Source organism: Chitinophaga solisilvae (assembly GCF_009928525.1).
Classification (GTDB): domain Bacteria; phylum Bacteroidota; class Bacteroidia; order Chitinophagales; family Chitinophagaceae; genus Chitinophaga; species Chitinophaga solisilvae.
Map to the genome: position 1 here is coordinate 115,343 of NZ_JAABOK010000013.1, position 57,671 is coordinate 173,013.

Below are 57,671 nucleotides of genomic sequence, written 5' to 3' on the forward strand. Positions count from 1 at the left end.
CTCCCTGAAACTCATGGCCGGTGTGAATGCAGAGGATGCAGATACCATCAACTACGGCGCTTACCACCGTAACTATCTCGACCCGACCAAACCTGAAATAACCCTCGCATCCGGCGATCAGCTGGTAGACGGCAGCCACCTGGCAAATGCCTATGCCGGCTTCTTCGGGCGTGTTAACTATGTATTTAAAGATAAATGGTTGCTGGAGCTGAACGGCCGCTACGACGGCGCTTCCGCATTCCCATATAACAACCGCTGGGCCTTCTTCCCCTCCGCTTCCGTGGGTTACCGGCTCACTGAAGAACCTTTCATGCAGACATTCAGACGCACGCTCAGCGATATGAAAATCCGCGCTTCCTACGGCGCACTCGGCAACCAGGATATGGGCGGCAAATGGTACATCCCGGCCATGACTGCCAGCACCGTTAACTGGGTAAACGGCGGAAACCTCGCCCTCGGCGTGGATCAGCCAAGAGCCGTAGCACCCAACCTTACCTGGGAAAGGGTGAAAACACTGGACATCGGTACCGACATCAGCCTGTTCAATAATCATATAGGCGTTACCGTTGACTGGTACCAGCGCAACACCGAAAACATGCTCGCCAACAAGGAAATACCTGCTACCTTCGGCGTATCCGCTCCCCGCGAAAACAGCGGCAGCTTCCGTACCCGCGGCTATGAAATAGCCATAGATGCCAATTACAGTATCAATAAAGACTGGCAGGTATATGGCACCGTAGCATTCTGGGACAGCAAAACCGTTTTTACCGAATGGAACAACCCTTCCATGCTGCTCTCACAGAACTACAAAGGCAAAGTGCTGGGAGAAATATGGGGCTTTGAAACAGACCGCTTCTTTACCAAAGACGATAAAATCAGCGAACTGCCGGATCAGAAAAAACTCGCCTCCGGTAACTTTGTGTTTGGTCCGGGCGACGTAAAATACAAGGACCTTAACAACGATTCCGTCATCAATGCCGGTAAGGTTACCCTCAATGATCACGGCGATCTGAAAGTAATAGGGAACAGCCTGCCCCGCTACCAGTACAGCTTCCGTATAGGTACTACCTATAAGGGGCTGGACCTGGACATCCTCTTCCAGGGTGTAGGCAAACAGAACTACTGGGGCCTCGGCGATATCACCCTCCCGCTGTACCGCGGCAATGATATCCTCTATGATCATCAGCTGGACTTCTGGACAGAAAGTAATCCGGACGCCAAATACCCGCGTCCGTTCCCGGGTAACACCAACGGCACCATCAACGGCCTGCTCAGCGGGAGCAACAACTTCTACCCGCAGTCAAAATACCTGCTGAACCTGGCTTACCTCCGGCTGAAAAATATTACCCTGGGATATACGCTGCCTTCACATCTCGTGAAAAGAATGCACATACAACGGTTACGCATATACGCCAGCGGTCAGAACCTGGGCGAAATCAGCAATGTAGGCGTTCCGCTGGATCCGGAAATCACCACCGGCGAAGCTAACATCTTCGGCAGAACATTCCCCTTCCAGCGTACTTATTCCTTCGGATTACAGGTTACACTCTAAACAGACAACTCATGAAAAAGCGTTTATACTTACCCGTTATATTAACCACCATCCTGGCAGCAACCGGATGTAAGAAATATGTAGATAAAGGCCTGCCGGACCAGTTCGATGATAACACTTTCTGGCGTTCGGAAGATAATGTCCGCAGTTACAACTGGGGCTTCTATGAGCTGTTTCCCGGATACGGCAACAACGCCACCTTCGGTGATTTCTATTTTACCAGCTTCTCTGACGATCAGGCCAGTCCGGCATTTGCCAGGTTCACACAGAACATTCCTGCCGGCACCGGCGGCACCAAATGGGATTTCAGCTATGTGCGCAAAGCCAACGTACTGCTGGAACGTGTTGACCAGGTACCTATGGCAGACGAAGCTAAAAACCACTGGAAAGGCGTTGCCCGCTTCTTCCGCGCACTCACCTATTTCAATATTGTAAAAGACTACGGCGATGCTCCCTGGATCGGTAAATCCATGGACATCACCAATACGGACCTGATCTATAAACCACGCGATCCGCGCACCCTGGTGATGGACAGCGTACTGTCCGATCTCAACTTCGCCGTGGCCAATCTCCGTGAAAAGGATATTCCCAACACCATCAACCGGAGCGTGGCACTGGCGCTGAAGTCACGGGTATGCCTGTACGAAGGCACCTGGCGTAAATACCATGTGAAGGTAGCCCTGCCCGAAGCAGATAAATTTCTGAAAGCAGCCAAAGAAGCCAGTGAAGCACTCATGACCGGTACCTTTAAGCTGTCGCCGGATTATGTTACCCAGTACAATTCCCTGGACCTCGCCAACAACCAGGAAATCATCCTGTACAAGAAATACCTTCCGGGTTACCTGACGCATTCCGTAATAGGTTATCTCACCAGCAGCACACAGGAATCAGGACTCAGCAAATCCGCCATAGATGCCTACCTGTGTACAGACGGACTGCCGGTAAAGTTATCTCCGCTTTACAAGGGAGATGACACCATCATCAACACCAGGGCCAACCGGGACAAACGGCTGCTTCTCTCCATTGATACCGTATTATGCTACAATACCAAACTGGTAGAAGGACGCAGCAGCAGCACCGGATATCGCCCGACCAAATTCCTTCAGCCGCTGGTGTCCAATGTGCTGGCGCCATACAACGATACTGATGCCCCCCTGTTCTGGTTAGCAGAAGTGCTGCTCAACTATGCGGAAGCAGCTGCAGAACTCAGCGCTATGGGCCAGTACGCCTTCGTGCAGGCAGACCTTGACAAGTCCGTCAACCTCCTGCGCGCACGTGTGGGTATGCCCGCCCTCCAGGTGCTGGGCGACCAGGCGGCTGTTAACGGTACCGCCTATACGGACCCCGCCAGAGATCCCCAGGTACCGTCCCTCATCTGGGAAATAAGACGCGAAAGAAGAGTAGAGCTGATGCTCGACGGTTTCCGCTTCCATGACCTGATGCGCTGGGCCAAAGGCGATTACCTGAATACCAGTAACAAAGACATCTGGAGAGGCGCGAAAGTCCGCCCCAATCCTGATATTATCACCGATGCGGAAGGGTACCTTTTACCTTACAAACCAGCTGCCGCCTCCCGCACATTCGCAGATCCGAAAAATTACCTGCAACCCATCCCCAGCGGACAGATTGCCCTCTACCCCAGCGGTAAGATGAGTCAGAATCCAGGCTGGGAATAATTAGCTGAGATCGGGTTATTTTATTATCTGAGATTTATAGCTGACAGCGATGCCTTCCGGACTTCCGGAAGGCATCGCTTATTTGATTACTTTTTTATTTGAGATTACAGCGGTAAAAATTACCACCGGAACCGGTAAAAATGGCTACCAAACAGCATAGAAGTCATCTTTATGAGCTACAAATCCCAAATAATAAAATCTCAAATAATAAAATATCTTAGCTATTTTGCGAACATGAGAAATATGTTTCTGGCCTTCTCTATGCTGGGGGCCACTTTTGCTTATGCACAGCAACCTGTAAAGAAGCCGCTGGATCATAGTGTGTATGACAGCTGGCAGAGTATCGGTACACAACTGATCAGTAACAACGGACAATGGGTGGTGTATACTGTCACGCCACAGGAAGGAGATGCTTCCCTTGTCATCTATGACCGCAAAACAGCTACGTCTGTCACCGTTCCACGGGGTAGCAGTCCTGCTATTTCACAGGATTCCCGTCATGTGGTTTTCAGCATCAAACCTTTTTATAAAGATACCCGCGAAGCGAAAATCAAAAAAAAGAAAGGTCCTGAAATGCCGAAGGATTCCATCGGTATCATAGAACTGGGTAAGCCCGGCATCGTGAAATTTCCTGGTGTAAAATCCTTTAAAATACCTGCCAAAGGCAGTGGCCTGCTGGCTTTCTTAACAGAGAAACCGGCGGCAGACAGTGCTAAAAGTAAAAAAACAAAAACCGGAAAAGATACGGACAGCGACCGTGCCGACGATGACAAAAGCGGTGCAGGCAGCGCTGAGAGTGGTATGCTGGTGATCCGTCAGCTGCACACCGGCATACAGGATACCATTAAAAATGTGGCAGATTATGCCATCAGCAAACCTGGCAACAACCTGCTCATCAGCATTACATCCGATAAAAAAGATTCCCTTTCCCGCACCGGCGTATTGCTGTGGCATGCCGCCACCCGCAAAGCAGATACGCTGAGTCGTGGTTACGGCGACTATAAACAGTTTGCCTTCGACGAAAAAGGTGAACAGGCCGCTTACTTCGGTACGCGCGACAGTGCCAGAGCGTTACAGCAGTTCTATCAACTGTATTATTACAAACCGGGGCAGGACAGCGCCATCGTTGCGGTGAACAAAAACACCAGCGGCGTGCCTTCCAACTGGACAATCAGCGCCAACAGCCTCATTTATTTCAGCGAAGAAGGAAAACGGCTTTTCTTCGGAACCGCGCCGGTATTGCCTGCAAAGGATACCACCATCGTTGATTTCGAAGTAGCTAAAGTAGATATCTGGAATTATAAAGATGATTACCTGCAGCCCATGCAGCTGAAAAATGCGGATAAGGAACTTAAAAGAAGCTATGCTGCCGTATATTATCCGGCAGCCAGGCGCATGATTCAGCTGGCAGACAAAGACATGGAAACCGTAGTGGTGCCGGCAAAAAATGACGGACCTTACGCACTGGGATATACCGACAAAGGAGAACGTATTTCCCTGCAATGGATAGGACGCACGCTTAAAACCGCTTATCTCATCAACCTGGAAGACGGTACCCGTAAGAAAATCAAGGACAGGCTGGATGGCTTCTTCCTTATCTCTCCCGCCGGCAATTATATCAGCTGGTATGACCTCGTTAACAAAGAATGGGTTGCCTATAACAACACTGCCGGTACCACGGTGAATATGAGCAAAGGTATCACCACCGCTGTTTTTGATGAGGAAGACGATCATCCGGATGTACCGGAAGCCTATGGTATGGCCGGCTGGATGCAGGACGACCAGGCAGTGCTGATATATGACCGTTATGATATCTGGCAGGCAGATCCTTCCGGGAAACGCCCGGCTTTCCTGCTGACAGGAGGCGAAGGCCGCCGGAATAAAATACGCTTCCGCCAGGTACGGCTGGATGCAGAGCAGAAATTTTTCAAGGCTGATGAAACCCTGATCCTGTCTGCTTTTTCAGACAGCACCCGTTACAATGGTTATTACTCCCTGCGTTTACCCGGTAAATCAGGAAAGATAAAACAGCAGCCCAAACAGCTGGTCTTCAGCCCAAACAGTTATCCTGAGCTGATCCGCGCAAAGGACGCACCTGTATATGCCTTTACCAGGGCCAGCTACACCGCTTCTCCCGATGTTTATACCGGCGAAGAAATGGCGAAAGCAGTAAAGATCAGCAGCACCAACCCTCAGCAGCAAAGCTATAACTGGGGAACTGCAGAACTGTACAAATGGACCACCTTCAGCGGCAAACAGGCAGAAGGCATACTCTATAAACCAGAAGATTTCGACAGCAATAAAAAATACCCCGTTATTTTCTATTTCTATGAAAAGCTGACGGATGGCCTGTTTAACTATCATGCACCGGCACCTACGCCTTCCCGGCTGAATATCTCCTTCTTTGTGAGCCGCGGCTACCTGGTGTTTGCACCGGATATTACCTACGAAAACGGATATCCCGGCAAGAGCGCATATGATTACATTGTAAGCGCCGCAGAAGATATTGCGCGTAAGCCGTGGGCCGACGGTAAGAACATGGGTATCCAGGGACAGAGCTGGGGCGGTTATCAGGTAGCTTACCTGATTACACAGACGCCGCTGTTCAAAGCTGCATGGGCAGGCGCTCCTGTTGCCAATATGACCAGCGCTTACGGTGGTATCCGCTGGGAAAGTGGTATGAACAGGCAGTTCCAGTACGAACATTCGCAGAGCCGCATCGGGGCCACCTTGTGGGAAAAGCCGGAACTGTACATCGAAAATTCTCCGCTGTTCAATCTGCCCCGCGTGACCACGCCACTGGCAATAATGGCGAATGATGCCGACGGCGCAGTGCCCTGGTATCAGGGTATTGAGCTGTTCACCGGTCTGCGTCGTTTAGGCAAGCCCGTTTGGATGCTGAACTACAACAACGAAGCCCATAACCTGGTACAGCGCCAGAACCGGAAAGATATCCAGCGCCGTGAACAGCAGTTTTTTGACCACTTCCTGAAAGGCGCTCCTGCGCCGCAATGGCTGGAATCCGGCGTGCCGGCGACGGAAAAAGGGATTAATTGGGGATTTTAAAATAATTGCGAATTACGAATTGCGAATTACGAATGAAAAGCGAAGACCGAAGCGATAATATCCGCTTCGGTCTTCGCTTTTCATTCGTAATTCGTAATTCGCAATTCGTAATTATTTTAAAAAATGTATTATAAAATTACTAAATACTAAAATTTTATAATATATTTACTTTAAGAATCGCCACTTTAGCGCATGGTGTGACTTGCAGCGATAGCGATATCCATTAACACCACATTTTTGCACCTATGAATTTCCATATCTACCATCCAGGGGACGCACTCCGTCCATTTGTAAAGCAATACTATTTCTGGGAAGATAATACCAGGGGGCTTATACAGCTACCGCAGCAGTTATTTGCCCTGGGAGATCAGTACATGGTATTTATCCAGCAGGGAGAGGCCTCGGTAAAACCTGCGCAACACGCTGCCTTCACACTGCCACAGCAGGCAGTAATCGGGCATCTGACCTGTGCCTGTCACCTGCAGGTAAAGGGGCCTGTAAAAATGGTGATCGTTCAGCTGAATGCCTATGGCTGCTATCGTTTGCTGGGAATGAACGTACAGTCATTCACCAACTATTACCGCAACCTGGCCACGCAGGACAATAGCGCCTGGAATGCGTTAGCCGTGCAGCTGGCGCAGGCTGGCCAGTCAGACATACCCGGCATATTAAACCATGCATATGAACAGGCATTATCTGCCGGCAATCCGGCTCTTAAACAGGTGGATAAAATGGTGGATATGCTGTTATCCAGGCAGGGGAACATCAATATGGAAGAATTATCAAAAGCCTTCCGGATGTCCAAGCCAACAGTAGAGCGAATCTTCACAACGGTGGTAGGGTTACCTCCGCAGCTGTTTGCCCGTATGGCCCGCTTCAGGGCAGCACTGCGTGCCTTACAGCAGGTGAATACCCCGCGCTGGGAAATTACCCGCACCCCTTATTACAACCAGGCTATGTTTATTCACGATTACCTGGAGTTTAACGGGGAAACGCCGTCCTGGTTTGCTCATGCCGGTCATGGCAGCATTGCGCACATGCCGGCGGCAACGGCCGTACCCGTAGCTGTGGCGAGTTAAAAAAAATGTCTATTTTAGTAACAAACCGTTACTACAGACATGACAACCATTGAAACACAGGAAGGTGAATTCCTGGTCTCCACCGACAAATCAAAGCTGGATACAGCAGTGATTTATGACTATCTGGCGCATGAATCCTACTGGTCACAAAATATTCCCCGCAGCGTAGTAGAGAAATCGCTGCAGGGATCCTTGTGCTTCGGGCTATACCATCATCAGCAGCAGGTGGGCTTTGCCCGGCTGATTACCGACTATGCTACCTTCGCTTACCTCGCAGATGTGTTTGTACTGGAAGCCTACCGCGGCAGGGGGCTGTCTAAATTCCTGATGCGCTGTATTATAGCCCACCCGGACGTGGCAGGTTTAAGAAGAATAATGCTCGTCACCTCCGATGCACACGGCCTGTATGAGCAGTTCGGCTTTACCGGCATCCCTAATCCCGAAAAAATGATGCAGCTTCATAAACCTGACATCTATACGAAAAAGTAGTTTTTCCTTACCTTTCCGCTGTCAGAATATTACCTACGCACAACATAATATAAAATATGCACAACACAGCAGCGCAGTGGCGTGAACACCTAAACCTGGAGTCCCATGTTGAAGGCGGCTCCTTCCGTGAAACTTACCGCTCCGAATGGATGCTGGATATGAGCACTTTGCCTGCCGGCATGTCCGGTAACCGCAATGCTTCCACCTCTATTTACTTTCTGCTGGAAGAAGGGCAGTTCTCGGCCTTCCACCGGATAGCTGCCGATGAGATATGGCATTTTTATGATGGACAGACGCTGATGATTTATGAGATAGCTCCCGGCGGAGACTTGCAGGTGCATAAGCTGGGGCGTAACCCTGCTGCAGGAGAACAGCTGCAGGTAGTTATTACTGCCGGCAACTGGTTTGCCTCCCGCGTAGAGATACCCGGTGCATTTGCCCTTACCGGCTGTACCGTGGCGCCGGGGTTCGATTTCGCCGACTTTGAGCTGGCAGACAGAACCACCCTGCAGGCTGCCTATCCGCAGCATGCAGCTCTGATTGCTTCCCTGACCCGATAACGCTAACGGACATACGATCATAAAGCCGGTGCTTTTCTGTAATTTACGGGCGCCGTTTTCCTGACTGTGTTATTAGTTCACCAATCTGTCATCTTCATGAAGAAATTTTTCTATGTCGTTGCCTTCATCCTGATCGGGCTGCTCACCTTCTGGCTGGGCAAGCGTTTCGGTAGTACGGAGGTCAGCCAGCAGGTTATTTCCAACAGCATCATTGTAAAAGAAATAGCGGAACTGGCCAGCCTGGATGTACAGGGAAACGCCAGCATCAAACGCAGCAATCTGGAAAACGACGGCAGCTGGACCGATAATCTGAGGAAAACCTTCCTGGAAAATACTGTCTGGGTATCTATTCCCTACCAGGCGAAGTACGGTGTGCATGTAGATGAGAAAGATTTTAAAGTAGAGATGACCCCTAAAAAGATCATCATCGATCTGCCGGCTCCCCGCCTGCTCAGCTATGAGCTGAAGATGGACCGGATGGAAACCTCCACCCGTAAAGGGCTTTTTCTTTCCCAGGACGATGAAGCCTATACGGCAGTACAGAAGAAACTCTACCAGACCTCCCGCGCGCAGCTGGAGGCAAATACCATATATATAGAGCAGTCAAAGGACAAGATCAGAAAGGTAATGGCGCAGTACTATGCTCCCTTTATGAAAGACCGTGCGCTGGAAGTCCGCTTTGACGCCGCCACAGCACCGCCGCCCCTGAAGTAATCAGGCGGCATTCAGCGCAATAAACCGCACCAGGCTCCGTTTGGCAACCGGCAACAATGTTTCATTCAGCGGCAATACCAGCGGCGTTTCCACACAATATACCGCCGGATTGGGCTGCTGCGCATGTTTGCGTATCAGGATGGTTTTGATATGCTCGCAGGTATGTACCAGGTCTTTCGTATAGGCCTCTACATATTCCGTGCGTATGCCCCGGTACTTTTCATCATGACGCTCGAAGATGGTAAGCTGGTAGGAATATACCAGCGTATCACTGTAGCGGCCATCGCAGAGCAGCAGGTAGCCATTGGTGGTTTCCAGCGGTACCAGCCCTACCGGCCAGATCTTCAGCTGGTGCTGCACAAATTCATAGATTTCCGTTCCGTCTTTAATCGTGTTGTTCATCTGTGACAGCGAGTAACCGATAATATCTTCCAGTTCATCCATCAGTTCGTCATCCGTACTAAGTTGCTCATACAGCAGCTGCAGTTTCTCCAGGTTGACGGCTGTAAGCCGTTTGGGAAACTGTTGCTCCAGCAGTTGCTTGTTCTCCCGGAAGGCGCGCAGATTGTTGAAATGGAAGATGATGTCGGAAAGCTGCGGGTACAGTTTGTTCTGGTTAAAATGGCGGTGGATCTCCTGCAGGTAGGAAAGCAGAGTATATTTCTTCAGTTCAAAATCAATGTATCCATCTGCAAACCAGGTTTCGCTAAGCGTTCCCATAACAAATAAATTTAATGGATCTGATACTGAATTTACGAAAAAAAGGGCAGAAAAGCCAGACAATATCTGCTGATACAAGTAATTAGTTGTATATTTAGAAATAGCCGGTATCTTTTACTACAAAGGGTTTAACAATCATATCTTTGTCAGGATTCGAGCCTGTTGGAAATATTTTTACCGTTCGACTTTTTTATTAGCGTTAATTTCATAACTTCAGTATATTATTTTTCATTTTTTTAATTTCAGTTATCATGAACATTTACGTAGCCAACCTGCATTATAGGTTGAACGATGAAGATCTCCATCAGATTTTCAGCGAATTTGGAGAGGTTACCTCCGCTAAGGTTATCAAAGACCATGAAACCGGCCGCTCCCGTGGTTTTGGTTTTGTGGAAATGCCTAATCAGGAAGAAGGATCAAAGGCTATGGATAGTTTGAACGGCAGCGAAGTCGAAGGCAAACAACTGATGGTAAACGAAGCAAGACCTAAACAACCGAATAATAATTTTAAAGGTGGCGGTGGCAACCGTGGCGGTGGATACGGCGGTGGTGGCCGTGATCGTCGTTATTAATCCCTTATTCGGGCACCAAGAAATTAAGGCTCACTTTTATAGTGAGCCTTTTTTATTGTGCAGATTTTTTCAAATTACGAATTACGAATTGCGAATTACGAATGAGAACGCGAAGATTAAAACGAAGATTAAAGGTGATGCCTATTAGATATTCCCTTTAATCTTCGTTTTAATCTTCGCGTTCTCATTCGTAATTCGCAATTCGTAATTCGTAATTCGTAATTATCCTATACGCTGCGTTTGGGATCAAAATTCTCCAGCTCCTGCGCTACGGCTGTCAGGAAGGTAGCGCCCAGAGATCCGTCTACAATACGGTGGTCGTAGGACATGGAGAGGTACATCATGTGCCTGATGGCGATAGAGTCTCCCTGTTCTGTTTCTACTACTACCGGGCGTTTCTTGATGGCGCCTACAGCGAGGATGGCTACCTGTGGCTGATTGATGATGGGGGTTCCCATCAGGCTGCCGAAGGTGCCAACGTTGGTGAGGGTGAAGGTACCGCTCTGGGTATCTTCGGGTTTCAGCTTATTCTGGCGGGCAGCATTGGCCAGGCCGTTCACCTGTTTGCTGAGGCCTACCAGGTTGAGCATATCTGCATTTTTGATCACCGGTACAATGAGGTTACCGGAAGGCAATGCAGTAGCCATTCCTATATTAATATCTTTCTTGATAATGATTTTATCTCCGTCCAGTGAGCAGTTGATCAGCGGGAAGCGCTTGATGCATTTTACGATGGCTTCAACGAAGAGGGGGGTGAAAGTGAGTTTTTCGCCTTCGCGTTTCTCAAATTCGCCTTTAACGCGGTCGCGCCATTTCACCATGTTGGTCACATCGGCTTCTGCGAAGCTGGTCACGTGCGGGCTGGTTTGCTTGCTCATCACCATGTGGTTGGCGATCAGTTTGCGCATGCGGTCCATTTCGATGATTTCCACATTACCGTTATAGGTAGGGGAAGCAACGGTGGCGGCAACTGCCGGGGTGCGGGAGGCGGCGGCAGCGGCAGGAGCGGCGGCCGGAGCCGGCGTTACATCTGCTATTACCTTACCTTCTTTACGGTCAGCCACATATTGGAGGATATCCTTTTTGGTCACGCGGCCATCAGCGCCGGAGCCGGGGATTCTTTCCAGGTCGGCAAAGGAAACTCCTTCCTGTTGCGCGATGGTGAGTACCAGCGGAGAATAAAATTTAGCGCCGCCGGCAGCAGGCGCTGCAGACGCTTCCTGTGCAGCCGCAGCAACGGGCGCAGCAGCAGCAGTAAATTTAGGTTCTGACGCTACCGGAGCAGCAGGTATAGGCGCAGTATTGGCCGCTGCGTCGGCATTGGTATTAATGCGGGCAATTACAGTACCTACCGGTACTACATCATTTTCCTTGAAAAGCAGTTCGGTGATGACACCTTCTGCAATGGACGGAACTTCGCTGTCCACTTTGTCTGTAGCAATTTCCAGAACGGTTTCATCCACTTTTACGTGATCTCCCGCCTTTTTGTGCCAGCGCAAAATGGTGGCTTCCATGATGCTTTCCCCCATTTTTGGCATTACCAATTCTACAATGGCCATAAGATTGTTTTTAACTTTTAGTGCGCGACAAATTTAAGGGAATTGTCTCAATTCGGCGCGCGCCATTATCCTTATTGCAAGATCAGTTTACGCAGTTCGTTGATGGCGTAAACAGCGGCCATCTGGGTATTCCGCTCCCGGTCATAACGCAGGTGGAACCTGACAGTCACCATTTTATCCCTGCTGCCCGCGGCAATCCATACCGTGCCTACCGGCTTTTCTTCCGTACCGCCGTCAGGGCCCATAATACCGGATACCGCCACAGCATAGTCCGTTTCCAGGAGAGCCAGTGCGCCACCCAGCATTTCCTTCACCGTTTCCTCACTCACAGCGCCGTGTGCCTGCAGTGTAGCTGGCTTCACTCCCAGCAGCTTCATTTTCATATCGTTGGAATAGGTGACCACACTACCTTTGAAGTAGGCGGAGCTACCGGGAATATCTGTTATCCAGCTGGCGATAAGTCCGCCGGTACAGCTTTCTGCCGTTCCTACCGTTTTCCCTTTTTCCTTCAGCAGCTGTCCCAGCACTTCTGCAATCGGAATATCCCTGTCTGTCACCGTAATATCCGGTAACAGCGCCATCATCTCATGAAAATACAGGCTCAGCTCCGCTGCGGTAGTGAGCTTATCTTCCCCGAAGGCGGTGAGCCGCAACTTGAGCAGGCTGAAACTGGGCAGGTACGCCAGTTTGATATGTGGTGGCAACTTCGCTTCAAAAGCTGTCAGTCTTTCTGCCACAAAGGACTCTCCCATACCAGAGGTAATCAGCGTATGATGCAGCACCGCCGGCGTTTTATAATGCAGCGCCAGCTGCGGCAGCACATAACTCTGCATGATATACTTCATTTCATAGGGCACACCTGGCATAGACACATATACCTTTCCCTCTTTTTCAAACCACATTCCCGGCGCGGTGCCCTTCTCATTCCGTATAACCGTACATGCCTCCGGCACCATCGCCTGATCCACATTACGCTGCAATATAGGCAGGCCACGACTTTCAAAGATATGCAATACCCATTGCAGCGTGGGTTCATGTTGCACCAGCTTCGTATCAAAATACTCACACAGGGTGGGCTTCGTAATATCATCTGCCGTAGGCCCCAACCCTCCCGTTATCAGTACAATATCTGAATAACCGGCCTCTTTTGCCAGCGTATCCAGTATATCTTCCCGCACATCGCCAATGGCTACACGCCGGTGTACCCAGATACCCAACGCATTCAGCTCCTGGGCCATCCAGGCGGAGTTGGTATCTATTGTTTGTCCTATAAGCAGTTCATCGCCAATGGTAATGATGCTTGCGGTGGTCCTACTCATGTGTTGAATGTTAGTGTTTCAATTACGAATTACGAATGATGAATTGCGAATGATAAGCGAAGATATAAGCGTAATAGATCTTTTCGCTTATATCTTCGCTTATCATTCGCAATTCATCATTCGTAATTCGTAATTCGCAATTCGTAATTACTTAAAAAAAGGTTCCAGCCTCACCTTCAACACCTCTGGCAACCCGGCACGCTGTTTCGTCTTTGCATCTACAAAAACGAGGGTAGTAACGCCTACATTCAGCAGTTCTCCCTTCTCGTTATATAATTCGCTGTGAAACTGTATTTTAGAACTCTTCGGTAATTCTTTCAGTATAGTCTTTACCGTTATCAGGTCGTCATAAAAGGCCGGACGCAGGTATTTTACATTTAACTCTGCCACAGGCATAATAACGCCCTGCTCTTCCAGTTCGCGGTAGGTGAATCCCAGTTCGCGGATAGCTTCGGCCCTGCCTACTTCGTAATACAGACCGTAGTTACCGTAGTACAGATATCCCATCTGGTCTGTTTCTCCGTAGCGGACCCTGATTGTTGTTGTGCTGATAAACATGTTTCCGTTATGCTGATTTATATCTGATGTATCCCTGTGTGCAAATACCGGTCCATCCTACTTTCCGAGGGCGCCGTCGATAGAAATTTTGCCGGGGCCGGTGAAGGCAATGGCCAGAAATGCGCCCAGGTACATGATGGGCAGTTCTATCTTGTCAAAATTCATGGTCATAAGATCATGATTATGAATCTTTAAAAGAATTACGCTCATGCAGATGATCAGCGGAATAGCGGCCAGCCGCGTCAGCAGACCGGCCATCACCAGCACAGCGCAAAATACTTCTGCAAATACTGTCATACCCAGCGATACTTTGTGGCCCACGCCCAGCGGGTCCGCAAAGGAATTCATTTTTTCCGCAAAATGGATCAGTTTAGGCCAGCCGTGTAACAGGATAAGTCCTCCGAATACCAGGCGCAACACCAGCATGGAAAAGCTTACAGCGCCGTTGGTATAACCGGTTGAGAACAGTTTTCTCATATCAGGTAAGGTTTTTGCTCTGAAAATATTTATGCCGCAATATAGCTTAATCGCTTTTGCCGTCTATCCGGAGTTATCCACATTGTTGGAAAACCAATGGGAAAAGAAAAGATATAACTTTTATATTTGCCTGGTTTGTGTCCCAGATACTGTTCCGTATTATACCTGACAGGAAAATATTTCTGCCGGGGATTCGTTTTAAACGCATAATTCAAGATATAACAGCTAAAGCATGCAGTTCATAAGAAAAGTTTTTATTCCAGGACATCTGTACATAGCCATGCTGGCTTTTGCCGGCGCAGGTGTAGCAGGATTGCCCGCAGCACAGGCGCAGCAGACACGCATCTACACTGATCCGGAAAAAGTATTCAAAGATGCACAACAGTATTTCCAGCAGGAGAAATACAGTGTGTCCATGCAGCTTTTCAGGCAGACAATCGACAATATCGATTATTTCCATGAAACCAACCGCGACCTCGTAAAATCAGACGCCTACTACTATTACACCGTATGCGCGCTGAAATTACAGCAGAACAACGCGGAACGCATTGCACAGGAATATCTGAAGATGTTCAACAACAACGCACGGGAACAGCTGGTCAGCTATCAGCTGGCGAAATACTACTTCCATCAGAATAAATTCAAGGAAGCCATTCCCTTGTACGAAAAGGCGCATATCGACAACCTCTCCAATGCGGAAATAGCCGAAGCCAAATTTGAACTCGCCTACTGTTACTTCAACGTAAAAGATTTCAAAAAAGCACAGCCCCTCTTTGCCGACATCCGGGAAATACAGGGCAAATACTACCTGCCGGCCAACTACTACTATGGCTTCATCGCCTATTACAACCGCCAGTACGGAGAAGCCCTCAGCAGCTTCCAGCGTGTTATCAACGATCCGAAATACAGCAATATCGTTCCCTACTATATCGCGGAAATATATTACTTCCAGGGTAAAACAGATCAGCTGATCGCCTACGCGGAACCACTCATCAGCAAAGGCGGACAATACTATGAGGCTGAAATGAAACAACTGCTCGGAAAAGCCTACTTCGAAAAGAAAGATTATAAACGCGCACTGCCCTACCTGCAGGAGTTCCAGGATAATTCCGACGAAGTAAGAAATGAAGATATCTACCAGCTCTCCTACTCCTACTATCAGACAGGCAACCTGAATAAAGCCATCAACGGCTTTAAACAGCTGAGCAGCTCCAGGGATTCACTGGGACAGAATTCCATGTACCTGCTGGGCGACTGCTACCTGCGCACCGGCCAGAAAGCCAATGCCCGCAATGCTTTCGCCTTCTGCGCCAACAACAGCTCCAACGCAGAACAGCAGGAAATTTCCCGCTTCCACTACGGTAAGCTCTCCTATGAACTGGGATACCAGGATGCCGCACTCACTGAACTGACACAGTTTGTGAAAACATATCCGCAATCCACCTACAACAAGGAGGCGCGCGAGATACTGGTGAACCTGTTCATGAATACCAACAACTACAGGGACGGTCTGGCTACCATCGAGATGATTCCCGATAAAAACCCGACCGTACTCAAAGCCTATCAGAAAGTAGCCTACGGCAGGGCCACACAGCTCATCAACGATCAGCAGCTCGCAGAAGCGGATCGCCTGCTGGATGTGGCTATCCAAAATGGTTCCGATGCCCAGATAAAACAACTGGCGCACTTCTGGAAAGCAGAAATCGCGCTGCGTCAGAATAAAACCGACAAAGCCATTACTAACCTGAACGCCTATCTGAGTAATACAGCCCCCGTTTCCGGCGAAGCCAACGCGCAGACTGCCAGCTACAACCTGGGTTACAGCCTGCTGAAACAGGAAAAATACAGCGAAGCGCTGCCGCATTTTGAAAATGCACAACGCAGCAGCGGTCCCAACGCACAACGAATTGCTACGGATGCCACCCTGCGCAGCGCCGATTGCTATTACATGCTGCGCCAGTTCCCGAAAGCACTGTCGCTCTACGATCGTATCATCAGCAACAACGAGCCGGGTGCAGATTATGCTACTTACCAGAAAGCCATTATCCTCGGCCTGCAGGGCAAACAGGCAGAAAAACTCGCCCTGCTGAAGCAGCTGGGTAACAAATTCCCCTCCTCCGGATTCGGTAATGAAACAGATATGGAGATAGCCAACACCTATCTCTCCCAGGAAAAATATACAGAAGCCATTCCTTTCCTGGAAAATGTGCTGCAAAAGCAACCTAACGGCGCTAACGCGCCCCGCGCATTGCTGAAACTGGGTCTGTGCTACTTTAATAAAGACAACGACAGCAAAGCGCTGAGTTACTACCGTCAGGTGGTGGAGAAATTCCCCGGATCACCGGAAACCACGGAAGCGCTGCAGAGCATAAAATCCATTTATGTAAGTCAGGGCAAAACAGATGACTACCTGGCATTCCTGAAAGCCAGTGGCAGAACTGTGAGCGCATCTGCAGAAGATTCACTGGCATACGCCTCCGCAGAAGCCCGCTTTACCAGCAACGACTGCACCGGCGCTACCTCCGCTTTCAACAGCTATATCCAGAAATTCCCGAACGGACAGTTCATCCTGCCGGCCTATTTCTATAAAGCAGAGTGCGCGTATAACAGCAAAGACTATACGAACGCATTGCCTGCATACGAATTTGTATTATCCCGGAATAACAGCCTGTATGCAGAAAGATCTGCCCTGCAGGCCGCCAACATCAATTTCTACCAGATAAAAAACTACGATAAGGCACGTACGTATTATCTGCAGCTGCAGGACCTCGCCACCAGCAAGGAAAACAGCCTTACCGCCACCAGAGGCCTGCTGCGTAGCAACTACCAGCTGAAACACTGGGATGAAGTAGGCAACTATGCCGAGATGCTGTTAGCTGCTGCCAATATCAGCACAGATGACCAGATCATCGCACATTTCTATCTCGGTAAATCTCAGAAACAAGCAGGCCAGTATGCCAACGCCCTCGCTTCTTTCAAAACAGTAGCCGGCCTGACCAAATCAGAAACAGGTGCGGAAGCACGTTATGATATCGCAGACTGCTACCTGCAGCAGAATGACCTGAACGCCGCTGAAAAAGCAGGTTTCGACGTGATTAAAAACACTCCTTCCTACGAAGTGTGGGTAGCGAAATCGTATATCCTGCTGGGTGATGTATATGTTCGTCAGCAGGACTACTTCAATGCCAAAGCAACTTTCCAGAGCATTGCCGCCAACTGTCCTATTCCTGAACTGAAACAGGAAGCGAAGGATAAACTGGCCAAAGCAGAAGCCGAAGAAAAAGCAGCCGGTAAAAAAGGCAAGAAATAAATATTTACGGATTTTGAGATTTTGGGATTCCGGGATTTAGAAATTAAAGGACAACATGAACATTCAGACATTATATAGCAGACAAACACTGATGATAGCCGCCATGTGCGCAACAGGCGTACTGCACCAGCAGAAAGCCTTTGCACAGGAGCCGCTGAAACAGGAAACAATTGATATTATTTCCACCAATCAGCCTAAGCTGCGGGATGCATACAAACTGAATCTTACCGCTTCGCTGCCGGGAATAGACACCAGCAGACCCCTGCTCAAATACCAGGTGCCCGCGCTGAACCTGAACTTTATGTACCAGGCCGCGCAGCTGAAACCACTGGCGCTGGGCAGGGATTCTCTCGGTGCGCTGCAGAATAATTTTATCAAACTGGGATATGGCAACCTGAAAACACCATATGTACAGGCAGGCTTCGGCAGCGGCCGGAAAGATGCCTACAACTACGGCCTGTTTGTTAACTATGTCGGCTCACAGGGAAAGGAAATTTCCGATCAGCAATACAGCAACCTGAATGTGCTGGCCTCCGGCGCTTACCTGCTGCCCGGCTTCGAACTCAACGGCAGCCTGGCCTACGACCGCAACACCATTCACTATTATGGCTATAACCATGATACCCTGAAATATAACAAAGGAGATATAGCGCAGACCTTTAACCAGTTCACGGCTTCCGTAGGACTGAAAAACCGTCCGCAGCACGACTGGGCCTTTGAATTTCAGCCGCAGGTGAAATTTATTCTCTTCAATGATTCCTATAAACGTACGGAGAATACCTTCCTGGCCCGCATTCCGGTGCGCAAACAGGTGTTTGAAGACATCTACATCAAAGCGGAAGGTGTGTTTGACCTCTCTACCTACAAACAGGAAAATGTACGCAGCATCAATAACAATGTGGTAGCCATCCACCCTGCTGTAGACATCATCAAACCTGGATTTGTACTGCATGCAGGCGTAAATCCTACCTGGACCAACAGTAAGTTCTACCTGCTGCCGGATGTAGTGAATGAATCGCACCTGGTGAGAAAGAAGCTGATCCTGAGCAGCGGATGGATTTCTTATTTTGAAAAGAATTCCTACCGTAACCTCATCAACAAGAATCCGTTTATGGCCGGACTCGCAGACGGTATTCTCAATACCCGTGTGGAAGAGAAATATACCGGTATCAAAGGTACACTGGGCAGCCACTTCAACTACAACACCAAATTTGCCGCTGTTACCTGGTATAATATGCCGCTGTTCGTGAATGACAGCGCGGATACCAAATTCTTTACCACCCGCAATGAAGAACAGCTGCGCGCTTTCCAGCTCCACGCTGAGGTAGGATATATAGAAGAAGAAAAATTCCAGGCAAGGGTTACTTTCGACTGGTACAACTATAACAAGCAGGAAACCGAAGTAAAACCCTGGCACCTGCCTCCTTTCCAGGGCGACCTCTTTTTGCAGTATACCTTTGCTAAAAAGCTGCGCCTCAGCGCCGACCTGTTTGCCTTGAGCGGCAGTTACTACCTGCTCCCCAACAAGGACTTCGGTAAAACCAAAGGCGCCTGGGACCTCAATGCAGGCGCATCCTATGATGTTCATAAAAACTTCAGCCTCTGGCTGAACGCCAATAATATTTTCAATACCCACTACCAGCGCTGGTATCTCTACCCAACCTACGGATTTAATATCGTGGGTGGTGTCATGATTAAGTTTTAACTTACATTTGAGACCAGGTTATTTAATTATTTGGTTATTTGAGATTTGTTGCTGTTCCTGATGCCTACTGTTTTTGCTGCAGGCTTCTTTAACAGAAACAGATCTCAAATAATTAAATAACCAAATCTCAGATAATTAAAATTGTGGCCCTTGATCATACAACAATATATCCAGGAAGTGCTGTTCAGACAGCGGGTTTGCGTTGTTCCTCAGCTGGGAACATTTTCCATACAACATTTTCCGGCACAGTATAACGCCAGCGCACAAACGCTGATGCCTCCCCGTGACCAGATTATCTTCAGTCAGTCGTGGCAGGACGATGGTTCCCTGCTGGAATGGATTGGCCTGAAGGAAAACCTGGTGCCGTCTGTGGCGCAGCGCAAAATGGAAAAATACCTGGAAGAGCTGAAAGCTTCCCTGAAAGACGGCAAAACGCTGGAGCTGGCGGGGATAGGTAAACTGCAGGGAGATTTTACAGGTAATGTACATTTCTATGCAGAAGAACTGCCTATCAATCCGGAGTCGCTTCCGATTTCTCCTATTCACCGGCAACCGGCCACGCCTGTTGCTCCGGAACCTCCCGTACCGACAGAACCGCTTCCCTTGCAGGAACTGGAACCTGTGATGACGGAAGAAGAAGAGGATACCCTGGAAGCGGTGACAGACAACAGTATTTTCAGCTGGTGGAGAGCTACAGCTGCATTGGCTTTCCTGCTGGGCGGCCTCGCCATCTGGTATTTCGTCAGCCGCCAGGCCCCCAGGGCAGAAACGGCCGAAACACCCGATATGCCGGCACATGATACCGCCGCTACGGCAGTAACTCCGGCAGACAGCGCCACCATAGCCGCAACACCGGTTGTCAGCGATTCCATTTCATACCTGATTGTGATAGAAGCATATAAAGACAGTACCACTGCAGCCAAAAAGATGGCCCGCCGGAAATCATGGAAGCAGTTTGAACTGGTATTGATAAAGAAGGATAGTCTTTATAGCATAGCGTTGCCGGTAACCTCACTGCCGGCGGATACCACAGCCCGGCTGGACTCTACCCGGAGTAAATACGGCACCGCCCACCTGAAATTCTGATTACCGTAAACAATACTAAACTTATCAGTACTGCATGTTCCACATGCAGTTACTGATATTATATAACGAACCATTCTGTTCATCCGGGAAACAGGAAAATCAGCAATTCGTACATCCGTAAATTATTATTACCTGATTTCGCCGGCAACGATTTCCAGGCCTTCTGCGAAGGTGTGGGGTTTGTATCCCAGTTCCTGCTCTGCCTTATTGATAAGCAGACCTGTTTTGGCAGGCCGTGCCGCAGGCTGGGCAAGGCTTCTGGAGCTTATTTTTTCTATGAGGCCGGTATCCAGCTGAAAAAATGCAGCTGTTTGCTCTGCCATATCATATGGGGTCAGAACTTCTTTACCGGAGATATTGAAGTAACCGGTTGCTTTTTTATCTGCAATCAGCAGACAGCCCGTAGCGAGATCCTGGCATAGGGTAGGCGTACGCACCTGGTCGTCCACCACTTTTATTTTCTTTCCCTGCCGCAGGTTATCTCTCACCCAGGAGATCATATTGCTGCGGTGCGGATCGTTGGCAACGCCGTATACCAGCACAGTGCGAACAATGGCCCACTGCAGTTTACTGTTATGTACCAGCCGCTCTGCCGCCACTTTGCTGGTGCCGTAGTAGTTGATGGGATTTACTGCCGCATCTTCATTATAAGGTCCGCTGAGACCATCGAAAACGAAGTCTGTAGACAGAAAGAGGAAGAAAGCATTCACTTTTTCCGCCGCATTCACCAGGTAACGGGTAGCGCCTACGTTGGTATCCCAGCAGGCGTCTTTGTTTTTCTCGCATTCGTCTACCTGTGACATGGCGCCGGCATGGATAATAATATCAGGCTGGTGTTTCTGTACCAGCTGCTGCACACTGCCTGCATCGCGCAGGTTTGCTGATTCGTAGATGTAATTTTCACCTTGCGGAGAGCGGTTGGTGCCTCTTCCCGTTGCTATTACACTGTATTTACCGTCTCGGGCAAAAAGCGGGATCAGATGTTGTCCCAGCAGTCCGTTACTACCTGTAATTAATACCTTCATAATGCCATATTAGTACGCTGTCTTTAAAGATAAGAAAAAATAGCTTTCAGGTCTGTAGCTTTGATAGTTAACCGTGAAAAAAAACAGGGATTAACAAATAGAGCTACCTGCCTGAAAGCTATCAGCGGGAATTATTTTTTCATGCCCAGGTTATACATGGTAAATGCCCAGATATCCGTGAACTCCTGGATCTGTTTGGAGGTAGGCTTACCGGCGCCATGGCCAGCCTGCGTTTCAATACGGATCAGGGTTGGATTAGGTCCGGCATTGCATGCCTGCAGTGTGGCTGCAAACTTAAAAGAGTGTGCAGGCACTACGCGGTCATCATGATCTGCAGTGGTGATGAGTGTTGCAGGATAGGCAGTACCTGGTTTCAGGTTGTGCAGCGGAGAATAGGCCAGCAGATATTTGAAATCTTCTTCGTGGTCGCTGCTGCCGTATTCGGTAGCCCAGGCCCATCCGATGGTGAACTTCTGAAAGCGCAGCATATCCATAACACCTACTGCCGGCAGTGCTACTTTAAAGAGATCAGGACGCTGCGTCATACAGGCGCCTATCAGCAGTCCGCCGTTGGAACCGCCGCGGATAGCGATTCTGGAAGGGTTGGTATATTTTTCACTGATGAGATATTCTGCTGCACCGATGAAGTCATTGAACACATTCTGTTTCTTTTCCTTCATACCGGCTTTATGCCATTCTTCTCCGTATTCGCTGCCACCGCGCAGGCTCACCACTGCATAAATACCGCCCTGCTCCATAAAGTACAGGTTAGAGATATTGAAAGCCGGTGTCTGCGGGATATTGAAACCACCGTAACCATAGATCAGTACAGGGTTGTTACCATCCAGTTTCACGCCTTTGCGGGAAGACAGGAACATGGGTACGCGTGCGCCGTCTTTGCTGGTGAAGAATACCTGCCTGGTTTCATACTCATCCGGATTGAACTTCACCTCCGGTTTATCGAACAGGGTAGATTTTCCGGTAGTGATATCATATTTATATATTGCCGGCGGTGTAACAAAGGAGGTAAAGCTGTAGAAAAGTTCCTTCTCATGCTTCTCTGCACCGAAAGCGCCTACCGTACCTATTCCCGGCAGTTTCATCTGATGCTCCAGCTTACCTTTGTAGTCATATTGATACAGACTGGTGGAAGCATCTTTCAGGTAGCTGACAAATACTTTTCCACCGGCGATGCCTGCTGCCTGCATGGCTTCTTTCCTTTCCGGGATAATCGTTTTCCAGGCGGACGTATTTGTATTGGCCGGGTCAATCAGCACTATCTTATAATTAGGCGCGTCCTGATTGGTACGCACCAGTAATTTTCCACCGTCGTTATCAACGAAGTCCGGTTCCGTATCGAAGCCTTTCACGAGTACAGCAAAGTCTTTCTGGGCCGGGTTTTTCAGATCACGGTAACGCAGTTCTGTGCCGGAAGTACCTTCATTCAGGGAGAGGATGAGGAAACGTTCATCTTCAGACACCTGTACGCCAGCGTTGCGCAGCGGATGTTCCTTATCTGTAAAAATTAATTCATCCTGTTCCTGTGAAGTACCTACTTTATGATAATATACTTTATGGAACTCATTTTTGCGGGAGAGTTTACTTTGTTCATCGGGTTTATCGTAGCGGCTGTAGTAGAAGCCGTCGCCTCTCCAGGAAAGGCCGCTGAACTTTATCCATTCCACTTTGTCGGACAGCAGTTTGCCGGTAACCACGTCCATTACGTATGCTTCCTGCCAGTCGGAGCCAGCTTTGGCGAGAAGATAGGAAACAAATCTGCCATCCTTTGAAAAGGAAATAGTCCCCAAAGCGGTGGTGCCGGCGGCAGAGAGTTTATTGGGATCTATGAAAACTTCCGGTTTTCCGCCGAGGGTGGCAGAGCGGTATAATACCGACTGGTTCTGCAGTCCGTCGTTTTTAAAGAAATAATAATACTTCCCGTGCCTGGTGGGCGCGCCGTTTTTGGGGTAGTTCCAGAGTTCTTCCAGTCTTTTTTTGATTTCGTGGCGGAACGGAATTTTTTCGAGATAATCCTGGGTTACCTTGTTTTCGGCGTCTACCCAGGCTTTTGTTTCCGCGCTGTGGTCATCTTCCAGCCAGCGGTAAGGATCAGGGACTTTAGTACCGAAGTAATTGTCTACCGTATCAGTCTTTTTCGTTGCGGGATACTGTATAGATTGTTGTTGGCCCATTGCTGTAATACTCATCATTGTCATACTCAATACTAACAAACTCCCATTAGTTTTTTTCAACATGCCTAATGTTTTTTAAAAAAATTAGCTACTTTGTTTGATTAAAATTAAATATTTAGGTTATTTCATAAGATATCTGTTAGAAAACAATTGCAAAATGTTATTTTTGTGCGCCTTTAAGATATTTTTTTAGCAATTTATATGAAAAAAATGAACAACATTGCAGTCCTTACATCCGGGGGAGATGCCCCGGGCATGAACGCCGCCGTTCGTGCTGTTGTAAGAACGGGCATTTATCATCAGCTGAATGTGTTCGGCGTAATGTACGGCTATAGGGGGATTTTGAAGAACGAAATTTTTCCGATGGAGTCTAAATCAGTTGCTAACATTATACAACGTGGAGGCACTATTCTGAAGACTGCCCGGTGCAAGGAGTTCTATGAATATGAAGGGCGAAAAAAGGCTTACGAGAACCTGAAGAGACACAACATTGACGGGCTGGTAGTGATCGGTGGAGACGGCTCGTTCAATGGGGCGCAAAAGTTCAGCCAGGAATTTGATATTCCGTGTATAGGCTTGCCTGGTACTATTGACAAGGACATTGCGGGTACTGATTCAACGATTGGTTTTGATACGGCGGTAAATACAGCCATTGAAGCCATCGATAAAATCAGGGATACCGCCGATGCACATGACCGCCTGTTTGTGATTGAAGTAATGGGCCGCGACGCCGGTTACATTGCCTTACACAGCGGTATTGCCACCGGTGCAGAACACATTATGATGCCCGAGCGCAAAACCGAACTGCACGACATTATCGAAGAATTACAGGCTAACGAGCGCCGTAAGAAACTGGTAAACCTCATCGTTGTAGCCGAAGGGGACGAAACCGGTGGCGCCAACGAAGTAGCCCGTCGTATTAAAGAAAGCTGCCCGCAACTGGATACACGCGTTTGTATCCTCGGCCATATCCAACGCGGCGGCTCACCCACCTGTATGGACCGTATTCTTGCCAGCCGCATGGGCTACGCCGCTGTAGACGCCCTGCTGGAAGGTACCCACAACGTCATGATCGGCATTGTAAACGACAAGATCCATTATACCCCTCTTGATAAAGCTGTAAAAGCCAAACAGGAAATAGATCCCGAATGGTTTAAGATTGTTAAAATTCTTGCGAGTTAAAAAATAAGACTTATGAGTACAAAGGATCTTTCAAAATACTACCACAAGCAGATGGACAATGCTGCCGGTAGAGAACACTCCTCCCACAAAACAAAGATTGTTGCAACGGTTGGACCGGCTTCTGATACCTATGACAAACTGCTTGCACTGGTTAAAGCAGGGGTGAACGTATTTCGCCTCAACTTCTCCCACGGCTCTCACGAAGACAAACTGCGGATCATCGAATACATCCGTCAGATCAATAAAACCGAACCATATAACGTAGCTATCCTCGCGGACCTGCAAGGTCCCAAGCTGCGCGTAGGTGAAATCGAGAACAACGCATTGCCGCTCAAAGCCGGCGATATCCTCACTTTTGTGAACGAGAAACTGGTAGGCAACATGGAAAAAATCTATGTGTCTTACCCCGACCTGTATAAAGATCTCAGACCCGGCCAGAAAATCCTGCTGGACGACGGTAAAATCGAAACTGTAGTAAAAGAAATTACGCCTGCCGGCGAAATCAAAGCAGAAGTAACCCTGCCGGGTGTATTATCCTCCAAAAAAGGATTCAATCTCCCCGACACCAAAGTTTCCCTGCCTGCGCTGACAGAAAAAGATATTATTGACCTGGAATTCATCATCGATCATAATTGCGACTGGGTAGCCCTCTCCTTCGTAAGAAGCGTGAAAGACCTCAGCGACCTGCGTAAACGCCTGGAAGCACGCAATTCTAAAATCAAGGTCATCTCCAAAATAGAGAAACCTGAAGCCATCCAGAACCTGAAGGAAATCATCTGGGAAAGCGACGGCGTTATGATCGCCCGCGGCGACCTCGGCGTGGAACTCCCCGTTGAACAAATCCCGATGATCCAGAAAGATATCATCCGCAAATGTATCCACCGCGCGAAGCCCGTTATCGTAGCTACGCAGATGATGGAAAGCATGATGGACCGCACCCGCCCTAACCGCAGTGAAATCACCGACGTGGCCAATGCCGTACTGGAAGGCGCCGACGCCGTGATGCTCAGCGGCGAAACCGCTACCGGTCAGTTCCCGGAACTGGTTATTCAGACCATGAATAAAATCATCCAGGAAGTGGAAAAAGAAGCGATCATCTACAACCGTAACCTGATCCCTCACCGCCACTCTCCTACCTTCCTCAGCGATGCCCTGTGCTACAACGCCTGCAAAATTGCGGAAGACCTGGATGCGGACGCCCTCATCGGTATGACCCAGAGCGGATACACCGGATTCATGCTCAGCAGCTACCGCCCACGCTCTCCGCTCTACATCTTCACCAAAGAAAGAACCCTGGTGAACCAGCTGAGCCTCAGCTGGGGCGTACGCGCCTTCTACTACGAAGAAGAAGAGAGCCTCGACGATATCGTCTTCGATCAGATCAACATCCTGAAAGAAAGAGGCTTTATCAAACCCGGAGACGTAGCCGTTAACACAGGCAGCACACCGGTTCAGCTCCACCTGCCAACGAATATGCTGAAGATCACACGGGTGGAATAATTACGAATTACGAATTACGAATTGCGAATTACGAATGTAACTCGAAGATAAAAGCGAAGACCGAAGCAATAATACTATCAAGTATCCGCTTCGGTCTTCGCTTTTATCTTCGAGTTACATTCGTAATTCGCAATTCGTAATTCGCAATTACTTCTTCTTATACGTTGCCAGATAAATAACCAACGCTATCGTTATCAATGTAGTCCCCGCTATACATACGCCGTTCCATTTTGCAAAGGACCATACCCAGAGGCCAATTCCGGAACCCAGGGATGTACCGATAAAGCTGGCGGTTACAAATACCGTATTCAGGCGGTTACGCGCTTCCGGCAGCAACGCATAGATTCTTGTCTGGTTGGAAACGTGTATCCCCTGTAAACCCAGGTCTATCGCTATAATTCCAACGATGATACCGATGATGTTAGCCTGGAAGACATAAAACAGGAAGTAACCAATGAACAAACAAATGATACCATACCCGATGGCTATACGCGGATTCTTTTTATCCGCAATACGGCCTATCAGCGGCGCCCCTAAAGCACCTGCGGCAGCGGCCAGCCCCATGAATCCGATTTGCTCGCTGGTATAGGAAAAAGGTTTGTCAGATAGCAGGAATACCACAGTAGTCCAGAACATACCAAACATGCCGAAGCAGCAGGCATTGATGGCCGATGCTTCGCGCAGCATGGGCTGCTCTTTAATAAGTGTAAACAGGGACTTCATCAGATCACCGTAAGTGCCGGCAAAGTGCGGCTGACTTCTGGGAAAAGAGATCATCATAATTAAAGCGAGTACCCCGCTGATACCGGCAGCTATCCAGAACATGGCGCGCCAGCCCAGGTGATGTCCAACCACGCCGCTCAGCGTACGTGACAGCAAAATACCTACCAGCAGCCCGCTCATAATGGTACCAATCACTTTACCCCTGCTCGATGGATCTGTCAGATGTGCCGCCAGCGGAAGTATCAGCTGCGGAGATACAGAAGCGAACCCTATCAGCAAACCAGTTACTTTCAGCATAGTTACATTCTGTGAGAAACCGGCAGCCGTCAGCGCCAGCATGGCGATGAGCGTCATCACTATAATCTGGCTCTTACGCTCCAGTTTATCGCCCAAAGGTACACAGAAGAAAAGCCCTAATGCATAGCCTATCTGCGTAAAAAAAGTAATTTGTCCTGCATTGCTTTCCGATACGCCAAACTCTTCACTGATAAGTACCAGCAAAGGCTGGCTATAATAGATATTGGCCACTATCAGCCCCGTACACAGGGCCATCATCATAATGTTCCATTTGCTTAACGCCATAAATCGTGCTGTTTTTCGTGCCGCAAAGATACATAAAGGAATGAGGAACAGCGTTTACTGAGAAAAGGGGAAATTTGTGATTATTTCATTGTCTGAGTTAAAAGGTAATTGCCATGTTTACAAGTATTAATCCGTACACACAGAAGACGATAGCCACCTATGCGCCTCATACGCCAGCGGAAATAGAACACAAGTTGCTGACCGGCGAAAGAGCCTTCCGGCAACTGCTGGATACCACACTGGATCAGCGCCGTGAATGGATGATGCAGGTGGCAAAGTCATTGAAGGATAACGTCGCGGAACATGCTGCCCTTATCACTCAGGAGATGGGAAAAACATTGAAGGAAGCTAAGGCGGAAGTATTGAAATGCGCTACCTCTGCCGAATACTATGCAGAACATATTACGTCCATGCTTCAGCCCAAGCCGGTTGAATCTGATGCTTATAAAAGCTATGTTTCCTATGAGCCGAAAGGTATCATTCTGGCCATTATGCCGTGGAACTTCCCCTACTGGCAGGTCTTCCGCTTTGCCATTCCCAATATACTTGCAGGCAATACCGGGCTGCTCAAACACGCCAGCAATGTGAGCGGCTGCTCGCTGGCTATAGAAAAGGTTTTCATGGAATCAGGATTTCCGGCCGGCACTTTCCAGTCGCTGCTGATTTCTTCCAAAGATATTGCGCCCGTTATCGCAGATCCGCGCGTACAGGGCGTTACGCTTACCGGCAGTACGCCTGCCGGGAAAAGTGTAGCTGCGCTGGCAGGAAAATATATCAAGAAAACGGTGCTGGAACTCGGCGGCAGCGATCCTTTCATCGTTTTAAAAGATGCCGATCTGGAAGCGGCTGCCAGAACTGCCGTACAGGGCCGTATGCAGAATGCCGGCCAATCCTGTATTGCAGCCAAACGTTTCATCGTAGAAAAGGAAGTGGCGCCTGCCTTCACGGCCGAAGTACGCCGCATACTAGAAAACATGCAACAGGGAGATCCCACACTGGATACCACCAATATGGGTCCTATGGCCCGTCCGGACCTGGCGGAAGAGCTGATGCAGCAACTGCAGGAAACACTGGCGCAAGGCGCCAGACTGGAGTTGGGCGGCACCCTGGAAGGCTGTAACTTTGCCCCCACTTTGCTGACAGGCGTTACCAGTGATATGACCGCCTTTAAACAGGAAACATTCGGTCCGCTCGCAGTCATCATCGAAGCTGCCAGCGAACTGGATGCCATCGCACTGGCCAATGAAACGGAATTCGGCCTCGGCGCAGCTCTCTGGACCAGCGATCTGGACAAGGCTGCCCGGCTCGCGACCCTGATAGAAAGCGGCAACGTATTCATCAACGCCATGGTACGCTCTGATGCCCGCCTGCCCTTCGGCGGCGTAAAACAGTCCGGCTACGGCAGAGAACTATCACTGGAAGGCACACACGAATTTTTGAATATCAAAACCGTGTACATCCAGCAATAAAGATTTACGGATTTTTTTATTTTTTTATTTGAGATTTGAATGCAGCGTAGTACACATTTTCCTCCGCCAGATTTTAAATTCCAAAATCAAAAAATCCGAAAATTTCAAAATTGGCTATCAAATAGCAAAATAAAAAAATAAACAAATAACAAAATAGTTAATGACTACCTCGCTTAAACGAGACCGCTACACTCCCTATATCAGCTTCTCCCGTCAGGAATGGGCAGAGAGAAGCGGAGATGCGCTGCTGCAGCTGCAGGACTATGACCTGGAGCAACTGCATGGCATGAATGAACCACTTACCCAGGAGGAAATCACCCAGGTATATCTGCCGCTGGCACATCTGCTGAACCTGTATGTAAAATCATCCCAGCAGCTGCATACAGCTACCAGTAGTTTCCTGGGCAGCCAGACGTTGAAAGTGCCTTATATCATCGGTATCGCAGGAAGCGTGGCCGTAGGCAAAAGCACCACCGCCAGAGTATTGCAGAAACTGCTGCAAGCCTGGCCCGATCATCCCCGGGTAGACCTGGTTACCACAGATGGATTCCTGTATCCCAACAAAACCCTGGAAGCCAACAATATCATGAACAGGAAAGGCTTCCCGGAAAGCTATGATATCAAAAGGCTGGTCCATTTTCTGGCTGATGTGAAATCAGGTAAAGAACGTGTGGCTGCGCCATTATATTCCCACCTGGAATACGATGTGCTGCCCGGCCAGCTGCAATGGATAGAACAACCGGACGTCGTGATTGTAGAAGGCGTAAACGTATTACAGGTACGCCCCCGGCAACAGCAGAAAGATCCGGCTGTATTCGTATCCGACTTCTTCGATTTTTCCATTTATGTAGATGCCTCGGAAAAAGATATACGCAAGTGGTACATCTCCCGCTTCGAATCCCTGCGCGCTACCGCCTTCCAGAACCCGGACTCCTTCTTCCACCGCTATGCACACCTCTCGGATACTGCTACCGTGGAACTGGCCACTCAGATCTGGAACGATATCAACAAACCCAATCTCGAACAGAATATTGCGCCTACACGTTACCGTGCCAGCCTTATCCTGGAGAAAGGACACCACCATTTTGTGCAGTCTATAAAATTGCGTAAAACGTAAATGTATAATATCGATACGCTGAAACAGGCACTGACAGACATTCTGCAGGATGATAATGACGGCTGGCCGTTGTTTAAAGACATCCTGCAGGATGTTTCTTTCCAGACAGGCGACTACCTCTCTCCTGCCGGAAAAAATGCTTCCGCCATCTACTACCTCACCGGTGGTATTGTCCGGGCATTCACCCTGCACGATGGCAAAGACATCTGCATGGACTTCGCCTTCCCCGGCATGTTCACCTGCTCCTACGCTTCCTTTATTACCCAGACACCTGCCATTGTCAGCCTGGAAGCCGTTACTCCGGTTACCGGCTATGCCTTCCATTACGAAAATCTGCAGGACCTCTACCGCCGTTCCCATACCTGCGAAAAGGCAGGTAGGCTCATAGCGGAACAACAGTACCTCCGTAAATACCAGCGGGAACTGGATTTCCTGCAGCTATCCGCACAGGAACGTTACCTGCAGCTTCTCCGGCAACACCCGGAAGTAGTGCAGCACATCCCCATCAAACAGATTGCCTCCTACCTGGGTATTGAACCTCAAAGCCTCAGCCGCATCAGAAAAAATATCCGCCAGGCCCGCTGACATTAAGTAACATTTGTTATCGGTCACCACAACAGCAATCCTGATCTTTACAAAAAAAACAATATGGCCTTCTTATCAGGATTACTCAGCATCGGATGTATACTATATCTCACCGGCATATTATTCCGCATTCCCGTACTGCAAAATCTGCATACAGATGCCCGTATAGCCGCTGCCGTTATGTTCATCTTAATCGGCTTCTTTCACCTGGCCAAACCGGAAAAGCTCACCTATATGATTGATGGTATGCTGCCGTTCGCACAGGCACTGGTGATTATCACAGGCGTCCTGGAAGTGCTGCTGGGAATATGTTTACTGATACCCTCCCTGCAGGTCCCCGCTGCCTGGGCACTTATCATACTGCTCATTCTCATGTTCCCGGCCAATATCAGAGTAGCCGTATTACATCTTCCCGCCCCCGGCGGTCTTCCCGCCCAGGCATGGTATACCTGGAGCAGACTGCTGTTCCAACCGGTATATATCTGGTGGATATGGTGGGCGGTTATAAAAATTATAAATTAAGAATTATGAATGATGAGTTAGGGCGAAGATTTAAATGAAGAACAAATTTTGTTACTCGCTTAAATCTTCGCCCTAACTCATCATTCATAATTCTTAATTCTTAATTCTCCTTATATCTTTGTGACTTAACCCAATAACTATGCATATTCATTTTCTTCGTCACGCCACCATGGTTGTAACAGTACACAACAAAAAAATACTGGTGGATCCTATGCTGGGCGCAAAAGACAGTATTATTCCCATTCCTAATACCGCTAACAGCATCCGTAATCCGATGACGGAATTACAGTTGTCTGCAGATGAGCTGGCGGTGCTTATTAACTCACTGGATGCGGTGCTGGTGACGCATACACATCGCGACCATTGGGATGCGGCGGCAGAAGAGTTGCTTCCTCGTCATCTGCCATTGATATGCCAGCCCCCTGATGCGGAGAAATTCAGTGCGCTGGGATTTACACAGGTAATTCCGGTTGCTGATGAATACATCTGGGAAGGCATTGAGATATTCCGTACAGACGGACAGCATGGTACAGGTGAAATCGGCAAGCTGATGGCGCCGGTATCCGGCTTTGTACTGAAAGATGCACAGCAGCGTTTATACATTGCCGGAGATACTATCTGGTGCGAAGAAGTACAGGCAGCACTGGATACCTATCAACCTGAATATACCATAGTGAATGCAGGAGCTGCCCAGTTCCTCACCGGCGATCCTATTACCATGACAGCCGATGATGTATTCCGTGTAATACGTCATCCCGCACAAACAAAGGTTATTGCCGTACATATGGATACCATCAACCATTGCTCCCTTACCCGCACCGCTCTCGCAGCAGCCTTAGCAGCCGAATCCCTTTCATGTATCATTCCACAGGACAACCACACGATTATTATTTGAGATTTATTTATTTGAGATTTATTTATTTGAGATTTTGTATCTAATCCAGATTTTCTTTTGTACTTGTAAGCCCAACGGAAAATCCGGATTAGATACAAAATCTCAAATAAACAAATCTCAAATAAATAAATCCCCGCATTCGTAATTAAAAAAGAAAAGGGCTGCTAATACAAGCAGCCCTTTTCATCAATAATGTCTGGGGAAGATTAAACCCATTCATTAACATGTTTGCCATTGCCCATGCTAATTTCACGGGCTGAAATAGTGCAGGTGATTACCATCGGATTTTTGTTTTCATAGTCAAAAGACTCTTCAAACTTAACCAGGTAACCTTCTTCGAATTTTAATTCTTTCAGTTTGGCGTCAGTATCTCTTTTGTAGAAAGTGATGGTACCGCTTTTTCTTTCGAAATTGTTGACCATCCATTCAAAGAGATCCGTTTTACCGGTTGACTCAACTGTTAATTTGATGCGTCCGCCACGGGTGATGGCTGATGGGCGGCCTGTTGCATCTGTTTCCTGACTGAGGTCGTAAGCCACGTGCTGTACATTGTACTTTTCACCGGCTACTTCAAGAACTGATTTGAAGGACATGATGGGTTAAATTTTTAAGGTTACAATAAAGAAAAATACCTATTAATAAGGAAAAAGTATGAACCTCAAATATAAGCGGAAATCCCTGCCTAGTCAAGAATCCTAACCAGTTTTTTGGAGCTTTAACAAATAAAATATTTTCTGATATTTAAGACTATAATACCCTGCAGCCGCAGTATTCACCGGCCACCGCGACTATTCAGCAGCAACATCTGTCTGCAGTTATCAAGATCCCTGCTTTTACTTTCGAGCTTGCTATTCAGGTCCATAACCTGCTCTTTCAGTCCGGCTATACTCTGCTGCGCGTTCTGTAATTCCCGCAGCTGCTGCTTGGTTTGCTGCAGTGACAGGCAATTCTGTACTATATTATCATACAGGGCATAATGTGTTACCACATCTTTCGGAATAGAATTCCGCATATCCGCGAGTGAGGCAGCAATGACCTGATCCATGTAATTGGCATTCTGATTGGGCAGGTTAATGGAATCCAGGTTATGCTTTACCTTGTCCAGCTTCTGCACAAATTCCGCCTGAAAAGCCTGCTCCTGACGGAAAGTATTCAATTCCTTACGCAGGGATGCATTCTCGCGCACCGGTACCTGGTAATTAAAAAATATTGCCAACACAAACAGTGCAACAGTGATAATAAAAAATAACAGGAACCACATAAAGGATATATTTCTCTCCTGTCTGTTCAGTACTTGCATAGAAAAGTTGATTTTATCAATTCGGTGATAGGTGTGGATGGCGCTGTAACCAGCTATTAGTGCCGCTTCCGGAAGTTTACAACTACCCATTATTAACAAGCCGGAAGCTGAACACTAAAAAATGTATGTATACTCAGTCCGTAAAAAACCAGCGTTTGGTTTTATGCTTCCGCAGGTATTCTGCGTCTTCCTGAGATTCTTCTTTTACAAAAATGTTGCTGTCCTGTTTGCGGCCGATATAGTCCAGTCTGCTCAGGCTTTCAAACAGTTTACTCACTGCGCGTACAAACGGGATCATGGGTTGCAGGCATTCGCGTATATCCAGGTGTTTGTACCGGATATTGGCGCAGTTGATCATCAGGTTCTCCAGCTCCCCCTGCCGTAGTTCACACCATTCAGACAGGTAATTGAGCAGCTCTTCCTTGCCTGCTCCGGCGCGCAGGTCAATAGCGTTCTTCATGGTACGGGCCAGTCCGGCAATAACCTCCAGCATAAATGCCGGCGGCTGGCTGAGTGACAGCCAGCGGAACTGTGTGATGCGCGTACCGAGGAACTGCACCATTTTTTCTGTGATATACAATACTACCATCGCCAGGTCATTATTCTGGTTACGTCCGTAAATTTTCTGTACGATATGCACGCCGAAAATTTCCATCTGTCCCAGGAACTGATCCAGCTCATGATGCAGGTCTATCAGCGCAGGATGTGCGCTGGTGATACTGCATGGCGGGATATAATCATCTTCCAGCTGCGCGCGTCCGTCGGCCACCACAATTTTCCCCAGCACCATCTGGTAGCTGCCCAGCTGCCCCTGCGGCAGCTGCGAGGCGGGTGTTACGTAAAGGCTGTATTCCGGGGTAGCGTAAGGCAGCCGCGGCGGTTCTTCTTCCAATAATGGTTCGCCGCTGGGCTGACGGTTAAACGGATTCACCTGAATCAAAATATAATAGGTATTTTCCGTATGCGCAGGATCCCAGGTATAGGTCGCTTCCGGGAAGGTGGTAGCATACTTCAGGGAGTGAACGGTATGCTCCGGTATCTCTATACGGCCGCCGCCGGGAGTGACGGCGCGGCATTCCGTCAGTTTTATTTTCCACTGATGCTGGTTGTCGCTGACGAACCAGCAACGCAATGACTCCTTATTTTCTGATTTGGGTGTTAACAGGCCATAGTTCAGCGCATTCAGACCGGTGCTGATGCCATCCCTGATCTGATCCAGCAGGGCATTTTCGGTATCAATGAAATGCTGCTTCTTTATCTTCATCCCGTCTACCCAGTTAACAGGAAAATGTTTGAGCGGCTCTGCCATAATAAATACGTTTAGGATAACATAATTCTGTTACAAATGATCACGCTGTTTTCCTTTATACCATTCATAAACACGGCCTTGCCGGGATCCAGTGTTCTGGCAGTACCGAACCAGCGCGGCTTCAGATGGAATACCCATCCGTAGGCCTGCCCATTATGATCCACATAATCGATCGGTGTATCGGGGTAACGGTCGTTGTAGTCATTGATAAAGTGATAGAACAGATCTCCCAGATCCATTTTGATAGGCGTACGCGCGCGGAAGTAGGTACGGCTGTTGTCGCCATGTCCCTTTTCCATTTCCAGCCCTATTACAATCAGATCTCTCATCTCTTCCTCATTCACCTCCGGCGCATCCTTATACATCGGATATTGCCACCATTTATGCACTTTAACGGGTATTGCCATCATCTTCTCAAAGGTCTTATAAACAAACGTCGGCAATACAAAGGAAAACATGCAGGTCAGCATCGGGTAGTACAGGAAAGCATCCTTATTGAGGAAACGGTTAATCAGCACAAAGGCAACACCGCCGAAACACCAGATGGCTACAATAAATGCCAGTTCAGAGCCCAATGAATTTTCGTTTGCCCAGAAGCGGGTATACATAAAGTGACAGTGGACAATACCCAGGCCCAGAAACCATATTTCATAGAAGAGATACTGGTTCATCAGGTTCTGATGGGTAAACAGGAAAGGGATGGAGCTGATAACAGCAAACACCAGCGTCATACATACCAAATACCACAGTGCCTTCTTTTTAAAAAGACTGAAATTTTTGATGTATCTGCTTAGCAATGCCACTATGATAGATCCTACGGCCATTACGCCGGCCAGCATCATATAGAATTTAGCGGTGTATCTCATAGCTCTTCTGGTATGTCAGGTTTTTCAGTTTTTAGGGTTTTTAACATACAGCGTCGTTTTACGCGTTAACAATGTTAACAAAAATAATTCCACATCGGTACAAATTTTTTCCGTCAGAGGAAAAAATTATAACCCATAATGCCTTCTCCTGTTTTCCGGTCAGAAACGGTTACAGACTTCTCATCCGGGTGCGGTTCCAGTACAGTCTGCACAGTGGCGTCAGCCGGAAAAAAGTAGCCGTAACAGGTTTCGAGCAGCCGGCCGTAAGGATTCCATGCCAGGAACGATACAATGCGCTGATGCTGCAGCGGCCCGATGGTAACAATAATGCGGGGCATATCCGAATAAAATACTTCTCCCGCCATCGTATCTACTCCCAGCAAACACTCGCCCAGTAGTGTGCCGGTTGCTGCCTGTACTGGCTGCGGCGTATGATCCATGGCTATCTGTACCGGCTCCTCCAGTATCATCTGCAGGCACAGCTGTACCAGCGATAAATTACCGGCAATTCGGTGCATATATGGCAGCAGTTTCACCAGCCTGCCTGCCGCCTGCCCCGGAAGCCCCGCAGGCAGATTCCAGAAGGCATGAAACAACTGATCGGCATCCTTTCCGAATACATCAAACAACAGATGCTTCTCCCGCTGTTCCAGGAATACCCGCTGCAGGAAAAATTCATGCTCCAGCGGCTGAAAAAACCGCCTGGCCTGCAATTCCTGCTGCTGTTGCCGCTTATAGCGCGCCACCATTTCAGTAGTACCACTGCCCTTCTTTTCCTGCTGTGTAAAATCATGAAACATACCTTCCGGAAGCCGGTCATAAATACCATCACGCGAAAGTGACAGCACAACGAAAGGCTGATAAGGCTGACTTTCATCCAGTTCCGCATGAAGAATATCTCTATTGAAAGAACGCGCAAACACATTCTCCAGTTCTACCACCACCTCTTCCAGCCGCACATGATTATCGAGCAGCTCACCCACTACTACCTCTGCCCTGATGTCATAAGGCAAAGCATTTACATGTGTAATGACTTCTTCCAGTACAGCTGATTTCTGGGCGTTGCTTATCATTTAATCTGATTTAGGTTTTCCGTGTAAAAAACGGTTAGCAGCACTATCTGCACACACTGCTGGTCTATGGTTTTCGGGCTAACTGTTGGCTACAAAAATAACGTATTGTAATTATATGTGACTCAAATCCTGCTTCAAAAAAAACTCTTCATTTTACATTGGCAATTTATCTAAAAAAACAGTAAAATTGTAAAAACCTGAAAAACCGATGGCCCCACGTAAACCCGATAATGAGCATAAGGTAAACTCATTCAGACCCTTTGGTAAAATTGCCAGCCATGTTGACCCGATGGTATTATGGACATTCTTTGGCCTGTTCATTATCAGCATCATCCTGCTTGCTTTTCAGCTCGACGGCAAGGAAGATTGCACCAACACGGATATTCAGCTCAGCACCCGCCAGCACAGCGGCGGTAAATCATATACGGTAGGCGAAGTAATTACTTTCAACGCCGTTGGATCCGATAAAAAAAGAACGGATTACGCCTGGGAATTCGGCGACTCTTCTGCAAGGCAGACAGGCGCACAGGTATACCACGCCTTTCATAAAGCAGGCAGCTATGTAGTAACCCTCAAATCAGGCAAATGCACCTGGAACAAGGAAGTGATTGTAGTGATGCCGGTGACTGCAACACCTGTGAGCAGCGCCGCAGATGTATTCCCTGTTATCGAAGGCCCCTCTGAAGTGTTTGCCGGCCGGCCCGTTACCTTCTACAACAAAACTGCTTCTGCTACCAAATGGACCTGGAGACTGATGCAGGACAACGCAGAAGTACATACGCAGTCTTCCGTAACCTATACATTCTCTGCTCCCGGTGAAAGAACATTATCACTCATCATCAACGGCGACAGTGCCCATATGGTCATGAAGAGTATCACCGTATTTCCTGCCCGCGCCAAACCTGCGGATGATGGCGATGGCGGCGCTTTCCCCGCAGTAGTACCCCGCAACGATCCTCCGCCACCGCCGCCGCCGGTGGAAGAAAAACCAAGAGTGCCCGCCGTTTCTGACGATGAATTCCAGTACATGCTCACACAGGTAGTCGGCAAACAGAAAACAGCCGCGGATTTCGCCAAATACCTCTGCGACAACCTGCAGGCAAGAGTATTACTGAACGATAACCGTACCGATAACTTCGCCCACTTCTGCGACCGCATACACGGCAAGAAAAGAGTTAAAATACAAAAGGTCAACCTGGTTAAAGACAAAAACGGATGTGTGACAGAAATCAGGGTAATTTATGATAAGAAATTCTGGCCGTTTTAATTCTGCTGCATGAAAGGAAAGTATTATAAGCTGCCGCTGGACTTTTCCCAGATTCTACAGAAAAGAGACCTGGAAGCCATCTCCCTGGAAGATTCTGTAGGACAGCACATCCATCTGCTCATTACTACCGTACTGGGAGAAAACAAAGATGATCCCCAATACGGCTGTAAATGGTGGGACAACGATTTTGATATCAAAGCGTCCAACAACGAAGTAAAGGAACAGATAGAAAATGCTGTTAAAACAGCTATTACCAGGTATGAAAAAAGACTGGCGCAGATAAGAGTAGTGGCAGCGGTTAACCAGGAAGAACTCCAGGTGAAGGCTGCCCGAAAAATGAAGAAAAAAATACGGGTAACCGTTTCCGGTGTGCTGGCTAAAAACAATAACCCGTTTCAGTACGCCAGTTACTTCTTCATCAGCCCGTTGTCTTACGATTAATCAGTGTTTATAACTACCAGCGCATGAAAGAGAAAAAAGAACGGATAAAAGACCGGATGCTGAAAACAGCCGCACGCCTGTGGGGATACCCCGATGCGGAAGTAGAAACCTCCTTTGACCCTGTGGTGCAGCTACTGCTGGAAGCCTGCGCCGCAGAGCTGGAAAAGATTTCCGGCGAAGTGGACGTATCACATGCACGCCTCGTGGAAAGGCTCGCACAGATCATGATGCCGGAACCCATCACCAGCGCCCAGCCCGCGCACGGCATTCTTCATGCTATTGCCACGGAAGCTACCGCAGAGATTAATGCCGGCCACCAATTCTATCAGCATACACAATCCGGGACTCAAACACAGGACTATTTCTTTTCTCCCGTTACCACGCACCGCCTGTTCAGGGCGCATGTACAATATCTCGTCATCGGTAACAAACTGTACGAAACCCGCGATAACTGGTTCAAAGAACAGGTACTTCAGGGCCGCTATGCTGCCGATACCCCGCCTAATCACCTGTGGATAGGACTACGCCCGGAACAGCTGCAGCAAAGCTATGAAGGCATGTCTTTTTTCTTCGATCTGCGTAACATACACCAGCAGGAGATGTTCTACCATTACCTGCCCCTCGCCCGCTTCTATATCAATGACCGGGAACTCACCGTGAAAAACGGCTACCATCACAGCCGCTCTGCCGCTGAGGAAGAAATAGACAAAATGCTGCAGGTATCTGTAAATAACGACGCCCGGTACAGCCAGCATATACTGCAACGATTCCGCCGGCACTTTCTTACGGTAACGGATACACGTACAGAGCCCATCAGCGCGTTTCCTGCACAGCTGTCTGCTATCTTCGGACAAGACGGCAGCCGCCTGCACCAGGAGATTCAATGGATTCGCATTGAATTTCCGGAAGCGCTGCACCATACCCTGCTGGAAGACCTTTACTGCAGCATCAACTGCTTCCCGGTCATCAACAAAAAAAACAACGAACAATCGCTTAAACTCAATAAATACCTGAACATCATTCCGCTGCAGACACAGGACATATTTTTCGATATTAAAAGAGTATATGACCTGGAAGGCACTGACTATTACGTGCGTAACTTCTCCACTGCCGGCCAGTTACAGGAAGGCGAGCTGGTAGTACGCAGCAGCGGCATCGGCCGGTTTGATACCCGCGAAGCCAAAGAAGTGATTGCCTACCTGATGGAAGTGATCAGAGATGAAAGCTCCCTGTTCGATGAGGTGAAAAATGATTACGTTACCAACCGTATGCGGGAACTGCATCAGCTGATTGCCTCCCTGGAAGAACAACTGCAACCGGGCGCCAACAAGGGAAATATCCCGTACCTGATGGTAAAACCTAAAGAAAATGCTGAATACATTTTCATAGAATTCTATTCTACCAATGGTACTGCCGCCAACAACATCCGTATGGGCAGCCGCCTGCTGGAGTATGGCAGCGTAAATGCCAGACCCGCCAGCATCACCCTGCTTACCAACACGCAAGGCGGTAAAGACAGGCTGAATATCGATGAGAAGATCAACCTGTACCGCTCTCACCTGTTATCACATAACAGGATTGTTACACCGGAAGATATGAAAGCATTATGCTACACTATTTTCGGCAAAGAGCTGAAAGCAGCGGCTGTAACAAAAGGCGTGATGATGCAACCCGGAACCGGCGCAGGATATGTGCGTACCCTGGAAATCAGGCTGACGCTTACACAACCTACCGCAAAATACCCGCCGGCTCACCTGCATTACCTGAAAGAAGAACTGTTGCTCCAGCTGAAGGAGAAGTCACCCAACACATTTCCATACCGCGTATTCATCAATGATGTGCTGATGTGAGTGTCTGTGCTGACAAGTTCTACATTGCCGCCGGTTTTGAGCAGATCCAGGGGCACCCCTTTTTTACCATCCATTGTACAGAGCGTGATAGTATTACCAAAACCCAGGTCTACATATACACGGTTGTTTACAATCCATCCCCTGCCGGACAGGCTGGCATTCCGGCGTATATATACCCCGTCTGCCTGCAGATCCGCCAGCAGTGATAAATTCACCAGTTCTCCATCGCGGAACGAATCATGATGCTTTAACTTCGCTGCATATACGATCGTGGTTTTCTTTCCCACCTTTCTTCCAATATCTATACGAATAGTATTAAAATCTTTTGCGCTGCCGGCAGGCGCAGCCTGTGGCGAGGCAAAGACGGAACCATTCCGGGAACTTTTGCTGAACACATTATAACCGAAGCCGGGCAGGTATAGCTCCGGGCTTTCAAACAACTGCTTGATGGCTATGATCTTGTAGATATACTGGGCCGTTTCATTGTTCAGCAGCAGCTGGTAATAGTCTGTACTGCCCTGCCGGCGTATATTCCGGGAAATGTTACCAGGGCCGGCATTATAGGCGGCGGCAGCGAGGGTCCATGACTTCAGCTGGGTGTGGAGATTGCGTATCAGCCGGCAGGCCGCATGTGTAGCTTTAATCAGGTGATTCCTTTCATCATATCCTTCACTCACCGCCAGTCCCAGCTCCGCTGCTGTGCCGGGCATAATCTGCCAGACGCCCTGTGCGCCGACCGGGGAAGTGGCATTTGTTAATCCGCTTTCCACGATGGGCAGATATTTAAAATCCAGCGGTACCTCGTATTGCCGTAAAATAGGTTCAATAACAGGAAAAAACTGCTCCGCTTTCAGCCGCAGGGACGGCAGATAGCCCTGGTATTGCATATTCCGCTTAATGACATCCATCAGGCGGAAGGAAACAAAATCTCTCTCCATTGGTACTATTTCACCGCAGAAGTCAATCTGTTGTGCTATACCCGGGCATGTTAACAAACAAAAAAATAGCACTGTAAGTAACCAGTGTTTCATTTTTATACAGGATTTATTTCGTCACCATGTACTTGGGCAGGGCGCTGACAGGCACGTATAACACCACCTGTGGCTTGTCTTCGCCTGACTGTAATACTAACAGCACTTCATCGTCTTTCCTGAACTGCTTGGAAGGCACAACAAAAACTTCGGTAGCATCTTCCTTTCCTGCGATCACAGCGGGGCCTTTCTTATAGAGCAATGGCATGGAATGCAGTACGGAGCTGTCTTTCTTTTCCTTGTGCAGCAGGGTGGCCTTCACAATTTCGTAGGGTTCCTTGTTTTTGTTGCGTACCCGGAAACAGAAGTAGTGCATATTATTCAGCGTCATAGCCTGGGCATATCCGAGATTGATGCCGTCTACCTTCACTTCGTGCTGGTGGTTTACTTTACGGTCCCTGCCGAAGTCATCTGCAATTTTGCTGACGGTCACCGTATCAATGCTGATCAGTGTTCCTTCATCTTCCGCGGGCAGTTCCAGCAGCTGCCGCCCGCCGCTGTCTCCACTGCCGGGGCGTGTAGGCGTAAGCGTACCACCGCCTCCGGCATTGGAGGCAACGGCATCTCTGGATTTTTTAGACAAGGCATATTTCAGCTTTGCCAGATCTGCTTTATCCCGGAATGCCAGGATCATGTAGTGGATATTATCTCCTTCCCGGACGATAAGATTGGTAGGTCTGGGATTGGCTACGATGGGCCTTACAAATACCATACTGCCGTCCACGATACGATAATCATAATCGGCATTTTTACCGTCGCCTATCTGGAAGGTAGAAATGGGAGAGCCGCAGGTGATCAGCGTTACAGCTCCCTTTGTGGTGAGCACTGTATCCGTTCTTGGCCCCTGTGCAGCGGCATTGCGCGCTGTTCCGGCAATTAACAAACAAACTAAAAAACTACACAACCGTTTCATGGTAATACCTCTTAACTGTAATCAGTTGTTTTCCGCCAGGCTGGCTTGCGGAAAACAACTATAAAATATTATTTCATCTGCGGCCGTTCATCTGAATACTGCTACCGTTGCGGATGTACAGCCGTTCATTTACTTATCCTGTTCGTAGGTGGTATCCCAGTCGGTAGCATCGTCGCCCTTCTGCCCTTCCATTTTAATGAGGAAGTTCTTGGCAGGGAAATAAGGTTTCAGATGAATATCCAGGTGGATACGGTCTTTCTGAATCGGATCCTGTTCAAAGCGGCGGATATTGAAATCTTCAATCAGTTTATCCGGACCGGTAATACCATCCAGGAAGCGGATAATCTGCTTCATGAGGTCTTTGCGGGTATTGGCGTTGAAGTTTTCAAAAGCCCGGCGGTTCAGGAAGTCCATGAGTACTTTGGTAACGAAATCGAATACACGTACCACGGAATAGGTCTGCAATCCGAGATTATCTCCGTTGAACAATGTCTTGGCGCTGAAGGCCATTACTTTGCCGTATTCCTTTACCATTGGCACCAGTCCCATTTTCTCCAGGCTGGCAATTTCACTTTTCTTCAGTTCAAACTTAACGCCATCCACTTCATTCATACCGCCGAATTTCTTACCGGCTGTTACCTGCGACATGAGTGTTTTGTAGATCTTTCCTGCGAGTGCGCCGGAAGGAGGTACATAGAGATGATCTCCTTCTCCCACTTCTTCAAATTTGCCGCGGCCTACCAGCCAGTTGCAGGACATAATTACGTTGGAGCGGTGTATTTCGCCGCCGGTAAGATTCGCCATTTCAAACATCTCCATCACATCATCCGGAGCATCCAGGTGAGCGAAGTCTGTTATCAGCATGGCTTTATTTTCATGTGCGATTTTCGCCCATTTTTCTATCACCTTATTGGAACCGAGGTAACCGGGAACTACCAGCAGGCTGTAGTTATCGCGCAGATCAAGTCTGTCGTAGTTAGCCACCAGTTCATTGCGGACAGCATCTATAAACCTGGTATTGTCCAGGTCTTTCAGCTGTTCCAGTTCCACATTGATAAAGGAGATATTCTTCACCTTGTCGGATTCTGTATTCTTGAAGAACAGCGCTACGTTACGATAGGATTGTTCCAGTTCGTGCGTAGCTTCTACGGCTTCGCCGAGGTTCTTTGCCAGTATGGCTTCTGCATCCTGTGCATGTTCGCTGCAGTAATCAACCATTTCCGGAAGTTCGCTGGCTTCGGACAATACTTTTTCCCAGAGGGATAATGTTTTCCTGAGTTTATCTCTTTCCTGTTTCTTACCGGATTCCGTTAAAAATATATTCCGGCGCGCCTTGCGTTCCGGGTTCATATTTTGTGCACCTTCTACCGTTGCTTCCAGGAGATCAAAGCCACCGTACTTTGCCAGTTCTTCGAGCTGTTGGGTGAGGTTAACTTCCTGTCTGGCTGAAGACTGACCTGCCTGTTGCAGTTCCTGTTCCTCGTTTTTCTGTAATTCTGCCATAATGAATAAATTATGTTCCGGGATAGGGAACTGTGAATTATTTTGTATTGAGATCGTTCAGCATACTGCGGATTGCCCCCAGCATAGCTTTGCGGGCATCAGGATCAGCGAGTGCGGTCTTCAGTATTTTATTGGTCTTCAGGTGTTTCATAATTTTCATGTACTGCTCCTTTTCTGTCGCAAGGTCGTTCAGGAACGCACTTTGTGCGGTGATACCCTTTACACCGAAATCGCCCAGGTGATGGAACTGTAATTTCTCAGGAACAGGGCGGCCATCTGCATCATGAAAGCTGACATTCACTTCAGGTTTGAAATGTTCAAATACGGCTTCCACGGAAGTGAGTCCTTCTACTATTTCAGGCTTTACAGGCGCTTGCTGGGTAAGCTTTTCAGCAAACAAGGTGCGGTTATGCGAGATTTCCGCGATGGCTTCATTGGCGTCCAGCTTGACCTCTGTGCCACCAATTCCGTAGTTGTCATTCATAACAAAACATTTTGAGATTTTCGAATTTCCGGATACAGGCATCCCGTCTTGTCCGGCAGATGTCTGTAAACAATTTACTATTGAGGTTACTAACTACTAACTAATAAACTAACTGATGATCCAATCCGGTTTTTCATCTTTGATATCCAGCGTTACCACCATGTCTTTCTGCAGGCTGCCGTCAATGATCATGCGTGACAAGGGTTTGCGGAGCTGCCCCCGTATTACTTCTCTCAGCGGGCGGGCGCCGTATTGCGGAGAGTATCCCATCAATGCCAGGTGTTTCCTGGCTCCGGGTGTAACATGCAGGGTGATCTGCTGTTGTTGCAGCAGCTGCAGCAGGTGTTGCAGATGGATGTCAAATATTTTCTCCACATTCTCCTGTTGAATCGGTCCGAAGGGAACTATTTCCGTCAGCCTTCCCAGGAACTCCGGTCTGAAATGGCGGGCCATCAGTTCCATCAGCTGCTGTGAAGGCGGGATCACTCCTTCCTGAAATGACCTGGCGATGGTATCACTGCCGATGTTGGAAGTGAAGAGTACCAGCGCATTGGAGAAGTCTCCGGTTTTTCCGAGTCTGTCGTGTAACTTTCCTTCATCCATGATCTGTAAAAAGATATCAAATACAGATGGATGCGCTTTTTCAATTTCATCGAAGAGTACGACCGCATAAGGCTGCTGCCGTATTTTATTAACAAGCAGCCCTCCTTCCTCGTACCCTACATATCCGGGAGGCGCGCCGTACAGCAGGGCTGCGGCATGCTCTTCCTTAAACTCTGACATGTCAAAACGGATCATGCAGCGTTCATCCTGGAAAAGGAAATCGGCCAGTGATTTGGCCAGTTCTGTTTTACCCGTTCCTGTAGGCCCCAGAAAGAAGAAAGAGCCTATGGGCTGTCCGGGTCTGCTGAGGCCGGACCTGGACTCAAGAATAGCATCCGCTACTGTTTTGAGTGCATGATCCTGCCCTACTACTCTTTTGCGTAAATGCAGATCCATGCTCACCAGTCGTTCTCTCTCTTCTGCCTGTATTTTCCCCAGCGGGATACCGGTCATTCCGGCGATGGTGGTAGCCAGGTCTACAGGAGTTACGGTGTTGTGCTGTTCGGCTACCGCTGCAGACAGCTGCTGCAGTAACTCCTGCAGGTATTGCTGCAGGGCGGTGGTATCGGACATTTTATTTACTTCCTGGTCTGTTTTCAGTTTACTGGCGAGCAGGGCGCCCAGCCGTTCCGTCATCTGCCGGTAGAACCACTGCAGGTCTTCCGCCTGTAAAGCTGCTTTCGTTGTCAGTGCGGTGAATTCTTCCTCCAGGCTTTTCAGCAGCGGGGCGCCGGTATCCTGCATGGCGCGCAGTGCAGCCATGGTGCGGTCCAGCAGATTTACCGCGCTGTCCGGCAGGCTGCGTTCTTTCAGATAGCGCCGGGAAAGGCGGATCGCTTCCCGGATGCTTTCGTCCGGTACCTTCAATTGATAGAAGCTCTCGTATACCGGCATGACAGCTGTCATCATTCGTATTGCCTGCGTTTCATCAGGCTCTGCGAGCGTGATGGTTTCAAAGCGGTGTCGCAGAATGGCATCCGGCTCAATCAGTTTACGGAAACCTTCCGGGGTAGTGGTACCGATGAGTATGATCTCGCTTTTACCCAATGCCGCTTTGATGACATTAGCCATACCTCCGCCGGATTGTTTATCCAGCAACGTATGCATGTTATCGATAAACAGGATATGCCTGCCTGTCTGTTTCAACTGTTGAATAATCTGCAGCAGCCTGTCTTCCAGCTCATTCTTGTAGGCTGCGCCTGCAATAAAGGCGCCGTAATCCAGCGCATAGAGTTCTGCTGACTGTAACTGCAACGGCACCTGTTTCTGTACAATAGCCCTTGCCAGACCTTCCGCGAGGGCGGTTTTACCCACGCCTCCTTCTCCTATGATGAGTACACTGGCTTTATCCTTTCGGGTAAGAATCTCCGTTACAGCCCTTATTTCGCCCTCTCTGCCTATTACCGGATGGTAGGTCTGCAACAGCTGCGGATCGGTCATACGATAGACGTATTTGAGCGTGGCAGGCTTTACGCCATGTCCGTTGGAAGAGGCAGCTGCGGCAGGATGACTGCCTTTGCTTTTCCTGCTGGCAGCAATCAGTTGCTCGCGGGTAAAGGGAAATGTTTTCAGCTGTTCATAAGAGAAGCCTACTCCCGGTGTACAGAGCGATATGAGTAAAGACCATGCATCAGTTTCGCGTTCATCTGCCTGCTGTGAGATATTTACCGCTTCCTGTAAAACAGTGGCAGCGGCATCATCCGGTTCGGGATCATCGGTGTTACGGGAAGAGCGCGGTAATTCATCCAGTCTTACTTCTGCCCATTCTTCCACATAGTATACGTCAATATCCAGCTGGTGTAATAAGGGCGCCAGTCCGGCTTCCTTATGCATGGCAGCACGAAGCAGGTGTGCAGGGGTATACTGCGCATGATGAAAGTCTTTCGCAACCGCTTTCGCTATCCGGATAGCGGACTGCAATTCAACGCTGAATATGGTCATTGCTGACAGGGTCATTTGGATGATTCAGGTTTTTCTAATCAAAGTTAACAATTACATTTTTACACACATACTGCGTAAAACCAGAGAAGTAAAGATACTGCTAAAACATTTACATATACTGCCGGCGGCAAGAAAAACGGACGTAAAACTAATATTAAAAAAGTATCACACATCTAAAAGAAAAACGCATACAGCAGGGACTTTCCGGCCAATACCTCCAATACCTTTACAGACAGGCATCCGGCAAAAAAAACAATGGTATTCCATATAACAACTTCTAAATATTTTACAATAAAAAATAATACATAAATTTTTATCCGGTTAACATTTCACCGCAGTGAGAAGGGCAGGATGTCTACCAATCAAATATGACATATCATATTCTCCCCTGCTTTTCTTCCTGAAAAATAAAATACAGAGATGGCATATTTATATGCAGGAGAATATTTATTTTCGTAAAAGCCATAGTCGACAGAAAAACCATTTAACATCCATAAACTGGAACCCATGAGAAGAACCTTTTGCCCAAAAAAGCAGCCAGTTGTTAATCCTCGCAAACGCTCCCGGCGGTTGCCTGGTCACCATTTAAAATAAACCGATCAACATAACACAAGCCGGTTTTCTGAAAAGAAAAAACGGATCATTAACGCCAAAAAATTTCTACTTATGTCTTTTAAGGCAGAACTTATCATAGGAGGAAAATCAGCAAACGTGCTGGAATGCAATTACGGATTTTCCCAGCATACTGACGCCAGCGGCAAACCCAGCACCATGCCTCGCGGCGGTACGATATCCCTCATCCTGGAATCCGCCAGGGATACAGATCTGGTTCAATGGATGATTTCACCGGAAGAAAAAAGAGACGGCTCTATCGTTTTCAAGCGCAGGGATCATGACTCCAGTCTGCGTACCGTGGAATTCAGCGGCGGCATCTGCATACAGTTCCATGAAAGTTATCACCATTCCGGCTCCAGCCCGATGGTAACCCATATCGTTATTTCTGCCAGGGAACTGAAAATAGGCAGCGTTGCCTATCAAAGAAAATGGGAGTAATATGTCTGCTATCCCCGAAAATATTAAAGCTGTAGCCAGGTTCATCCTGCTGCACCTCCAGCGTACATTCGATGATATCGGATTGCAGGACAGCCTGCGTTCACGTGCCCACCGCATCTTTATCAATGAAAACTTCAACCGGCAGGAGAACGAAAATGTGGAGAGATCCGCGTATGACACACAGGTGCTGAATCAGGGCCTTGCCCATATGGCGCTGCATCTTCCCGCTGTGCTGTATAATGCCGGGCTGACAAAGACCATCATCCCTGCATCCAATGTGCATTCCATGCTGGTCAACAACCTGCTGGGCGTGCATGTAAACGATGTAGGCACCTTTATCATTGATGTGGAAAAAGGCGGGATATACGCCTTTTCCTGGCCTTCTGAGAACAGGCCCGCACAACCGGCAAAAGCCCCGTCCCCGGCCAAAACAGCAACGCATGATTCCAGCATCCGGTTCATCAACACCGACCCCGATCTCGATGCGGCTGTTCAACGCAACATGGATTACCTCACGGAACAGATGAAAGGCAAAATCAAGGGCGCTGTTCCCAAAGCCCCCGCCCCTGTTAACCTGCTTAAACACCGTAACCTGGTAAAATCCGTGAGCGAAATGAGACAGGTCTACAAAGGACTGTACAAAGATCAGACGCTCGTGGAAGGTATCCTGGAAGGCAGCCCCATGAATATGCTGAAAGATATGGCCACGCGGAAACCGGGAGAAGGCAACCTCCCCGGTATCGACTATGTTCCCGGCGCTACCCAGCTGCTGGACATCCTGTTCAATGACGGCGCAAAAGGCAATGACCTCCTCTTCATTGACGTGGCGCAGCGTACCCCTCCTGAAAGCGGTGGCGGCTACAAAACCCTGATTAAAATGCTGGATGCCTACAACCGGCACTGGGGCAGACAATTCGTGGGCGCATACGTCAGCCAGGAAATGTTTAACCAGTATCAAAGTCAGCATAGCATCCCGGCCGCACTGCCTTTCACCGGCAGCTTCGACAGCGCCCCCAGAGACAGAAACGGTCATCCGTACAAATATTTTATTTACATCAACATAAAAGATCTGAAAGCAGATAACATCGATCTGAAAAAAGCCGGTGTGATATTGATAAATCCACAAGATTAATGCATGAATCAACGTACCCGGCATATCCTGTCTGCATGGATGTTATCCGCAGGTCTGTTAACAGGTTGCCATACCAGACATCAGCATGAACCGAAAGAAGCAGTAATTGATACCGGCAGATATGTACTGAACAACACTACCATCTCTGCGGGCGACCACATTGAACTGTGGCTGAACAAGAAAGATACAGGCGATTATATACTGCGTGTATATCATTACAGTGGTAAACTGAAATCCTATATGGCCTATCAGTATCAGCAGCAAAAAGGATACGCGCTCGTATGTAATGCCAACGGAACAAAACAGGCTGAACGTTACTTCAACAACGAACATGGAGACGGCATCCGGAATACATTCAATGAAAAAGGATACCTCGTCAGTTCGTCTGTCATGACAAATGGTAAAGCAACAGCAACACAGCATTATGATCCACCGCTTCAACCGGATAACGAACAATAGCATGATATACCAGCTGGCTGCAGCGGCTGCAGTCATCAGTATCATCGCCTGCAACGGCTCCGGAAACATCACGGCAGAAAAAGATTATGTGTTCATCAGGAAAAAGCGCAACGACAGTTCACATTATGAAATGGGCATAGATCCGAAAGACAGTAACAACTATGTAATCAGGGATTATAACGGCGAAAAACTGATCAGCACAGGGCATTACCAGCAAAGACAACCGGCAGGATATTTTATGAGCGACATAGGCGCAGGCGTAAAGCTGCAGTTTTATAAACTGCCAGGCAACACCGACGCCACCTATCATTTTCTGGATACAGACGGCAATCCCGTAAGCGTAATGGTCTACAGGCGCCACAGCAGATAAACTTTAACTGTCAGCATTCATTGATAATATTTTTTTAAACTGATTACAACTATGAGTGACGATAAATTTCTCAACAAGTCAGCAATAGGTATTGAAGGATATTCCGGACCAGTGGAGTTTAAAAATGTAACCCTGGAACAATCCGTCGGCAACCACCATTACTTCAGCTTCCTGTGGAGGCCCGGACGGCTTACCAGCGACCTCTCCTATCAGCAGGAACTCATCCAGAAGTATATCGGGAAAGGTATCTCTATTACGTTCGGTGAATTCCGTTTTAAAGGACTGATCACCAGCATTGCCGTTATAGAAGAAGACGGTGCTGCCAGCGGTTTTCAGGTATCCGGCGTAAGCCCTACCATCCTGCTGGACGATGTTCCGCAAAGCGCTTCCTACTATCAGCAGTCGCTGCAGAACGTTATACAAGGCGCACTGAAAGACGCCAGCAGCAGCCTGCTTAAAACACAGGTAGTGCCGGCCTACAAAAAAACGCTGCCCTATTGCGTGCAGTACAACGAAACAGACTTTGATTTCCTGGCCAGGCTTTCTGCCCGCTACGGAGAATGGATGTACTACGATGGCAATACACTCGTTATCGGTGACATTCAGAAGAAAGAAGTAAAGCTGACTAAAAATGTGACCCTGCATAACCTGCAGACTACCGCCGCCGTAACCCCGCAACGTATTAACTATGTGTCCTACGATGCCATGAAAGCCTCTCCGCTCTCAGAAAAAGCGCAGAAGGCTGAAACAGGCTCCCACCCACTGATGCAGCTCTCCTCTTCTGCTTCTGACGACTTGTATTCTTCTTCTTCCGGTAAACAGACGTTTATCCATCACGGTTATACGCAGGAAGAACTGAAACATACCAAAGACCTGCAAAGCAAAGTAACTGCCGCCGCCTTCGTGAAGGTAAGCGGGCTCAGTGAGCTTCCTGTAATGCCCGGTCAGCGTATCAGCATTGCGAGCGACAGCAGTCAGTCTGCCTACACGGTGATCTCCTGCAATCACTTCGCCAGTACGCCCGGCAATTATCACTGCACCTTTACCGCCATTCCTGCGGATGTAAAAGTGCCTCCATACAGTAATCCGCACCTGGTGCCCAAAGCAGAGATACAAAGCGCACTGGTAAAAGATAACAACGACCCTGAAAAACTGGGACGCGTAAGAGTACAGTTTTTCTGGCAGCCGCAGAATGAACTCAGCCCCTGGATACGACAGGCCTCACCTGCCGCAGGCGGTGGCACCGGCTTCCACTTTGTACCGGAAGTAGGCGAAGAAGTAGTGGTAGGCTTTGAAGGCGGCAATGCGGAAATGCCCTTCGTGCTGGGCAGCAAATTCAACGGCAAATCCAAAAGCGGCTACGGCGATGCGCAGAATAATATGAAAGCCATCAAAACCCGCAGCGGCAACCTCATACAGCTGGATGATAATACCGGCAGCGTTACCGTGACCGATAAAAACGGCAGCACCATGATTATGGACGGATCCGGTAATATCACCGTGAAATCCAAAACGCTGGTGACCGTAAAAACAGAGGATAAAATTGTAGTGGATGCACCCAACCAGATCGAATTCCTTTCCAAGGAAATTCATCTCAAAGGCTCCCAGAAAGTCGTCATCGGAGAAGGAGAAGCGCAGATTACCATCGATCAGCAAGCCAATAAAATATTCTCCAAAGCAGACATCATCAAAGGTACCGCCGTATCCCTCTACCACATGGAATCTGAAGCCAACATGAAACTGAAGGCAGAAGAACATGATACCACCGGCTCTACCAAACTGACTTTCAACAGCCAGGAAATAAATATGGACGGCTCCACCAACACCAATATCAAAGGAGGCATGTTAAATCTGAATTGCTGATGAACGAACACAATCCGATAGCTCAGGAAATAAATAAAATACAGCAACACTGGCAGAAAGCTACCGCCGGCCGCCAGGACCTGCGCCTGGTACGGCTTATCATAAAACCAGAAGAAGCCCGGCTCTACGAGGGCTTCTGCAAGCTGGAATCTTCACCGCACGGGCAGCTGCGGGAAGTATTTGTGACGCACCTCACTTCCTTTGACAATGAAGATACCTTCAGTACCGCCATCATCAAAGACTGGCTGCAGACATATGACGAAAGCGCACCGTTGCTGCAGCAGATGGAAGCGCAGGGCACGCCGCTGACCTGGGACCCTGCCCCTTACCGCCATGTGGCGATGCTGCCACCTCAGCAGGCACAGGACGCCCTGCTGCTGCAAATGTTATACTCCTTCCGCGCCGCTTTACCGGAACAGCCCCGCGAACTGGTACTGGCGCTGCTTCCCCGGCAGGTAAGCGATACGCGCAGCTTCTGCAACTGGCTCACACAACTGCTGAAAAGAGGTATTCCTGCCGGTATAAAAATACTGGTACTGGACCACGTAGGGAAAGACTACCTGGCTATCAACGATCGCCCTTTCCCCGGACAGCTGCTGTCCATACATATTCCGCTGGAACTTGAAAAGGCTGTACAGCGGCTTGCCACCAGCGGCAATCCCAACGACCCGGAAATACAATACCGTAAATGTCTTTTTGAAATGGGCGCAGCCCTGCAGGCAAAAGACCTGCGGCTGCTGCACTACTGGGGAGAACGGATGCTGGAGTGCACACAGCGCAGCGGTAACAAGGGCCTGTTTGCCACAGCACATATCACCTATGCAGGCATGCTGTTCAACTTCAAAAGAGATCCTAAAATACCCCAGCTGCTGGAAAAGGGCGCACGTATCGCCAAACAGGGCATGCAGCAACATGATCCGGCCTGTCTCCCGCTGGTGATACAATTCTATGGCTATCAGGGCGCCTACGCACAGATCAGGCGGAATTTCACGGAAGCCATCGACTGGTTCATCAAACAGGCCACCACGGCACAGGAACATCAATTCCTGCCACAGGCGGTTACCGCCTGGTATTCTGCTGTGGAGCTTACCCGCCGTAAAGACAGCAGCCGCTACTACGACCTGCTGGCCCAGGCATATCAGGCCGGTGTAAATATGAACGACGATGAAATCAGCTCCTCCGTATATTGCTATCTCTGCAGCGACTATTACGATTACGCCTATACGAATAAAATGCAGACCATCGTGCAGGAGATAGATGAAAAAATGAGCCGCCTCTTCGGCCGCGACTGGCGCGAAGAACTCGCCCGCATGAAAAAGAACAAAACCCGCATGTTACTGCAACCGCAGATTATGGAAGAAGAAGAAGAAATTTCGGAATAAATCAGGAAGGGGAAATTTTGTTATTTTTTTATTTGAGATTTTGTGCCCAATCATTATTTCCCTTGTACCTGTAAGTACAAAAGAATACCATGATTGGGCACAAAATCTCAAATAAAAAAATAATAAAATAATAAAATTCTCCATTCCTGATTTATTCCGAAATTTCTTCTGCCAGTTGCAACAGCGAAATAAAGTCGAGGTAAAAATCGGTGAGCATGCGGCGGTTAGTTACCGGCTGGTTGATATCTGTTTCGAAGTAGTCTGTGCCATGGCTGATGCCGATGTATATCCGGTTGTTGCAGAAAGAGATAAACACTTTTGCCTGGGAACGTTCCTGCAGGGCCATTATCTTTTGCATCAGGGCCGGGGTAAGCAGCTGCTGGGCAGTGTCATTGTCGGGGGAGTAAACCATGAACTGTCTGTTGAAGGCGGTATCGGCAGGGAGCACTTTTTTTCCGAGATGCCAGGTTTCAATATAGCCGGTCTCTGTATGCTTATCGGCAAAGAGGCCTTCACTGAGTGAGATGCGCGGTATAACGTAAACGGGTATATGAAAATTCCGGGAATACTGGGCTATAAAGTAACTTCCTTCAAACACCACATCAGCACCGATTCCGCGGAGCGTCATCAATGGCATGTGTGTTACCTTCAGGTCGCAGAACTGAAAGTTCATATTGCCTGCTTTACCATACACCTGGTCGTTCCCGCTGATATTATATTCCCGCCTGGCAAACAGTCCGCTTTCCGTAAACTCTTCGTAGCTGGCGTGATTCAGTGGCTGGTAGCTGAAATCAGGATTGATAAATTTTATGATGGGTCTGACCACTTTTTCTTTAAAGGACTGCTGATAGCTGACACCGGCTGCAGCGCCGGGCTGGCGCAGCATCATACGTTTCAACAGCCAGCCTGCGCCCACAGCCAGCACGATACCTGTGAGCAGCCCGATAGCAATGAAATAACCACTGCCGGCAGCCGCAGCCGGACGCAGAAAAAAGACAGCGAACAGGATCACCGGAAGTAATCCCAGCACCCACATCCGGCGTAACCAGTTTTTGCCGGCAACCCTTTGCTGATCGAGGGCCTGCAGATCTTTTTCCAGGTGCTGATCTGCAAAAGCGTTAAATTCTTCCAGTGTTTTCATAACCACAATAACACAATGGTGAAGCAGCTTGTTTGCTTAGTTGGCAGACCAGTGGGCGGAGGAACCGGCGCTGCTGGCAGTATTTACAGGGCCATGACTGAGGAAGGCCCTGAATGGCTGTATATTTTCTTCTGACAGGGGAAGCCTGTATTCTTTCCGGGAAGGGCCTACCACCAGATGCACAAATTCCATCGGGAACAGGCGTATTCTTATCAGACGCAGCGGCAGTATCAGTTTATAGTCCGTATAGGTGTATACGTTAGTAACGTTTTCTCCTCTGGCGAGGCGGGCTACAAACTCTTCTATGCGCTCCTGCCGGTTTTGCGCCTGCAGCAGCATGATAGCGTAGGGAATGACAGGCCCGACAGCCATCAGTCCCAGGATGACATACAATATTATGGGCAGTTCAGCACCACTGCGGTGCAGGCTGCTGGTAACGACAGCCAGGAAGAGCAGGGCGGCCGCTTCGGCCACTATCATAGCAGTATAAATCTGCTGTTTATCTCTCTTATGGATTTCCAAAAGCGTTACTCTCAGCTCCTGTAGGTTGTTCATATGGCATTATATTATTAGAGAAACGGGATAGTATCATTTCCTTTTTCTGAGGTGGATGATATTACTGACAGCCAGCCAGAAGCCGGCGAGTGATATCAGTCCGTATGCGCCAAGCAGTACCTGAAAGCGTTTGCCGGAGACTTTATACAGCAGCATTTCAATTTTTGTGATGCTGATGACTTCTCCGTCGGGATGCTGAAACTGGTTATAGCGGTAAAAGATAAGTACCACACCTGCAATGCCCAGCAGCAAGCCTACAATGACGCTTCCCCAGGATGGGCCTTCCTCGTCGTCGTGTTGTGAAAGACGTTGTTCTTCTGTTTCCGGAGTATTAACATTGTTCATATGCTCTTTTTATAATGATACAATAGGGGAGCCGGTTGCAGATGATTTGGTTTCCATCAGGGGTTAAATGGTATGCCCGATCATACATACCGCTAAAATAAAATAAAAAAGATAAACCGACAAATGCCGTCAGAGTGTCCGGGTTACTACCGGCGGATGGGCGAAGTTCTGCCATGCAAGCTCAGCCTCTTCCGGGGTGAGGTCGCCGGAAAATACCATGACACGGTACGACAACGTATATACATTTCCGTTAGTCAGCTGCCAGGATTTGTTGCGGGTGGGAGTAAAGTTGAACATCAGCTCACCGCCTTCCATATTTTCCGGCCATACTCTCAGCGGTTCGGGGGAATCATAGTTTTCGGGGGCGCTCATAATGAGCATACCGGCGGTTCCCTGCGGTGTGGCGCCGGTGATTTTGACCCATCGCGCGCGGGTGCTGTCAGCATCTTTACGGGTTTTCCCTTCCGATGTCAGCACCTGGCTGGTCTGTGCTGTAAACGACGGCGTGGCGCGCAGCCCGAACCCTCCACCATAGCGATATTGCAGCAAAGTAACTTCACTCTCGGCGCAGCGGAACCTGGAAGTAAAATCCCATTCGCGGCGGGCGCCGTTATAGTAAGCCGGATAAGCGCGTACGAGCCACGCCTCCTGCAGGGCTATTTTTTCTTTACCGTCCTTTAAAAAAGCTACATGCTCCTGCCTGGCTGTAAATCCACACCAGGCGCCACCGGACACTACGTCTTCCAGGCGCACAAAACGTACTTTGCCCTGTTTCTTCTGCACATTCCAGAAATCTGTTTCCCTGCCTTCAAACAGCGTATGCGTCCAGGGATTCCAGATACCCATGTGGTGACGGTGGCCTGCGTTGGGGAATATGCTAGTTAGCACGGCTCCGTTGGGCGCCCACAGGGGATGTATAAAAGCGCTGCGGCGGAATACGGAATCGGCGCCGGCAGGCGGATCCACCGTGCCGGAGTTATATTGCAGGATGAGCTGAGGTCCCTGCTGCAATACCACTGCGCCGGAACGCTTCTCTGCCTGCATACGCGGCGGCATCATTTCTTCCCGCCTGGCAGTGCGCAGTTCATATACCCTTGCCGTGCCAGCAGGCGTAATGCCGCTCATGATCCACCACAGCTGATCCCGGTTGATGGTAACAGGAACGGGTATACGCTTATTACCACTCAGCTCTTCCAGCAGCAGCAGCGTATCTTCTGTCGCCGGCATGGGCGTACGCACTATACAGTTGTTCCTGCTGACTTTACCTGCTGCAACGGCATAGCGCGCGATTACCTGCGCACATACCGCATGACACATCATCAAAGAAAGCAAAACAGCAAGTATATATCTGATCATAACGGGATAATGTATTTGCCTAAAATTACGTTATACTTTTCCTGTATGCAAGTACCTTGCGTACAGGATGATTAATATTACAACGGGAGATACCAGGTATCCGTTTATTCAATATTTTTGGAGCTTAACCGGGATATTATGGCGACCCCAATTATACATATGCTGACGACGAAACTTGTAATCACCAACAGAACGGCCCTGGAGACGAAGTACGGCGAAAATTATTCGGTAATCATGGAAGACCTGAAAAAGCTGCAGGCTTTCGATGCCGGCAGGCAACTCAATACCCATCTCATCTTCCTGGACGATGCGGCTCAGATGCAGGCCTGTCAGTCTTCTCCCGTAACAGATGTTAAAGATGACGCCCAACATAAAAAAGCCATCGATGACCTGTACCGTTTCTATTCTCCCGGCTATATCATGCTCATAGGCGCGCAGGATATTATCCCTTTTCAGCGGCTTAAAAACCTGCTGTCAGGCGGCAATGATCCCGACAGCCTTATTCCCAGCGATCTGCCCTATGCCTGCGATACGCCCTACGATACCAATCCGGGCAAATTCATTGCACCCACCCGCGTTGTGGGCAGGCTTCCCGATATTCCGGGGGTAGGCGATCCCTCCTATCTGCAATCACTGATAAAAGATATCCTGGAATCCGCTTCCCTCCCGCTGTCTGAATACAGCAACTATTTTTCCATCAGCACCTTCGACTGGCAGAACTCCACCCAGAACAGCCTGCAGAGCATCTTTGGCAATAACAGCAGCCTGCTTGTTTTTCCCGGCGCGGCAGACCTGAACGGCACCAACTGGACACCGGAACAACTGCAGCCCAGAACGCATTTCATCAACTGCCACGGCGCTATTTATAATCCGGGGTATTACGGACAAAAAACTGCCGACTTTCCTTTAGCCATGCGCTCGGACGCACTGGCGAACAAACTGAGTCCGGGTACCGTAGTAGCCGCTGAATGCTGCTATGGCGGCCAGCTGTTTGATCCGCAGAAAAATGCTGCCCGGCTGATGGGCATGGCCAACAGCTACATGATTAATCATGCCATTGCCTTTATCGGCAGCTCCAATATTGCTTACGGCCCGCCAACAGGGCAGGGGCTGGCAGACCTGCTCACCCAGTTCTTCCTGATTAATGTGCTGAAAGGCGCTTCTACAGGACGCGCGCTGCTGGAAGCCCGGCAACGCTTC

Annotated in this window: 50 protein-coding genes (2 of these 50 running past the window's edge); 28 read left to right on the forward strand and 22 right to left on the reverse strand. The window is 48.7% G+C overall.

The genetic code is table 11. The annotated features are described in order from the left end of the window. The 7 genes from GWG06_RS24050 to GWG06_RS24080 form a co-directional block, all read left to right on the forward strand. Positions 1-1,552 carry the end of a SusC/RagA family TonB-linked outer membrane protein gene (locus GWG06_RS24050; RefSeq protein WP_160716545.1) on the forward strand. Its footprint begins 1,616 nt before the window's first position, so only the last 1,552 of its 3,168 coding nucleotides appear in the window; its start codon lies beyond the left edge, outside the window; its stop codon occupies positions 1,550-1,552. An 11-nt stretch (positions 1,553-1,563) separates the two neighbouring features. Beyond that, positions 1,564-3,228, forward strand: coding sequence for a RagB/SusD family nutrient uptake outer membrane protein (locus GWG06_RS24055; RefSeq protein ID WP_160716547.1), 1,665 nt, complete (start codon positions 1,564-1,566; stop codon positions 3,226-3,228). A gap of 234 nt (positions 3,229-3,462) precedes the next feature. Then, positions 3,463-6,294, forward strand: a complete 2,832-nt coding sequence (locus tag GWG06_RS24060) for a S9 family peptidase (RefSeq protein WP_235938509.1) — start codon at positions 3,463-3,465, stop codon at positions 6,292-6,294. Positions 6,295-6,539: 245 nt separating this feature from the next. Next, complete coding sequence (locus GWG06_RS24065) at positions 6,540-7,373, forward strand: helix-turn-helix domain-containing protein (RefSeq protein ID WP_160716549.1); 834 nt, start codon at positions 6,540-6,542, stop codon at positions 7,371-7,373. Between the two features lie 39 nt (positions 7,374-7,412). Further along, entirely contained in the window at positions 7,413-7,862 is a 450-nt protein-coding gene (locus GWG06_RS24070) for a GNAT family N-acetyltransferase (RefSeq protein ID WP_160716551.1), read from the forward strand. Between the two features lie 56 nt (positions 7,863-7,918). After that, the gene (locus GWG06_RS24075; RefSeq protein WP_127043498.1) at positions 7,919-8,422 is read left to right on the forward strand and encodes a cupin domain-containing protein; all 504 of its coding nucleotides are present in this window, start codon (positions 7,919-7,921) and stop codon (positions 8,420-8,422) included. Positions 8,423-8,518: 96 nt separating this feature from the next. Continuing rightward, positions 8,519-9,136 (forward strand): DUF4230 domain-containing protein, encoded by a 618-nt coding sequence (locus tag GWG06_RS24080; protein ID WP_160716553.1) that lies wholly within the window; start codon positions 8,519-8,521, stop codon positions 9,134-9,136. Here GWG06_RS24080 and GWG06_RS24085 read toward each other — a convergent pair whose 3' ends face one another. Beyond that, positions 9,137-9,856 carry a hypothetical protein gene (locus tag GWG06_RS24085; RefSeq protein ID WP_127043496.1) on the reverse strand — a complete coding sequence of 240 codons (720 nt, stop codon included), beginning with the start codon at positions 9,854-9,856 and terminating at the stop codon, positions 9,137-9,139. A gap of 251 nt (positions 9,857-10,107) precedes the next feature. Between GWG06_RS24085 and GWG06_RS24090 the strand changes: the two genes are divergently transcribed. Next, a complete protein-coding gene (locus GWG06_RS24090) occupies positions 10,108-10,428 on the forward strand; it encodes an RNA recognition motif domain-containing protein (RefSeq protein WP_127043495.1) in 321 nt (106 codons plus the stop codon). Positions 10,429-10,655: 227 nt separating this feature from the next. Here GWG06_RS24090 and GWG06_RS24095 read toward each other — a convergent pair whose 3' ends face one another. The 4 genes from GWG06_RS24095 to GWG06_RS24110 form a co-directional block, all read right to left on the reverse strand. After that, a complete protein-coding gene (locus GWG06_RS24095) occupies positions 10,656-11,987 on the reverse strand; it encodes a dihydrolipoamide acetyltransferase family protein (RefSeq protein WP_160716555.1) in 1,332 nt (443 codons plus the stop codon). A gap of 71 nt (positions 11,988-12,058) precedes the next feature. Beyond that, entirely contained in the window at positions 12,059-13,306 is a 1,248-nt protein-coding gene (locus GWG06_RS24100) for a CinA family nicotinamide mononucleotide deamidase-related protein (RefSeq protein ID WP_127043493.1), read from the reverse strand. A 147-nt stretch (positions 13,307-13,453) separates the two neighbouring features. After that, positions 13,454-13,864 carry an acyl-CoA thioesterase gene (locus GWG06_RS24105; protein WP_127043492.1) on the reverse strand — a complete coding sequence of 137 codons (411 nt, stop codon included), beginning with the start codon at positions 13,862-13,864 and terminating at the stop codon, positions 13,454-13,456. Positions 13,865-13,921: 57 nt separating this feature from the next. Next, entirely contained in the window at positions 13,922-14,341 is a 420-nt protein-coding gene (locus tag GWG06_RS24110) for a DoxX family protein (protein WP_127043491.1), read from the reverse strand. Between the two features lie 232 nt (positions 14,342-14,573). Here GWG06_RS24110 and GWG06_RS24115 point away from each other — a divergent pair, with 232 nt between their 5' ends. From GWG06_RS24115 to GWG06_RS24125, 3 genes are all read left to right on the forward strand, one after another. Further along, positions 14,574-17,651 (forward strand): tetratricopeptide repeat protein, encoded by a 3,078-nt coding sequence (locus tag GWG06_RS24115; protein ID WP_160716557.1) that lies wholly within the window; start codon positions 14,574-14,576, stop codon positions 17,649-17,651. Positions 17,652-17,706: 55 nt separating this feature from the next. Further along, positions 17,707-19,356 (forward strand): TonB-dependent receptor, encoded by a 1,650-nt coding sequence (locus tag GWG06_RS24120; RefSeq protein WP_127043489.1) that lies wholly within the window; start codon positions 17,707-17,709, stop codon positions 19,354-19,356. Between the two features lie 150 nt (positions 19,357-19,506). Then, entirely contained in the window at positions 19,507-20,442 is a 936-nt protein-coding gene (locus GWG06_RS24125; protein WP_160716559.1) for an HU domain-containing protein, read from the forward strand. 128 nt (positions 20,443-20,570) lie between these two features. Here GWG06_RS24125 and GWG06_RS24130 read toward each other — a convergent pair whose 3' ends face one another. Further along, a complete protein-coding gene (locus GWG06_RS24130) occupies positions 20,571-21,467 on the reverse strand; it encodes an SDR family oxidoreductase (protein ID WP_160716561.1) in 897 nt (298 codons plus the stop codon). A 131-nt stretch (positions 21,468-21,598) separates the two neighbouring features. Further along, on the reverse strand, positions 21,599-23,722 hold the full coding sequence (locus GWG06_RS24135) for a prolyl oligopeptidase family serine peptidase (RefSeq protein WP_235938511.1): 2,124 nt from the start codon (positions 23,720-23,722) through the stop codon (positions 21,599-21,601). A gap of 147 nt (positions 23,723-23,869) precedes the next feature. Between GWG06_RS24135 and pfkA the strand changes: the two genes are divergently transcribed. Further along, entirely contained in the window at positions 23,870-24,841 is a 972-nt protein-coding gene (pfkA, locus tag GWG06_RS24140) for a 6-phosphofructokinase (protein ID WP_262888725.1), read from the forward strand. Between the two features lie 12 nt (positions 24,842-24,853). Beyond that, on the forward strand, positions 24,854-26,341 hold the full coding sequence (gene pyk / locus GWG06_RS24145) for a pyruvate kinase (protein WP_127043638.1): 1,488 nt from the start codon (positions 24,854-24,856) through the stop codon (positions 26,339-26,341). Positions 26,342-26,488: 147 nt separating this feature from the next. Here pyk and GWG06_RS24150 read toward each other — a convergent pair whose 3' ends face one another. Then, positions 26,489-27,646, reverse strand: coding sequence for an MFS transporter (locus GWG06_RS24150; protein WP_160716563.1), 1,158 nt, complete (start codon positions 27,644-27,646; stop codon positions 26,489-26,491). Positions 27,647-27,759: 113 nt separating this feature from the next. Here GWG06_RS24150 and GWG06_RS24155 point away from each other — a divergent pair, with 113 nt between their 5' ends. The 5 genes from GWG06_RS24155 (at position 27,760) to GWG06_RS24175 (ending at position 32,234) form a co-directional block, all read left to right on the forward strand. Next, positions 27,760-29,115, forward strand: coding sequence for an NAD-dependent succinate-semialdehyde dehydrogenase (locus GWG06_RS24155; RefSeq protein WP_235938512.1), 1,356 nt, complete (start codon positions 27,760-27,762; stop codon positions 29,113-29,115). Positions 29,116-29,275: 160 nt separating this feature from the next. Beyond that, positions 29,276-30,232, forward strand: coding sequence for a type I pantothenate kinase (gene coaA / locus GWG06_RS24160; protein ID WP_127043641.1), 957 nt, complete (start codon positions 29,276-29,278; stop codon positions 30,230-30,232). Continuing rightward, positions 30,233-30,817 (forward strand): Crp/Fnr family transcriptional regulator, encoded by a 585-nt coding sequence (locus tag GWG06_RS24165; protein WP_127043642.1) that lies wholly within the window; start codon positions 30,233-30,235, stop codon positions 30,815-30,817. A 63-nt stretch (positions 30,818-30,880) separates the two neighbouring features. Beyond that, on the forward strand, positions 30,881-31,339 hold the full coding sequence (locus GWG06_RS24170) for a DoxX family protein (RefSeq protein ID WP_160716565.1): 459 nt from the start codon (positions 30,881-30,883) through the stop codon (positions 31,337-31,339). A 139-nt stretch (positions 31,340-31,478) separates the two neighbouring features. Then, entirely contained in the window at positions 31,479-32,234 is a 756-nt protein-coding gene (locus GWG06_RS24175; RefSeq protein WP_160716567.1) for an MBL fold metallo-hydrolase, read from the forward strand. A gap of 206 nt (positions 32,235-32,440) precedes the next feature. Here GWG06_RS24175 and tssD (GWG06_RS24180) read toward each other — a convergent pair whose 3' ends face one another. The 5 genes from tssD (GWG06_RS24180) to GWG06_RS24200 all read right to left on the reverse strand — a co-directional run bounded on the left by tssD (GWG06_RS24180) (position 32,441) and on the right by GWG06_RS24200 (position 36,782). Then, positions 32,441-32,827, reverse strand: a complete 387-nt coding sequence (gene tssD / locus GWG06_RS24180) for a type VI secretion system tube protein TssD (RefSeq protein ID WP_127043645.1) — start codon at positions 32,825-32,827, stop codon at positions 32,441-32,443. Positions 32,828-33,006: 179 nt separating this feature from the next. Next, positions 33,007-33,534 (reverse strand): type VI secretion system TssO, encoded by a 528-nt coding sequence (tssO, locus tag GWG06_RS24185; RefSeq protein ID WP_127041635.1) that lies wholly within the window; start codon positions 33,532-33,534, stop codon positions 33,007-33,009. 133 nt (positions 33,535-33,667) lie between these two features. Further along, the gene (locus GWG06_RS24190) at positions 33,668-34,843 is read right to left on the reverse strand and encodes a hypothetical protein (RefSeq protein ID WP_160716569.1); all 1,176 of its coding nucleotides are present in this window, start codon (positions 34,841-34,843) and stop codon (positions 33,668-33,670) included. Between the two features lie 11 nt (positions 34,844-34,854). Beyond that, entirely contained in the window at positions 34,855-35,709 is an 855-nt protein-coding gene (locus tag GWG06_RS24195; RefSeq protein WP_127041631.1) for a TssN family type VI secretion system protein, read from the reverse strand. Between the two features lie 113 nt (positions 35,710-35,822). Next, positions 35,823-36,782 carry a type VI secretion system baseplate subunit TssG gene (locus GWG06_RS24200; protein ID WP_160716571.1) on the reverse strand — a complete coding sequence of 320 codons (960 nt, stop codon included), beginning with the start codon at positions 36,780-36,782 and terminating at the stop codon, positions 35,823-35,825. Positions 36,783-36,990: 208 nt separating this feature from the next. On the opposite strand from GWG06_RS24200, the gene GWG06_RS24205 reads away from it, so the two are divergent. From GWG06_RS24205 to GWG06_RS24215, 3 genes are read left to right on the forward strand one after another with little or no spacing between them, the layout of a single operon-like run. Continuing rightward, positions 36,991-38,049 (forward strand): PKD domain-containing protein, encoded by a 1,059-nt coding sequence (locus GWG06_RS24205; protein WP_127041625.1) that lies wholly within the window; start codon positions 36,991-36,993, stop codon positions 38,047-38,049. 9 nt (positions 38,050-38,058) lie between these two features. Continuing rightward, complete coding sequence (locus GWG06_RS24210) at positions 38,059-38,490, forward strand: GPW/gp25 family protein (protein ID WP_160716573.1); 432 nt, start codon at positions 38,059-38,061, stop codon at positions 38,488-38,490. 23 nt (positions 38,491-38,513) lie between these two features. Further along, positions 38,514-40,340: a type VI secretion system baseplate subunit TssF gene (locus tag GWG06_RS24215; RefSeq protein WP_127041620.1), complete on the forward strand. Its 1,827-nt coding sequence runs from the start codon at positions 38,514-38,516 to the stop codon at positions 40,338-40,340. On the opposite strand, the gene GWG06_RS24220 is transcribed toward GWG06_RS24215, so the two are convergent. The 5 genes from GWG06_RS24220 to GWG06_RS24240 all read right to left on the reverse strand — a co-directional run bounded on the left by GWG06_RS24220 (position 40,250) and on the right by GWG06_RS24240 (position 46,830). Beyond that, a complete protein-coding gene (locus GWG06_RS24220) occupies positions 40,250-41,278 on the reverse strand; it encodes a lytic transglycosylase domain-containing protein (protein WP_158631554.1) in 1,029 nt (342 codons plus the stop codon). The two genes, GWG06_RS24215 and GWG06_RS24220, sit on opposite strands and share 91 nt — an antisense overlap. Positions 41,279-41,384: 106 nt before the next feature. Next, the gene (locus GWG06_RS24225; RefSeq protein WP_160716575.1) at positions 41,385-42,284 is read right to left on the reverse strand and encodes a hypothetical protein; all 900 of its coding nucleotides are present in this window, start codon (positions 42,282-42,284) and stop codon (positions 41,385-41,387) included. A 129-nt stretch (positions 42,285-42,413) separates the two neighbouring features. Continuing rightward, positions 42,414-43,787: a DUF5458 family protein gene (locus GWG06_RS24230; RefSeq protein WP_160716577.1), complete on the reverse strand. Its 1,374-nt coding sequence runs from the start codon at positions 43,785-43,787 to the stop codon at positions 42,414-42,416. Between the two features lie 37 nt (positions 43,788-43,824). After that, on the reverse strand, positions 43,825-44,271 hold the full coding sequence (locus GWG06_RS24235) for a hypothetical protein (RefSeq protein ID WP_127041612.1): 447 nt from the start codon (positions 44,269-44,271) through the stop codon (positions 43,825-43,827). Between the two features lie 108 nt (positions 44,272-44,379). Continuing rightward, on the reverse strand, positions 44,380-46,830 hold the full coding sequence (locus GWG06_RS24240) for an AAA family ATPase (RefSeq protein ID WP_160716579.1): 2,451 nt from the start codon (positions 46,828-46,830) through the stop codon (positions 44,380-44,382). A gap of 651 nt (positions 46,831-47,481) precedes the next feature. On the opposite strand from GWG06_RS24240, the gene tssD (GWG06_RS24245) reads away from it, so the two are divergent. The 6 genes from tssD (GWG06_RS24245) to GWG06_RS24270 are packed head-to-tail and all read left to right on the forward strand — an operon-like array spanning position 47,482 to position 53,074. Continuing rightward, a complete protein-coding gene (gene tssD, locus GWG06_RS24245; protein ID WP_127041608.1) occupies positions 47,482-47,868 on the forward strand; it encodes a type VI secretion system tube protein TssD in 387 nt (128 codons plus the stop codon). A gap of 1 nt (position 47,869) precedes the next feature. After that, positions 47,870-49,000, forward strand: a complete 1,131-nt coding sequence (locus tag GWG06_RS24250) for a hypothetical protein (protein WP_160716581.1) — start codon at positions 47,870-47,872, stop codon at positions 48,998-49,000. A 3-nt stretch (positions 49,001-49,003) separates the two neighbouring features. Beyond that, complete coding sequence (locus tag GWG06_RS24255; protein ID WP_127041604.1) at positions 49,004-49,459, forward strand: toxin-antitoxin system YwqK family antitoxin; 456 nt, start codon at positions 49,004-49,006, stop codon at positions 49,457-49,459. Between the two features lies 1 nt (position 49,460). After that, positions 49,461-49,829, forward strand: a complete 369-nt coding sequence (locus tag GWG06_RS24260) for a hypothetical protein (protein ID WP_160716583.1) — start codon at positions 49,461-49,463, stop codon at positions 49,827-49,829. 51 nt (positions 49,830-49,880) lie between these two features. Further along, positions 49,881-51,692 (forward strand): type VI secretion system Vgr family protein, encoded by a 1,812-nt coding sequence (locus GWG06_RS24265; protein WP_127041600.1) that lies wholly within the window; start codon positions 49,881-49,883, stop codon positions 51,690-51,692. Then, positions 51,692-53,074: a hypothetical protein gene (locus GWG06_RS24270; RefSeq protein WP_160716585.1), complete on the forward strand. Its 1,383-nt coding sequence runs from the start codon at positions 51,692-51,694 to the stop codon at positions 53,072-53,074. Before GWG06_RS24265 ends, GWG06_RS24270 begins: the two co-directional genes overlap by 1 nt. A gap of 151 nt (positions 53,075-53,225) precedes the next feature. Here GWG06_RS24270 and GWG06_RS24275 read toward each other — a convergent pair whose 3' ends face one another. The 4 genes from GWG06_RS24275 to GWG06_RS24290 form a co-directional block, all read right to left on the reverse strand. After that, complete coding sequence (locus GWG06_RS24275; RefSeq protein WP_160716587.1) at positions 53,226-54,215, reverse strand: DUF3137 domain-containing protein; 990 nt, start codon at positions 54,213-54,215, stop codon at positions 53,226-53,228. A gap of 36 nt (positions 54,216-54,251) precedes the next feature. Next, positions 54,252-54,770 carry a hypothetical protein gene (locus GWG06_RS24280; RefSeq protein WP_160716589.1) on the reverse strand — a complete coding sequence of 173 codons (519 nt, stop codon included), beginning with the start codon at positions 54,768-54,770 and terminating at the stop codon, positions 54,252-54,254. 33 nt (positions 54,771-54,803) lie between these two features. Next, complete coding sequence (locus tag GWG06_RS24285; RefSeq protein WP_160716591.1) at positions 54,804-55,115, reverse strand: hypothetical protein; 312 nt, start codon at positions 55,113-55,115, stop codon at positions 54,804-54,806. 129 nt (positions 55,116-55,244) lie between these two features. Then, positions 55,245-56,471 (reverse strand): DUF6807 domain-containing protein, encoded by a 1,227-nt coding sequence (locus tag GWG06_RS24290; protein ID WP_160716593.1) that lies wholly within the window; start codon positions 56,469-56,471, stop codon positions 55,245-55,247. A 138-nt stretch (positions 56,472-56,609) separates the two neighbouring features. On the opposite strand from GWG06_RS24290, the gene GWG06_RS24295 reads away from it, so the two are divergent. Then, on the forward strand, positions 56,610-57,671 hold the 5' portion of the coding sequence (locus GWG06_RS24295) for a C25 family cysteine peptidase (protein ID WP_160716595.1). The gene runs 492 nt beyond the window's last position; the window shows 1,062 of its 1,554 coding nt (coding positions 1-1,062); the start codon lies at positions 56,610-56,612; its stop codon lies off the right edge, out of view.

What these genes read in the sequence shown, in the direction of transcription:
- GWG06_RS24055 (WP_160716547.1), top strand. Translation starts at nt 1,564, where the DNA reads ATGAAAAAGCGTTTATACTTACCCGTTATATTAACCACCATCCTGGCA.
- GWG06_RS24060 (WP_235938509.1), top strand. Translation starts at nt 3,463, where the DNA reads ATGAGAAATATGTTTCTGGCCTTCTCTATGCTGGGGGCCACTTTTGCT.
- GWG06_RS24065 (WP_160716549.1), top strand. Translation starts at nt 6,540, where the DNA reads ATGAATTTCCATATCTACCATCCAGGGGACGCACTCCGTCCATTTGTA.
- GWG06_RS24070 (WP_160716551.1), top strand. Translation starts at nt 7,413, where the DNA reads ATGACAACCATTGAAACACAGGAAGGTGAATTCCTGGTCTCCACCGAC.
- GWG06_RS24075 (WP_127043498.1), top strand. Translation starts at nt 7,919, where the DNA reads ATGCACAACACAGCAGCGCAGTGGCGTGAACACCTAAACCTGGAGTCC.
- GWG06_RS24080 (WP_160716553.1), top strand. Translation starts at nt 8,519, where the DNA reads ATGAAGAAATTTTTCTATGTCGTTGCCTTCATCCTGATCGGGCTGCTC.
- GWG06_RS24085 (WP_127043496.1), bottom strand. Translation starts at nt 9,856, where the DNA reads ATGGGAACGCTTAGCGAAACCTGGTTTGCAGATGGATACATTGATTTT.
- GWG06_RS24090 (WP_127043495.1), top strand. Translation starts at nt 10,108, where the DNA reads ATGAACATTTACGTAGCCAACCTGCATTATAGGTTGAACGATGAAGAT.
- GWG06_RS24095 (WP_160716555.1), bottom strand. Translation starts at nt 11,987, where the DNA reads ATGGCCATTGTAGAATTGGTAATGCCAAAAATGGGGGAAAGCATCATG.
- GWG06_RS24100 (WP_127043493.1), bottom strand. Translation starts at nt 13,306, where the DNA reads ATGAGTAGGACCACCGCAAGCATCATTACCATTGGCGATGAACTGCTT.
- GWG06_RS24105 (WP_127043492.1), bottom strand. Translation starts at nt 13,864, where the DNA reads ATGTTTATCAGCACAACAACAATCAGGGTCCGCTACGGAGAAACAGAC.
- GWG06_RS24110 (WP_127043491.1), bottom strand. Translation starts at nt 14,341, where the DNA reads ATGAGAAAACTGTTCTCAACCGGTTATACCAACGGCGCTGTAAGCTTT.
- GWG06_RS24115 (WP_160716557.1), top strand. Translation starts at nt 14,574, where the DNA reads ATGCAGTTCATAAGAAAAGTTTTTATTCCAGGACATCTGTACATAGCC.
- GWG06_RS24120 (WP_127043489.1), top strand. Translation starts at nt 17,707, where the DNA reads ATGAACATTCAGACATTATATAGCAGACAAACACTGATGATAGCCGCC.
- GWG06_RS24130 (WP_160716561.1), bottom strand. Translation starts at nt 21,467, where the DNA reads ATGAAGGTATTAATTACAGGTAGTAACGGACTGCTGGGACAACATCTG.
- GWG06_RS24135 (WP_235938511.1), bottom strand. Translation starts at nt 23,722, where the DNA reads ATGTTGAAAAAAACTAATGGGAGTTTGTTAGTATTGAGTATGACAATG.
- pfkA (WP_262888725.1), top strand. Translation starts at nt 23,870, where the DNA reads ATGAACAACATTGCAGTCCTTACATCCGGGGGAGATGCCCCGGGCATG.
- pyk (WP_127043638.1), top strand. Translation starts at nt 24,854, where the DNA reads ATGAGTACAAAGGATCTTTCAAAATACTACCACAAGCAGATGGACAAT.
- GWG06_RS24150 (WP_160716563.1), bottom strand. Translation starts at nt 27,646, where the DNA reads ATGGCGTTAAGCAAATGGAACATTATGATGATGGCCCTGTGTACGGGG.
- GWG06_RS24155 (WP_235938512.1), top strand. Translation starts at nt 27,760, where the DNA reads ATGTTTACAAGTATTAATCCGTACACACAGAAGACGATAGCCACCTAT.
- coaA (WP_127043641.1), top strand. Translation starts at nt 29,276, where the DNA reads ATGACTACCTCGCTTAAACGAGACCGCTACACTCCCTATATCAGCTTC.
- GWG06_RS24165 (WP_127043642.1), top strand. Translation starts at nt 30,233, where the DNA reads ATGTATAATATCGATACGCTGAAACAGGCACTGACAGACATTCTGCAG.
- GWG06_RS24170 (WP_160716565.1), top strand. Translation starts at nt 30,881, where the DNA reads ATGGCCTTCTTATCAGGATTACTCAGCATCGGATGTATACTATATCTC.
- GWG06_RS24175 (WP_160716567.1), top strand. Translation starts at nt 31,479, where the DNA reads ATGCATATTCATTTTCTTCGTCACGCCACCATGGTTGTAACAGTACAC.
- tssD (WP_127043645.1), bottom strand. Translation starts at nt 32,827, where the DNA reads ATGTCCTTCAAATCAGTTCTTGAAGTAGCCGGTGAAAAGTACAATGTA.
- tssO (WP_127041635.1), bottom strand. Translation starts at nt 33,534, where the DNA reads ATGCAAGTACTGAACAGACAGGAGAGAAATATATCCTTTATGTGGTTC.
- GWG06_RS24190 (WP_160716569.1), bottom strand. Translation starts at nt 34,843, where the DNA reads ATGGCAGAGCCGCTCAAACATTTTCCTGTTAACTGGGTAGACGGGATG.
- GWG06_RS24195 (WP_127041631.1), bottom strand. Translation starts at nt 35,709, where the DNA reads ATGAGATACACCGCTAAATTCTATATGATGCTGGCCGGCGTAATGGCC.
- GWG06_RS24200 (WP_160716571.1), bottom strand. Translation starts at nt 36,782, where the DNA reads ATGATAAGCAACGCCCAGAAATCAGCTGTACTGGAAGAAGTCATTACA.
- GWG06_RS24205 (WP_127041625.1), top strand. Translation starts at nt 36,991, where the DNA reads ATGGCCCCACGTAAACCCGATAATGAGCATAAGGTAAACTCATTCAGA.
- GWG06_RS24210 (WP_160716573.1), top strand. Translation starts at nt 38,059, where the DNA reads ATGAAAGGAAAGTATTATAAGCTGCCGCTGGACTTTTCCCAGATTCTA.
- GWG06_RS24215 (WP_127041620.1), top strand. Translation starts at nt 38,514, where the DNA reads ATGAAAGAGAAAAAAGAACGGATAAAAGACCGGATGCTGAAAACAGCC.
- GWG06_RS24220 (WP_158631554.1), bottom strand. Translation starts at nt 41,278, where the DNA reads ATGGAGAGAGATTTTGTTTCCTTCCGCCTGATGGATGTCATTAAGCGG.
- GWG06_RS24225 (WP_160716575.1), bottom strand. Translation starts at nt 42,284, where the DNA reads ATGAAACGGTTGTGTAGTTTTTTAGTTTGTTTGTTAATTGCCGGAACA.
- GWG06_RS24230 (WP_160716577.1), bottom strand. Translation starts at nt 43,787, where the DNA reads ATGGCAGAATTACAGAAAAACGAGGAACAGGAACTGCAACAGGCAGGT.
- GWG06_RS24235 (WP_127041612.1), bottom strand. Translation starts at nt 44,271, where the DNA reads ATGAATGACAACTACGGAATTGGTGGCACAGAGGTCAAGCTGGACGCC.
- GWG06_RS24240 (WP_160716579.1), bottom strand. Translation starts at nt 46,830, where the DNA reads ATGACCCTGTCAGCAATGACCATATTCAGCGTTGAATTGCAGTCCGCT.
- tssD (WP_127041608.1), top strand. Translation starts at nt 47,482, where the DNA reads ATGTCTTTTAAGGCAGAACTTATCATAGGAGGAAAATCAGCAAACGTG.
- GWG06_RS24250 (WP_160716581.1), top strand. Translation starts at nt 47,870, where the DNA reads ATGTCTGCTATCCCCGAAAATATTAAAGCTGTAGCCAGGTTCATCCTG.
- GWG06_RS24255 (WP_127041604.1), top strand. Translation starts at nt 49,004, where the DNA reads ATGAATCAACGTACCCGGCATATCCTGTCTGCATGGATGTTATCCGCA.
- GWG06_RS24260 (WP_160716583.1), top strand. Translation starts at nt 49,461, where the DNA reads ATGATATACCAGCTGGCTGCAGCGGCTGCAGTCATCAGTATCATCGCC.
- GWG06_RS24265 (WP_127041600.1), top strand. Translation starts at nt 49,881, where the DNA reads ATGAGTGACGATAAATTTCTCAACAAGTCAGCAATAGGTATTGAAGGA.
- GWG06_RS24270 (WP_160716585.1), top strand. Translation starts at nt 51,692, where the DNA reads ATGAACGAACACAATCCGATAGCTCAGGAAATAAATAAAATACAGCAA.
- GWG06_RS24275 (WP_160716587.1), bottom strand. Translation starts at nt 54,215, where the DNA reads ATGAAAACACTGGAAGAATTTAACGCTTTTGCAGATCAGCACCTGGAA.
- GWG06_RS24280 (WP_160716589.1), bottom strand. Translation starts at nt 54,770, where the DNA reads ATGAACAACCTACAGGAGCTGAGAGTAACGCTTTTGGAAATCCATAAG.
- GWG06_RS24285 (WP_160716591.1), bottom strand. Translation starts at nt 55,115, where the DNA reads ATGAACAATGTTAATACTCCGGAAACAGAAGAACAACGTCTTTCACAA.
- GWG06_RS24290 (WP_160716593.1), bottom strand. Translation starts at nt 56,471, where the DNA reads ATGATCAGATATATACTTGCTGTTTTGCTTTCTTTGATGATGTGTCAT.